This window comes from Nocardioides marinquilinus (assembly GCF_039543705.1).
GTDB classification, from domain to species: Bacteria; Actinomycetota; Actinomycetes; order Propionibacteriales; family Nocardioidaceae; genus Nocardioides; species Nocardioides marinquilinus.
In genome coordinates this window covers 113,693-169,426 of sequence record NZ_BAABKG010000002.1, presented here as the reverse complement: position 1 = coordinate 169,426, position 55,734 = coordinate 113,693, and the positions used below count along the sequence as shown (strand labels likewise).

Below are 55,734 nucleotides of genomic sequence, written 5' to 3'. Positions count from 1 at the left end.
CGGGCTCGAGACGAGGTCGTAGGGCCGCGAGCGGAACCGGTAGGACTCCGAGGTCAGCGCGCCCACGGGGCAGATCTGGATCGTGTTGCCCGAGAAGTAGGACAGGAACGGCGCGTTCTCGGCGATGCCGATCTGCTGCTGGGCGCCGCGCTCGACCAGGGCGATGAACGGGTCGCCGGGGATCTCCTCGGCGAAGCGGGTGCAGCGCTGGCACACGATGCAGCGCTCGCGGTCGAGCAGCACCTGCGGGCTCAGGTTGATCGGCTTGGGGAAGGTGCGCTTGACGCCGCCCGCGCCCGAGCCGACGAAGCGCGACTCGCCGCGGCCGTTGCTCATGGCCTGGTTCTGCAGCGGGCACTCGCCGCCCTTGTCGCAGACCGGGCAGTCGAGCGGGTGGTTGACCAGCAGGAACTCCATGACGCCCTGCTGCGCCTTGTCGGCGACCTCGCTGGTGGCCTGGGTGTTGACCACCATGCCGTCGGCGACCGGCAGCGTGCAGGAGGCCTGCGGCTTGGGGAAGCCGCGGCCGTTGCCGGCGTCGGGGACGTCGACCAGGCACTGCCGGCACGCGCCGACGGGCGCGAGCAGCGGGTGGTCGCAGAACCGGGGGATCTGGACGCCGATCTGCTCGGCCGCGCGGATCACCAGGGTGTCCTTGGCGACCTCGGTCTGGATGCCGTCGATCGTGACCGTGACGGTCTCGACCTTCTGCGGGGTGGTGGTCACTGCGTCACGCTCCGGCGGTGGCGAGCCGCCCGGCCCACGCGGTGGAGGCCGCGGGGTCGAAGGGACAGCCGCCGTGGGTCAGGTGGGCGAGGTACTCGTCGCGGAAGTACTGGATCGAGCTGGAGATCGGGCTGGTCGCGCCGTCGCCGAGCGCGCAGAACGACCGCCCGAGGATGTTGTCGCACTGGTCGAGCAGGAGGTCGAGGTCGGCCTCGCTGCCCTGGCCGCGCTCGAGCGCCGCCAGGGTCTGCACCAGCCACCACGTGCCCTCGCGGCACGGGGTGCACTTGCCGCACGACTCGTGCTTGTAGAACTCGGTCCAGCGCAGCACGGCGCGCACGACGCAGGTGGTCTCGTCGAACAGCTGCAGCGCGCGGGTGCCGAGCATCGAGCCGGCCTCGCCGACGCCCTCGAAGTCGAGGGGGACGTCGAGGTGCTCGGCGGTGAGGATCGGCGTGCTCGAGCCGCCCGGCGTCCAGAACTTCAGCTCGTGGCCCTCGCGCATGCCGCCGGCGAGGTCGATGAGCTCGCGCAGCGTGATGCCGAGCGGCGCCTCGAACTGGCCGGGGTTCTTCACGTGGCCGGAGAGGGAGAAGATGCCGAAGCCCTTGGACTTCTCGGTGCCCATCGAGGCGAACCAGTCGGCGCCGTGCTCGACGATGCTCGGCACCGAGGCGATCGACTCGACGTTGTTGATGACCGTCGGGCAGGCGTAGAGGCCGGCCACGGCCGGGAACGGCGGGCGCAGCCGGGGCTGGCCGCGGCGTCCCTCGAGGCCCTCGAGCAGCGCGGTCTCCTCGCCGCAGATGTAGGCGCCCGCACCGGCGTGGACGACGACGTCGAGGTCGTAGCCCGAGCCGTGGATGTTCGTGCCGAGGTGGCCGGCGGCGTAGGCCTCGGCGACCGCGGCCTGCACCCGGCGGATGACGTGGAGGATCTCGCCGCGCACGTAGATGAAGGCCTTGTTCGCGCGGATGGCGAACGAGCTGATGATGACGCCCTCGACGAGCACGTGGGGGTTGCCCATCATCAGCGGGGTGTCCTTGCAGGTGCCCGGCTCGGACTCGTCGGCGTTGACGACGAGGTACTTGGGCTTGGGGATGTCCTGCGGGATGAAGGACCACTTCATGCCGGTCGGGAAGCCCGCGCCGCCGCGGCCGCGCAGGCCGGAGTCCTTGACCGCCGCGATGATGTCGTCGGGCTTCATGCCCAGCGCCTTGTCGAGCGCCCGGTAGCCGCCGCGCTCCTCGTAGGCGGCGAGCTTCCAGCCCTGCTCGACGTCCCAGAGGTCGGTCAGGACCGGGGTGAGGGGGGCGATCTGGGTCTGGCTCACTGGGCCTCCTCCTTGTCGGCCGCCGCCTCGCCGGTCGGGGCCTCCTCCTCGACGGCCGCCTGCTCGGCGACGTCGTCGTCGGACTCCTTCGCGCCGGCGACCTTCTGCTCCGGCTCCTCGGGGACGCCGGCCCCGATCGCCGCGCTGTCGTCGGCGTCGTCGCCGCCGTCGGGCGCCGTCCAGCCGCGCTCGCGCGCCAGGCGCAGGCCGAGCAGGCTGGCCTCACCGGCGCCCGGACCCTCGTCGGCACGGCCGTCGGGGAAGCCGGCGAGCACGCGCTCGGCCTCACGCCAGGTGCACAGGCGGGCGCCGCGGGTGGAGCGGACCTCGGTGCCGGCGCGCAGGTCGTCGACCAGCTGCACCGCGGACTCCGGGGTCTGGTTGTCCATGAACTCCCAGTTGACCATCACGACCGGGGCGTAGTCGCACGCCGCGTTGCACTCCACGTGCTCGAGGGTGATCGAGCCGTCGTCGGTGGTCTCGTCGTTGCCGACGTCGAGGTGGTCCTTGAGGCGGGTGAAGATCTCGTCGCCGCCCATGACCGCGCACAGCGTGTTGGTGCAGACACCGACGTGGTAGTCACCGACGGGGCGGCGCTTGTACATCGTGTAGAAGGTCGCGACGCCGCTGACGTCGGCGGCCGACAGCTCGAGCAGGTCGGCGCAGACCTCGATGCCCTCGGGGGTGACGCGGCCCTGCACCGACTGCAGCAGGTGCAGCATCGGCAGCAGGCCCGAGCGCTTCTCGGGGTAGCGGGCGGCGATCTCGCGCAGCTCGGCGATCGTGCTGTCGTCGAAGCCGTGGGCCTGGATCTCTTGCGTCATCGGTCGACGCCTCCCATGACGGGGTCGATGGAGGCGATGGCGACGATGACGTCGGCCACCTGGCCGCCCTCGCTCATCACGCTGGTCGCCTGCAGGTTGGTGAAGCTGGGGTCGCGGAAGTGGGCGCGGAAGGGCCGGGTGCCGCCGTCGGAGACGAGGTGGGCGCCCAGCTCGCCGCGCGGCGACTCGACCGGCACGTAGGCCTGTCCGGGCGGCACGCGGAAGCCCTCGGTGACCAGCTTGAAGTGGTGGATCAGCGCCTCCATCGACTCGCCCATGATGTGGCGGATGTGGTCGAGGCTGTTGCCCATGCCGTCGCTGCCGATGGCCAGCTGGCTCGGCCAGGCGATCTTCTTGTCGGCGATCATCACCGGCTGGCCCTCCATGAGGGCGAGGCGGTTGAGGGTCTGCTCGACGATGCGCAGCGACTCCCACATCTCGTTCAGCCGGATGCGGAAGCGGCCGTAGGCGTCGGCGGTGTCCCACGTCTGGACGTCGAAGTCGTAGGTCTCGTAGCCGCAGTAGGGCTGGGTCTTGCGCAGGTCCCACGGGTAGCCGGTGCTGCGGAGCACGGGCCCGGACAGGCCGAGCGCGAGGCAGCCCTCGAGGTCGAGGTGGCCGACGTCCTCGAGGCGGGCGCGGAAGATCGGGTTGGCGTTGCACAGCGCGGCGTACTCCGGCAGCCGCTTCTTCATCAGCTCGATGAAGTCGCGGATCTCCCCCACCGCACCGGGCGGGAGGTCCTGCGCGACGCCGCCGGGGCGGATGAAGGCGTGGTTCATGCGCAGGCCGGTGATCAGCTCGAACAGGTCGAGCACGAGCTCGCGCTCGCGGAAGCCGATCGTCATCACGGTCAGCGCGCCGATCTCCATGCCGCCGGTGGCGATGGCCACCAGGTGGGAGGAGATGCGGTTGAGCTCCATGAGGAGCACCCGCATGACGGTGGCCTTCTCGGGGATCTGGTCCTCGATGTCGAGCAGCCGCTCGACGCCGAGGGCGTAGCTGGCCTCGTTGAACAGCGGCGAGAGGTAGTCCATGCGGGTGCAGAAGGTGGTGCCCTGCACCCAGGAGCGGAACTCCATGTTCTTCTCGATGCCGGTGTGCAGGTAGCCGATGCCGCAGCGGGCCTCGGTGACCGTCTCGCCCTCGATCTCGAGGATCAGCCGCAGCACGCCGTGGGTGGAGGGGTGCTGGGGCCCCATGTTCACCACGACGCGCTCCTCAACCGCGCCCTCGCCGGAGGCCAGGCCCTCGACGATCTCGTCCCAGTCGCGACCGCTGACGGTGAAGACGCGGCCCTCGGTGGTCTCGCTCGAGCCGGCGTAGATGTCGTGCTGGTCGGTCGTCATCGCTTCACACCCATCTCCTGGCCGCTCTCGTGGCCGCCCATCAGTTGTAGGACCTGCGCTGGTCGGGCGGCGGGATGGTGCCGCCCTTGTACTCGACCGGGATGCCGCCGAGCGGGTAGTCCTTGCGCTGCGGGTGGCCGGGCCAGTCGTCGGGCATCAGGATGCGCGTGAGCGCGGGGTGGTCGTCGAAGACGATGCCGAACATGTCGTAGGTCTCGCGCTCGTGCCAGTCGGCCGTGGGGTAGGTCGCCACGACCGAGGGGAGGTGCGGGTCGTCGTCCGGGACGGCGACCTCGAGCCGGACGCGCCGGTTGTAGGTCATCGAGAGCAGGTGGTAGACGGCGTGCAGCTCGGCGCCGGCGTCGTCGGGGTAGTGCACGCCGCTGACGCCGGAGAGGAACTCGAAGCGCAGGCTCGGGTGGTCGCGCAGGTGGCGGACGACGGCCGTGAGGTCCTCACGGCGCACGTGGAAGGTGATCTCGCCGCGGTGGACGACGACGCGGTGCAGCGGCACGCTCTGCTCGAGCGCGTCGGCGACCTCGTCGAACCAGCCGCCGTAGGGGCGCTGGGCCGCGCCCGGGAAGACGATCGGGGCCACCAGGCCGCCGTAGCCGCTGGTGTCGCCGGTGCCGCGCACGCCGAACATGCCGGTGCGGGCGCCGACGGCGCGCACCTCGGCGTCGGGGGTCCCGGTGGTGGCGGGGACCTTCTCCTCGCCCTGGTCGGGTCCGGTGGTCTTGTCCTCATCGGCCACGGGTGGTCACCTCATCAGGCCCTTCAGCTCGGACGTCGGGAGCGCGGCCAGGGCGGCGTTCTCGCGCTCCTCGATCTCACGGACCCGGTTCGCGCCGAGCTTGGAGTGCTGCACCTGGTCGTGCAGCTTGAGGATCGCGTCGATGAGCATCTCCGGCCGCGGCGGGCAGCCGGGCAGGTACATGTCGACGGGGACGACGTGGTCGACGCCCTGCACGATCGCGTAGTTGTTGAACATGCCGCCGCTGCTCGCGCACACGCCCATGGCGAGCACCCACTTGGGGTTGGCCATCTGGTCGTAGATCTGCCGCAGCACCGGCGCCATCTTCTGGCTGACCCGGCCGGCGACGATCATCAGGTCGGCCTGGCGCGGGCTGGCGCGGAAGACCTCCATGCCGAAGCGGGCGAGGTCGTACTTCGGGCCGCCGCTCGTCATCATCTCGATCGCGCAGCAGGCCAGGCCGAACGTGGCCGGCCAGAAGCTGGCCTTGCGCATGTAGCCGCTGAGCCCCTCGACGGTGGTGAGCAGCACACCGGACGGGAGCTTCTCCTCGATACCCATTACCAACCTCCAGGTGAGGGCCGCGAGGCGCGCGCTCCGCCGAGGCGGAGGAGCGAGGGCGACCTGTAGAGCGGAGCGGTCGTCGAGCGACGACAACGCGGGCGGGGTGCGTGCATCGTGGCCCTCAGTCCCAGTCGAGGCCGCCGCGGCGCCACACGTAGGCGTAGGCGACGAAGACGGTGAGGATGAAGATGACCATCTCGACCAGCCCGAACAGCGCCATCGCGTCGAAGTGCACGGCCCAGGGGTAGAGGAAGATGATCTCGATGTCGAAGACGATGAACAGCATCGCGGTGATGTAGTACTTCACCGGGATGCGACCGCCGCCCACCGGCTGCGGGGTGGGCTCGATGCCGCACTCGTAGGAGTCGAGCTTGGCTCGGTTGTAGCGCTTGGGCCCGATGAAGTAGCTGGCGGCGATCGAGCCGACGGCGAAGGCCGCCGCCAGTCCCGCCAGCACCAGGACCGGGATGTAGATGCCCATCGGTCGCATATCCCTTCTCGCGAGGGCCGGACTTGTGGCTTTGTGAACGCAATCACGAGGCCCGCGCAGCGCCCATACTGCCACTCGCCGCGGTCTGCGTCACACCCAGGGGGAGCCCGCAAAACCGGTTCTGACCTGCGTATTTAACCCACGTTCACGTGACCTAATTGGACGACGTCCACCCGGCTCGTGTCGCACCCTCCCGCGCGGGGTCCCCGCCGTCTACGCTGACGCCCGGCCTGGGACCCACGACGAGCAGGAGGTGCGGATGGCCACGCTCACCGCGCACAAGAAGGTGCTGCACGCCGACCTCGGCGGCGACAGCGTCCGCGCCGCCCAAGGCTCGATGGTGGCCTACCAGGGCAACCTCGAGTTCAAGCACGCCGGCATGGGCGGCGGCGGTGGCTTCCGGGCCGCGCTGAAGCAGAAGGTGGCCGGCGAGTCGATCACGCTGATGGAGGTCAAGGGCACCGGCCGCGCCTACCTCGCGCAGGACGCCCTCGACGTCACCGTCGTCCGGCTCGAGAACGACAGGCTCACCGTCGAGTCCGAGCACATCCTGGCCGTCACCGAGGGCCTCAAGCTCGACGTCCAGTTCGCCGGCCTGCGCGGGATGACGAGCGGCCAGGGGCTGGCCACGACCACCGTCTCGGGCTCCGGGCAGTGCGCCATCATGAGCGACGGGCCGATGATCCCGCTGGCCGTCGGGCCGGGCATGCCGCTGGTCGTCGACCCCGACGCCTACGTGGCCGGCACCGGTCAGCTGCAGATGAGCCTGGTCTCCGGCGTCTCGTGGCGCAGCCTCGTGGGCGACGGCGGGGGCGAGCCGTTCAGCCTGCGGTTCGAGGGCCAGGGCACCGTCTACATCCAGCCCGCGGAGAGGTGACGGCGATGGCCTTCGAGCAGGTGAACAGCAAGGTCGTGCGCACCGACGTCGGCCCGGGCGGCGAGGTGATCGCCCGCCGCGGCGCGATGCTCGGCTACTCCGGCGGCGTCACGTTCCGGCCCATCAGCGGCGGCGGGGGCGTCGGCGGCATGGTGGGCCGCGCGATGGCCAGCGAGTCCGAGGCGATGATGGTCGCCGAGGGCCAGGGCAACGTCATCTACGGCTTCCGCGGCCTCTACGTCACCCTCCTCGAGCTGGCGAACGAGACGCTGACCGTCGAGGCCGACCGGCTGCTGGCGCACCACGCCAACCTGCAGACCTCGGTCGAGATGATCGGGCAGGGCGGCATCCGGCAGGCGGTGCGCGGCGCCGTCTCGGGCCAGGGGCTGTTCACCACCAAGATCATGGGCAGCGGCTCGGTGGCCCTGCTCTCGCACGGTGGCACCGTCGAGCTCGAGGTGACCGGCGAGACGATCGGCGTCGACCCCCAGGCCTACGTGGGCCACGTCGGCCCGCTCAACGTCGACCTCAAGGCCAGCGTCGGCATCCGCGACGTCGTCGGCCGCGGCTCGGGCGAGGCCCTCCAGCTGCACGTGTCCGGCCACGGACGCGTCTACATCCAGGCATCGGAGAAGAAGTTTCGATGATCGACATGACCGGCGGCTCGACCGTCTACGACGCCCAGTCGCTGCCGAGCGACGACAACATCAACGCCTACTCCTTCTGCATCGACCTCCACGGCGAGTGGTTCACGTCGAAGGGCGCGATGATCGCCTACTACGGCAACGTCGACTTCTCCGGCGTCTCGCAGTTCGCCTCGCGGGCGGCGTGGGTGGCGGCGCGGTTCTCCTCCCCGCTCTACACCCAGGACTGGGTGGTGGCCTCGGGCCAGGGCAAGCTCGTCATCGGCGACCGCGGCAACGACATCAACTCCTACGACCTCGAGGCCGGCAACCTCACCATCAAGGCCTCGAACCTGCTGGCCTTCGAGACCGGGCTCGAGCTGAAGCAGTCGATCGTGCCGGGCTTCCTGGTGCTCATCGGCACCGGCAAGTTCCTCGCCTCCTCGAACGGGCCGGTCATCTTCGTCGAGCCGCCCTTCCGCGCCGACCCCGACGCGCTGCTCGGCTGGGCCGACTGCCCCTCCCCCTCGCAGCACTACGACCACAACTGGATGGCCCAGTCGTTCATGGCCGGGCTGACCTCGTTCTTCGGTCGCGAGTCGGGCGAGGAGCGGCAGTACGACTTCACCGGCGCGGGCACGATCCTGCTGCAGTCCTCCGAGCTGCTCCGCGCCGACGGCGCCCTGCTGCGGCTGGTCGAGTCGCAGACCAACCTGCTCGACGCCAACTCCGCCGGCGCCCTCGGGCAGAAGCTGATCGCGCGCGCCCAGCAGCAATGACGCAGTCGATGCCCGAGGAACGAGGGCAGCGGCGTCGCGTCAGCAGGTCGAGCAAGCGACACGGGTGAGCTTGCGAACCCGTGCGAGCGTGTCGAGGCCACGCAAGCCGGTCTCGGGTCCGGACCCGGGTCGGCCTGGCCTCGGAAGGCCAGTGGTCTCGTCACGCGGTCGCGACCTCGTTCCTCGGTCGCGCGCTCGCTCGACCTGCGGGCCGTCAGCCCGGCGCTCGTTCCTCGCGCCGGGCTAGGCCCTTGCCCGGTGGAGCGTGACGGTGCCACCGGTGAGGTTGCGCCACTCGACGTCGCGCCAGCCGGCGTCGTCGATGATCGCGGCGAGGGCGGCCTGGTCGGGCCAGGCGCGGATCGACTCGGCGAGGTAGACGTAGGCGTCGGGTGAGCTCGAGACGGCGCGCGCGACGGTGGGCAGCGCGCGCATGAGGTACTCGGAGTAGACGACGCGGAACGGCGTCCACGTGGGGTGGCTGAACTCGCAGACCACCAGCCGCCCGCCCGGCTTGGTCACCCGGCGCATCTCGCGCAGCCCCGCCGCGGAGTCGACGATGTTGCGCAGGCCGAAGGAGATCGTGACGGCGTCGAAGGTGGCGTCGGCGAACGGCAGCCGCGTGGCGTCGCCGGCGGCGAAGTCGAGCGCGGGCCGCACCCGCTTGCCCTGCCGGAGCATGCCGAGGGAGAAGTCGCAGGCCACGACGCGGGCGCCGCGGTCCTGCAGCGGCTCGCTCGAGGTGCCGGTGCCGGCCGCGAGGTCGAGGACCCGCTCGCCCGGCTGCGGGTCGACGGCCTCGACCACCAGGCGGCGCCAGCGCCGGTCCTGCCCGAGGGAGAGCACGTCGTTGGTCACGTCGTAGCGCTTGGCGACGGCGTCGAACATGCGCTGAACGTCGGTCGGCTGCTTGTCGAGGTCGGCACGGGCCACGACCTCGACGCTAGTCGGCGCACCGTCGCTGCAACCAAATGCCTGGGGGTGGCGTCTCCATGGTGAACGATGAGCGCACGCCACACGCGTCACGTGCGCCCCATCAGCCCCACCCTCCCCCATGACGCTGCACACCAGGAAGCAGGCAGGACCCCCGCCATGAACATCGTCCGTCGTCTCACGCTCACCGTGGTCGTCGCTGGGCTCGTCGCCCTGGCCGTCTACGGGTTCGGCTGGTCCCAGGCAAACGCGGACGACGACCGCCGCGAGTCGGGGATCACCGGCCGCGCCGCCGGTGACGAGCCGCGGCCCGCGCCGTCCGACGAGCCCGCGTCCGCCACCGACCCGACCCCCACGCCCGACCCGACCTCCGAGCCCACCGTGCCGGCCGAGCAGCCGGAGCCCACCCAGGACCCGACGCTCGAGCCGACGCCCGAGCCGAAGCCGGCCGAGCCGGCCGAGCCCCGGCTGCAGCCCGGTCCGGCGCTGCTCTCGCCCGGCGACGACAACGCCGAGGTGCGCGAGCTGCAGGCCCGGCTGCGCCAGATCGACTGGTTCGAGGGCGACGTCACCGGCCTGTACGGCGACCTGACCACCGCGGCCGTCGAGGGCTTCCAGGCCAAGCGCGAGATCCCGGTGACCGGCGAGGTCGACCAGCGCACCATGGACCGGCTGCTCGCCATGACCACCGAGCCGACCGCCGCCGAGCTCGCCAACCAGCTGGGCGAGAACACCCCCGGCGCGCTCGACCCCCGCTGCACCACCGGCCGCGTGCTGTGCATCGACAAGACCAGCCGCACGCTGCGCTACGTCGTCGACGGCGCCGTCGTCCAGACCGTCGACGTGCGGTTCGGCTCGGAGTCGACCCCGACCCGCGAGGGTGCGTTCTCGGTGACCTACAAGGACGCCGACCACGTGTCGTCGCTCTACGGCTCGTCGATGCCCTACTCGATGTTCTTCTCCCGCGGCCAGGCCGTGCACTACTCCTCCGACTTCGCCTCGGTCGGCTACGCCGGGGCGTCCCACGGCTGCGTGAACGTGCGCGACTACGACGCCCTCGCCTCGCTCTACGACCAGGTGCAGGTCGGCGACCCGGTCATCGTCTACTGGTCCTGAGCCGCTCCGGACGTCGTCCGGCCCCACCGACCGGCGCGGGGCCCGGGGTCACCACGGTGAGTACGCTCGCCCGCGTGACCCTGGGTGCCCGCGCCGACCAGTCGGCGACCCCGCTGGTGGCCCGCACCGTCGCCGTGCCGGCCGAGCGCATCGGGGCCGCCGTCGACTCCCTCGTCGAGCTTCTGCCCGAGGCCGACCCCGTCGCCTGGCTGCGTCGCGGCGATGGTCTGGTCGGGTGGGGCGTCGCCGCCGCGCTGCGCGCCTCCGGCCCCGACCGGTTCGCCGAGGCCGACACCTGGTGGTCGGCCACCGCCGCCCGCGCCGTCGTCCGCGACGACGTCGAGGCGCCCGGCACCGGGCTGGTCTGCTTCGGCTCGTTCGCCTTCGCCGACCAGCCCGGCACCTCCACGCTCGTCGTCCCCGAGGTCGTCGTCGGACGCCGCGGCGACGTCGCCTGGGTCACCACCGTCTCGGCCTGGCTCGACCGGCTCGACGGGCTCGACGACGTGCTCACCGCCGCGACGCCGCTGCGGCCGCCGGTCGGCGTCCGGTTCGCCGACGGCCACCTCAACGGCGAGGCCTGGATGAGCGTGGTGGCCGACGCCGTCGCCCGCATCGGCGCCGGCGCGCTCGAGAAGGTGGTGCTGGCCCGCGACCTCGTCGCCACCACCGACGAGCCCGTCGACGTCCGCTGGCCGCTGCGGCGGCTGGCCGAGTCCTACCCGACGTGCTGGACCTTCCACGTCGACGGATTCTTTGGCGCCACGCCCGAGCTGCTGGTGCGTCGCGAGCGCGGCCTCGTGACCTCGCGCGTGCTGGCCGGCACCATCCGCCGCACCGGCGACGACGGGCGCGACCTCGCGCTCGCCGCCACGCTGGCCCGCTCCTCGAAGGACCTCGAGGAGCACGAGTACGCCGTCCGCTCGGTCGCCGAGGCGCTCGAGCCGCACTGCGGGTCGATGAACGTGCCCGAGGCGCCGTTCGTGCTGCACCTGCCCAACGTCATGCACCTGGCCACCGACCTCGCCGGCGTCGTCCACGACGCCGACACCGCGTCGTCGCTCGCGCTGGCCGCCTCGCTGCACCCCTCGGCCGCCGTGGGCGGCACGCCCTCGGGCACCGCGACCGCGCTGATCACCGAGCTCGAGGGGATGCCGCGCGGCCGCTTCGCCGGACCGGTCGGCTGGATGGCCGCCGACGGCGACGGCGAGTGGGGCATCGGCCTGCGCTCGGCGCAGGTGGAGGGCAGCGCGGTGCGGCTGTACGCCGGCTGCGGCATCGTCGCCGACTCCGACCCCGAGGCCGAGCTGGCCGAGTCGCAGGCCAAGTTCGTGCCCGTGCGCGACTCGCTGGGCTGCTGAGTCCGGGGCTGAGTCCGGGTTGGGTCCGGGGCTGGGTTCGGGGCTGGGTCCGGGGCTGGGTCCGGGGCTGGGTTCGGGGCTGGGTTCGGGGCTGGGTCGCGTCCGCCGCACCCGCCTCAGGGATACCCGGTCCACCGGGTGTCCCTGACGTTCTCGGGTGTTGCAACGCCCGAGAAGCGGAGGGAGAACCCGAGGAGGTCGGGCCTCAGGCGGGGGCCCAGCGGTCGAGCAGCGACCGGAAGCCGTCGGCGGCGACCCGGCGGGCGGCCTGCGACGACTCGACGTCGGGCTCGGGCTCGGCACCCACCCGGTCGGCGAGGTCGGCGGCGTCCACGGCGAGCCAGGTCTCGACGAACCGGCGCACCGGGTCGGGGACGGAACCCGTGCCGAGCTCGCGGGTGACCGCCTTGCGGGCCGTCAGCTCGTCGACGGCGGACCGGACGTCGGCGGGTGGCGGCGCCTGGTCGAACAGCTCGCCGAGGTTCATCGGCGGCACCGGCGGCGTCCCGGCGTCCCCGCCCCTGGTCGCCGCCATCCAGTGCAGCACCGCGCACGGCCGCAGGGCGTAGAAGATCCCCTTGAGCCGCGTCTCCGCGCCGGCGGCCGCGCCCGAGCGCTCCCACTGGCCGGCGGCCAGGTGCTGGTAGTGCCGCGCGGTCGCGGCGCGCTGTGCGACCCGCTCGACCACCGCGAGCAGGTCGTCGCGGAAGGCGGGGTCGCCGTCGTAGACGATCGGGAGCGCAGCCACTCCCCCACCGTCGCGTTGCCGGCCGTGGCCAGCCGCACCGCCTTGACCAGGTCCCAGCCGTTGACGTCGAAGACGGCGTCGAGCGGCGTCTCTACGACGTCGCGCGGCGGCCACGGGTCGAGGTAGGCGGCGACCGGGCGCACGAACAGGAAGCGGCAGTCGTAGTCGCTGTCGGGCGAGGGGAAGCCCCAGGCCCGGCTGCCGCTCTCGATGGCCCACGGCACGCGGACGCCGTGGGCCGTCGCCACCTCGGCCAGGCGGCGGTCGACCTCGGCGACGACGTCGGGCGCCATCCCCTCGGCGAGCGCTCGCACGGGCTCAGGCCAGGTCGGCGCCGTCGGGCAGCCGCTCGAAGCTCAGCCCGAGCGGCTCGGTGACCAGGCGCTGCATGTGGCCCTGGACCATCTGCAGGGCGACGTCGCTGTAGACCCGGTCGTGGATGGCGAGGTTGCGCGGGGCGCCCACCTCCCGCACGAAGTCGACGGCCTCCCCGACCTTGAGCCACGGGGCCGAGACCGGCGCGAGCAGCAGGTCGACCGGCTCGCCGGGCGCGGTGAGGGCGTCGCCGGGGTGGTAGACGCGCTGGTCGCCGAGACGCAGCAGGTAGCCGGAGTTGTCGAAGCGCGGCAGGTCGGGGTGGATGACGGCGTGCCGCTCGCCCACCACGCTGACCGCGAAGCCGACGTCGAGGTCGTCGCCGGGGGTGACCACGTGGAGCCGGTCGGCGAGGTCGGGCGCCTCCTCGCGGATGACGGCCGCCACCGCCTCGATCGTGTGGATCGTCGCGCCGGCCGCGCGCAGGTGGTCGGCGTCGTAGTGGTCGGCGTGCTGGTGGGTGATCAGCACGTGGTCGGCGCCCTCGACCGCCTCGCGCTCGGTGAACCCGCCCGGGTCGAGGACGACGCGCACCCCGGCGTGCTCGACGCGGACGCAGGCGTGGCCGAACTTGGTGAGCCTCATGCCTCCGAACCTAGCCCCGGAGCAGCGGCGGCCGGCCCGGTCCGGCGCACGAACCGAGCGATCGCACGGAACAGGACGTACCCGGGCCCCACCCCGCGCACGAACCGTGCGATCGCACGGAACAGGACGTACCCGGGCCCCACCCCGCGCACGAACCGAGCGATCGCACGGGACGGGCCACGGTCGGGCCCCGGGTGGATCAGCGCACGGACGTCGGGTCGAGCACGTGCTCGAGGTCGGCGACGGCGCCGACCAGCACCCCGCGGGTGTCTACCCGCGGGCCCTCCTCGACGTCGGCGACCACGCAGGTGACGTTGTCCTTGCCGCCGGCGGCGAGCGCGGCCTCGACGAGCGCGTCGGCGGCGTCGTCGCGCTCGCCCGCGAGCAGCTCGGCCAGGCGGTCGTCGTCCACGAGGTCGCTGAGTCCGTCGCTGCACAGCAGCAGCCGGTCGCCGACAGCGAGGTCGACGTAGCCGAGGTCGGGGTCGAGGGGCTCGTCGCCGCTGCCGAGCGAGCGCAGCACGATGTTGGCGAACGGCGAGTGGCGCGCCTCCTCCGGCGTCATGCGGCCGGCGTCGACGAGCGCCTGCACCAGCGTGTGGTCGCGGGTGAGCCGGCTCAGCGCGCCGTCGCGCAGCAGGTAGGCCCGTGAGTCGCCGAGCTGCAGCAGGCCGAAGCGCTCGCCGTCGCTCTGGACGGCGGTCAGGGTGGTGCCCATGCCGGCGCGGGCCGGGTCGGTGGCCGCGCCCGCCCGCAGCTGGGCGGCGGCCTGCTCGACGGCCCGGGCGAGCAGCTGGACGGGGTCGTCGTCGCGGCCGAGCATCGAGAGCGCCGAGGCGACGTAGGTGGCGGTGGACGAGGCCACCTCGCCGGCCGCGGCGCCACCGACGCCGTCGGCGACGATCAGCAGGTAGGGCCCGCCGAAGGCGGAGTCCTCGTTGTTGTCGCGGACCAGGCCGACGTGGCTGCGAGCCGCGGCGACGAACCGGTACATGGGCCGCATCCTGCCAGCCCCGCGGCGTCCGCGACCTAGCATCGCGCTGTGGACGCACTGTCGATCGAGGTGCGCCCGGCCGGCCTCGGCGACGTCGACGCGCTGGTCGAGCTGCACCGCGCCTGCTGGGTCGAGGCCTACACCGACCTGATGCCGCCCGGCGCGGTCGACCGCGTCTTCGCCGACCCCGAGCGGCTGCGCCGCCGGCGGGTGGAGCAGATCGCCGACCCCGCCCGCACCATGCTGCTGGCCGTCGTGGACGACGCGCTCGTCGGCTTCGCCGCGTCGGGTCCGCCGCGTCACGACGACCCGCCGGCGCCGCTCGAGCTGTATGCCGTCTACGCCCGCGCCGCGACGTGGGGCCGCGGCGTCGGGCCCGCGCTGCTCGCCGCCGCGGTCGGCGCGCGGCCGGCGTACCTGTGGGTGCTGGAGGGCAACGACCGGGCCGTCGCGTTCTACCGCCGGCACCGCTTCGCACCGGACGGCGCGACCGACGAGCGGCCCGAGGGCCGGGTGCTGCGGATGACGCGCCGGTAGCGGTGTCGCGGCAGACCCCGGTGCGTCATGATCGGGGCGTGCTCGCCCTCACCGGCTCGACCGGCGCCGTCGGCGGCCGCGTGGCCCAGGCCCTCGTCGACCTGCAGCCCCGGCTGATCGTCCGCAACGCCGCCCGGGCGCCGCAGCTCGGGCTCGACGTCCACGTGGCGACCTACGACGATGCCACGGCCGCGACCTCGGCGCTGCAGGGCGTGAGCGTGCTGTTCATGGTCTCGGCCTCGGAGTCGGACCAGCGGGTGCTCGACCACCGCACGATGATCGAGTCGGCGGTGCGGGCCGGGGTGCGGCACGTCGTCTACACCTCGTTCTCCTCCGCCGCGCCCGACGCCACGTTCACCCTCGCGCGCGACCACCACGACACCGAGCAGGTGCTGCACGACGCGGCCGCCGACGGGACGACGTTCACCGTGCTGCGCGACAACTTCTACCTCGACGTGCTGCCCGAGTTCGCCGACGCCGAGGGCGTCATCCGTGGTCCGGCCGGCACCGGCCGGGTCGCCGCCGTCGCCCGCGCCGACGTCGCGGACGCCGTGGTGGCGGTGCTGCGCGACCCCGCGGCGCACGCCGGAGCGACCTACACCCTGAGCGGCGGGGAGGCGCTGACGTTCGAGGAGGTCGCGACCCGGGCGGGCGCCGTCCTCGGCCGTCCGCTGCGCTTCGAGGACGAGACGCTCGAGGAGGCCTACGCCTCGCGTCGGGCGGCCTACCCCGACGCCGAGCCGTGGCAGCTCGACGCGTGGGTGAGCACCTACACCGCGGTCGCCGACGGGTCGCAGGCCGCGGTGGTCGACGACGTCCGCCGGCTCACCGGGCACGCGCCGCGCCGGCTCGAGGACGTGCTCGTCACGCCGTGAGGTGGTGCGGGTAGCACCAGCGCCACTCCTCGTCGGGCTCGGCCGACTGCATCACCGGGTGGCCGGTGTCGTGGAAGTGGCGGGTGGCGTGGCGCCCCGGCGAGGAGTCGCAGCAGCCGACGTGCCCGCACTCCAGGCACTGCCGCAGCGCCACCCACCGGGTGCCGTCGGCGACGCAGGCCGGGCACGTGCCGTCGGTGACGGTCTCGACGACGGGGTGGCTCGCGAGGTGCTCGCACTCCTCGCCCGGACGCCGCAGCGCCGAGGCCGTCCGCAGCTCCGCACGCTCGCGGCTCGCGGTGTCGAGCAGCGACTCCTCGACGTCGAGCATGGCCAGCACCTCGGCCACCACCGCGGACGGCGTGGTGCCCTCCGAGCGGATCTCGAGCACCCGCTCGCGCTCGGCCGCGATCATCTCCAGCCGCAGCCGGGCGTACAGCTCGGACGGCGTCTCCTCGTCGGCCGTCGTGCCCAGCCGCTCCCACGCGGCGAAGTTGCGCTGCTCGATGCGCTGCTTGATCAGGGCGCCGACGCCGTGCACGTCGTCGACGTCGGCCTGCTTCATGCGCTTGAACCCCGCCTTGGAGGCCTGCTGCAGCAACGTGGCCCGGGCGAGGGCGTCGTCCATCGCGTCGGGGGCGGGCACCTCGAGCCGACGCGCGATCCACGGCAGCGTCAGCCCCTGCAGCAGCAGGGTGCCGGCCACCACGGTGAAGGCCACGAACAGCAGCACCTCGCGGTGGGCGGTGCCCTCGGGGATGACGAACGCCGCGGCCAGCGTGACCACGCCGCGCATGCCGGCCCAGCCGAGCAGGAAGGTGTAGGACCACGGCGGCTCGCGGCGGGTGTCGGGGTCGAGCCCGGGGCGCACCAGCAGGTAGCGCGCGGGGAAGACCCACACCAGCCGCAGCACGATCACCGCCGCGAGCGTCAGCGCGCACACCAGCGCGATGCGGCCGCCGCCGAGGTCGCTCTCCTCGAGGTCGCCGAACAGCGTGGACGCCTGCAGCCCGATGAGCAGGAAGACGGCGTTCTCGAGCAGGAAGGCGATGGTGCGCCAGTTGGTGCGCTCGGCGATGCGGCTCTGGGCCGACTGCAGGACCGGCGCCTTGTGGCCGAGCAGCAGACCGGCCGCGACCACCGCGAGCACGCCCGAGGCGTGGATCTCCTCGGCGGCGATGTAGGCCGCGAACGGCACGACCAGCGAGATCGCGGTGTCCATGAGCGGGTTGGTGAGGCGCCGGCGCACCTTCGCCACCACGAAGAAGACCGCCACGCCGACCGCGATGCCGCCGCCGGCCGCGAGCAGGAAGTCGAGGCCGACGTCGACCGCGTCGACGCCGCCGCCACCCGCCATGGCCACGCCGCCGGCCGCGACGGCGGTGCGCAGCGCGACCAGCGCGGTGGCGTCGTTGAGCAGCGACTCGCCCTCGAGGATCGTCACGATGCGCCGGGGCAGGCCGATGCGTCGTCCGACCGCGGTGGCGGCCACGGCGTCGGGCGGCGCCACGACCGCTCCGATGGCGAAGGCCGCGGCCCAGCCGAGGCCGGGCAGCAGCGCGTGCACCAGCACGCCCACGCCGAGGGTGGTGAAGACGACCAGGCCCACCGAGAGCAGCAGGATCGTGCGGCGGTTGGCGTTGAAGTCGACCAGGGACGTCGACAGCGCGACGGAGTAGAGCAGCGGGGGCAGCAGGCCGAGCAGCACGACCTCGGCCTCGAGCTCGATGTGCGGCATCCCCGGCACGTAGGAGCCGGCCACGCCGACCACCACGAGCAGCAGCGGCGCCGGGACGTCGAGCCGTTCGGCGATGCCCGTGACGACGAGGACGCCGACCGCGAGGGCAACCAGCAGCAGGGCGATCTCCACCGACCGATGGTGCCAGAGCAGCCGGCCCCACGGCCCACGCGACCACCCGCCGAGGCGGGTACCGGCGTCGCCCGGCGTCGACCCGTCGCTCGTAGGCGACGGGTCGACGCGCTCAGAACTCGGTGTTGTTCGAGATCGCGGTGCTGAGGTCGGTGAAGGCGGTGGTGTACTCGGTGGTCGGCAGCTTGCCGACGTCGAGCTGCAGCTGCACCACCGAGCCGGCCGAGCCGTAGGACTGGTCGAGGCCCTCGATCATCGCGGCGCTCTGGTCGAGGAACTCGTTGGTCTCGGGCTGCACCGCGGAGAGGTCGAGCTGGCGCACGGCGCTGTCGAGGTCGTAGACCGCCTTGCGCATCTGCTGGTTGCCGTTCTGCCCCTGGCGCAGGCTGGAGGCCTCGGTGAGCGTCGTGGTTCCTGCGGAGAAGTCGTCGGAGAAGGTCTGCAGCGCCTGGTAGAACGCGGTGGCGTCGGCCGCGCTGACCGAGCCGTCGACCTGGGGCTGGTCGGTGGGCGCCTCGTCGGTGGGGGGCTCGTCGGTGGGGGGCACGCTGGTCTCGTCGGTGGCCGGGTCGGTCGGGCTGTCGGACGTCGTCGGCGTCTCGGACGTCGCCACGGTCTCCGAGGGCGTGCCGTCGTCGGAGGCGCGCTCGGTGTCGTCGTCGCCCCCGCCCAGCACCAGCACGAGGACGACGGCGATCGCGGCGACCAGCAGCAGCGCCCCGCCGCCGATCAGCAGACCCTTCTTGCCGCCCGCGCCCGACCCGCCCGACGAGCCGTGCGCGGGGCCGTAGGGCTGGTGGGGACCGGTCGGACCCGGCGGCGGCGCGTGGTAGGCCGGCTGCGGCTGGTAGGGCTGCGGCTGGTGCGGGGGCTGGGCCTGCGGCTGGTGCGGGGACTGGGACGCCGACGGCCACGACGCGGGCGCCTGGCCCCAGGCGTCGTCCTGGCCGGGCGAGCCCGGGCCGGGGGTGGGCGGCGGCAGCTGGGTGGGGGCGGGCGGCGCGGCCGGGGGCTGGGGGGCCGACGCGGCCGGCGTCGCGCCGGTCGAGGGAGCGTGCTGGGTGCGGAAGCGGCGCACCTCGCCCTCGCCGACACGGTCGACGGCGAAGCCGAGCACGGCGAGCGCCCACTGCCCGCCTGCGACGTCGGCGCTGCCGCGGTCGCGCGCGAGCCGGGCGCCGACCTCCTCGACCGCGGCGCCGGCGTCGGCCCCGCTGTCGAGCATCGTGATCAGCGACGAGAAGGCGCCGAGCCGCACGGCGTCCACCAGCAGGTTGATGTCGCCGGTGGTGGCGTCACCCTCGTCGAGGAAGTCGTCGAGCACGCCGCGGAAGCCCTCCGCGTCGTCGAAGACGTCGCGGCCGGCCTGCTGGCCGAGCGCATGCAGGTGGTGGTGCAGCTCCATGCGCGCATCGTAGGTAAAGGGTCAGGGACGCAGGGAACGAATAGCCAGATCGTGACCTCTGCGTAAGGCCCTGGGGACGACGGCCTCCACCACCTCGAGCGCGCCGTTGGGGTTGGCCAGCGCCTGCTCGAGCGCGGCGAGGCTCTCGACGCGCAGGTGCGGCGTGCGGGTGGCGGCGCACAGCGAGGCGAGGTCGACGCCGTGCGGGGTACCGAAGAGGGCCTCGAAGCGGTCGGAGTGGGCCGGGTGGCCCTGCTCGAGGGTGTGGAAGATCGAGCCGCCGTCGTCGTTGACCACCACGAGGGTCAGGTCGGGCCGCGGCTCGCGCGGGCCGAGCACCAGCCCGTTGGAGTCGTGCAGGAAGGTGACGTCGCCCAGCAGCGCGATCGTCGGGTGGTCGGGCCGGGCCAGCGCCGCGCCGATGGCCGTCGAGACGGTGCCGTCGATGCCGGCGAGGCCGCGGTTGGCCACGATCTTGCGACGCTCCCCCACCGGCGTGGGGCGGTGCATGAGGTCGAGGTCGCGCACCGGGTTGGAGGCACCGACCACCAGCTGCATGCCGGGCCCGACGGCGCGGGCGACGGCGCCCGCGACCTCGTACGGCGTCAGGCCCGGCTCGGCGGCGACCAGGGCGTCGAGCCGCCGCGCGACCGCGCGGTCGGCCTCCCGCCACGCGTCGAGCCACGCCGGGTCGTCGGCCTCGGCGGTGAAGCCGGGGGCGGACGTCGTCACGGCGAACGGCCGCTCGGCCCACACGCCGCGCGGCGGCACCGAGCACACCTCGACGTCGGCCCGGCCGAGCAGCCGGGTCACCGGACGCGACAGCGTCGGCCGGCCGAGGACGACGACCCGCTCGACCGCCGCGGCGAGCTCGTTGTCGGGGTCGCCGAGCAGCAGCCGGTAGCAGCGCAGGGCGTGGTCGCCGGTGCGCGAGCCGGACGACGGCTCGGCGAGCAGCGGCCACCGCGCGGCCTCGGCGAGCCGGCGCGCGGCCGGGCCGGCGTCGTCCCCGGCCACGACGACGGTGCGGGGGCCGGGGGCGAGCGGGAGTCGTTCGATCGAACGGTCCGCGGCGCCGATCCGCGCCGAACCACCCTCGTTCCGTTCAATCGAACGGACCAGGCGCTCGGGCAGCACCCACCGGCCGTCGGGCAGCAGCGGCTCGTCGAGCTGCACGTTGAGGTGGCTGGGGCCGTCGTCCGACAGGGGCAGGGGGCCCGGGGCGGCGAGGTCGACGGTGTCGACGAGGCGTCCGAAGACGCCGACCTGGTCGGTGGTCTGGTTGGCGCCGGTGCCGCGCAGCCGGGCGGGCCGGTCGGCGGTGAGCACCACGAGCGGCAGGCCGGCGTGCGCGGCCTCGAGCACGGCGGGGTGCAGGTTGGCGACGGCGGTGCCCGAGGTGCAGAGCACGGCGGCGCGGGCGTGGTTGCGGGTGAGGCCGAGGGCGAGGAAGCCAGCCGAGCGCTCGTCGACACGGGTGTGCAGGTCGACCAGCCCGGCCTCGGCGGCGTCGAAGACCGCGAACGACAGCGGCGCGTTGCGGCTGCCGGGCGCAACCACGAACTGGCGCACCCCGGCCTCGACGAGCTGCCGGACGACGTCGCGAGCCAGCTCGGCCGACGAGCCAGCCGGACTCGCCGGGCTCGCCGGCGTCATCGCGCCGCCTCCGCCGCGGCCAGCCGCTCCTGCCACCACGCGACCCGCTCCGGCGGGGCGGCGAGCCGGTCGAGCGCGGCGGCGTCGACCTCGGGGACGCCGACCGGCAGCTCGCCGTCGACCGGCAGCAGGGGCGCGAGGGCCACGTCGTCCCCGAGCAGCTGCACGGTGGCGAGCCCGCACGCGTAGGGCAGCTCGGGCAGCGCCGCCGCGAGGGCGACGCCCGCGGCGATGCCCACCGACGTCTCGAGCGCCGAGGAGACCACCACGGGCAGCCCGATCTCCTCGGCCACGCGCAGGCACGCCCGCACCCCGCCGAGCGGCTGCACCTTCAGGACGGCGACGTCGGCCGCCTCGAGGTCGCGCACCCGGTAGGGGTCGGCGGCGCGGCGGATCGACTCGTCGGCCGCGACCGGCACCGAGACCCGGCGGCGCACCAACGCGAGGTCCTCGACCTCGGCGACCGGCTGCTCGACGTACTCGAGGCCTCCGGCGGCGCGGTCGAGCCGGGCGATCGCCGTGACCGCGGCGTCGACGTCCCAGCCCCCGTTGGCGTCGACCCGGATCCGGCCGTGGGGGCCGAGCGCGTCGCGGACGGCCTCGACGCGGGCCTCGTCGTCGGCGAGGGTCTGGCCGCGCTCGGCGACCTTGACCTTGGCGGTGCGGCAGCCGCCGGCCGTCACGATGCGGTGGGCGCGCGCGGGGTAGACGGCGGGCACGGTGACGTTGACCGGCACGCGGTCGCGCACCGGCGCGGGCCAGTCACCGGCCGCGGCCTCGCGGGCGCAGGCCAGCCACGGCGCGGCCTCGGCGGCGTCGTACTCGACGAACGGGCTCCACTCCCCCCACCCGGCGGCACCGGGCAGCAGCACGACCTCGCGCTCGGTGATGCCGCGGAAGCGGGTGCGCATCGGCAGGCTCAGGACGCGCACGCGAGCCTCCGCAACGCCAGCCGGTCGGGCTTGCCGTTCTCGAGCAGCGGGACGGCGTCCAGCCGCACGAGCTGGCGCGGCGCCCAGGCGCGCGGGTGCGCCTCGCCGACCCAGTCCCGCGCGGCCTCGAGGTCGAGGAACGGCTCCCGAGCCTGTCGGAGGACCACGAACGCCACGAGCCGGTGGCCCCACTCGTCGTCGGGGACGCCGAGCACCTCGGCCGCGGCGACGGCGGGGTGCTCGCGCAGCCGCGCCGCGACGGCCGGACCGGGCACGTTGACCCCGCCGCTGACCACCACGTCGTCCAGGCGGCCGAGCACGTGCAGCCGGCCGTCGGCGTCGAGCCGGCCGGCGTCGGCGGTGACGAACCAGCCGTCGACCAGCGTGGACGCCGTGAGGTCGGGGTTGCCCTCGTAGCCCTCGAAGAGCGTCGGGCCGCCGAGCCGCACCCGGCCGTCGTCGTCGACCGCCACGCGCACGCCGTCGAGCGGCACGCCGTCGTAGACGCAACCGCCGCACGTCTCGGCGGCGCCGTAGGTGGCGACCACGTGGACGCCGGCCGCCTCGGCCCGCGCGCGCAGGGCCGGGTCGAGCGGTCCGCCGCCCAGCAGGACGGTGTGGGCGCGGCGCAGGGCGGCGACGTCGTCCGGCTCGTCGAGCAGGCGGTGCAGCTGGGTGGGCACGAGACTGGTGAGCCAGCCCTCGCCGTCCGGCCACGGGTCGTCTCGGCCGACCGGCTCGTGGCCGGCCACCAGCGAGCGCAGCACGACCATCAGGCCGGCGACGTAGGTCTCGGGCAGCCGCAGCACCCACCGTCCCCGGGTGCCGAGCCGGGCCTCGGTCGCGGCGACCGAGGCGAGCACGGCCCGGCGCGACAGCACGACCCGCTTGGGCCGCCCCGACGACCCCGACGTCGTCACCACCAGCGGCGGCGCGTCGTCGTCGGCGGCGTCCAGCCACGCCCGGTAGTCCACGTCTCCGACCCTAGATCGGCCCCCGTCCAGCAAGCACCTCCGGGATAGTCCCTGACGATGTGGAGGGCGGGCGGGGTCAGCGGGCCTCGAGCACCCAGAACAGGAAGCACATGAACCGGCCGCTCGGGGGGAGCCCCGGGGGCAGCCGCGCGGCCGGGGTGTCGAGCGCCGGCGGCGGCTCGGCGATGCGGAGGGTGCGGAAGCCGGCGTCGGCGAAGGCGCCCGACATCGCGTGGAGCGGCCGGTGCCAGAACGTGAGGACGACGGGGCGGCCGTCGAAGGTGTGGTCCTCGGAGTAGCGCGTGACCGCGAAGTAGTCGGCCTCGGGGTAGACGATCGGGTAGGCCGCCGGGTGGTTCGTGGAGACCAGCAGCCGCCCGCCCGGCCGCAGCACGCGGCGCAGCTCGGCGAGCGGGCCGGCCCAGTCCTCGAGGTAGTGCAGCACCAGCGACGCCACCGCGTCGTCGAAGGAGTCGTCGGCGTAGGGCAGCGGCGCGGCGAGGTCGGCCACCCGCAGGTCGGCGCCGTCGCCGAGGCGGCGGCGGGCGAGGTCGACCATCGCGGCGCTGCGGTCGAACCCGGCGACGGACGCGCCGCGCTCCCGCAGCGCGAGCGAGAGCGGACCGGTGCCGCAGCCGACGTCGAGCACCCGTCGTCCGGCCACGTCGCCCGCGAGGTCGAGCATCGCCGGCCGCTCGTAGTGGGCGTTGAAGACGCTCGACTCGTTCTCGGCGGAGTAGGCGGCCGCGAAGTCGTCGTAGTCGGTGCGCTCACCGTCGGGCGTGTCGGGGCCGGCCGAGATCCGCATGGCCCCATGCCTACCCGACCCGGGCCGCCCGCGGCCACCGCCGAGCCTCGTCGACCTCGGAGACCTCGGAGACCTCGGAGACCTCGGGGACCTCGGGGACCTCGTAGAGTCACCGCCCGTGACGACGCCCCGCCCCACCGCGGCGCAGTGGGTGCAGGGCGCCCGGCCCCGCACGCTGCCGGCCGCGGTCGCGCCCGTGCTGGCCGGCACCGGCATCGCCGTCCACGAGGGCGAGGCGGTGTGGTGGAAGGCGCTGCTCGCGCTGGTCGTCAGCCTCGCGCTGCAGGTGGCGGTCAACTACGCCAACGACTACTCCGACGGCGTGCGCGGCACGGACGACGACCGCGTCGGTCCGATGCGGCTGGTCGGCTCCGGCGCGGCCGCGCCGGGCGCGGTCAAGCGCGCCGCGTTCGTCGCGTTCGGCGTCGCCGCGGTGGCGGGCCTGGTGCTGGCCGCGACGACGGCGTGGTGGCTGGTCGCCGTCGGCGCGGTGAGCGTGCTGGCGGCCTGGTACTACACCGGCGGCTCCACGCCCTACGGCTACCTCGGCCTCGGCGAGGTCATGGTGTTCGTCTTCTTCGGGCTGGTGGCCGTCGTCGGCACCACCTTCGTGCAGACGCAGGACTGGTCGTGGGCGGCGCTCGCCGCCGGCACCGGCGTCGGCGCGCTCGCGTGCGCCATCCTCGTGGCCAACAACCTGCGGGACATCCCCACCGACACCGTGGCCGGCAAGCGCACCCTGGCCGTGCGGCTCGGCGACCGGCGCACCCGCGGGCTGTACGTCGCGCTGGTGGTCGCCGCGGTCGTCGCGGTCGTCGTCGTCGCGGCCCTCACCAGCTGGTGGGCGCTGGTCGGCGTCGGGTTCGTCGTCGCGGCACGGCCGGGGCTGCGCGCCGTCACCGGCGGCGCCACCGGACCGGGGCTGATCCCGGCCCTGCAGTCGACCGGCCTGGCCGAGCTCGCGTGGGCCGTGCTGGTCACGGCGGCGCTCGCCCTGGCCCGGGCCGCGTAGGGTCGGCGCCGTGACCGCGTTCGTCGTGCTCCTGGTCGTCGCGGCCCTGGTGGCCGCCTACGTCTTCCGCGTGCCGCTGCTGGCCAAGATCCTCGGCCAGCCGCGCAGCCGCATCGAGCGCCGGCTCAACCGCCGGCGCGACTGAGCCTCAGTCGGCGTCCTCGCGGCTGCGCATCTCGTCGATGCGGGACGTCGCACGCCCGGCGCGGTCCTCGACGTGGCGGGCCAGCCGCTCGCGCGGACCGTGGAGGACGTAGTAGGAGCCGATGCCGCTGAGCACGAACGCGATGAGGAACGTCAGCCCGTAGGCCGGGGTGCTCCAGATCAGCAACCACGCCCCGACGACGGCCGCCCAGGTCAGCAGGAACAGCCCGAGGCGCAGCAGGGTGTAGACGGCGAAGTCCTTCACGCGACCCAGGGTAGGTGGTGACCACCTGCGCTCTACATTGGACGCGTGCTGCGGTTCCTCTTCGTGCTCGTGCTGCTGGCGGTGGCGATCTACCTGCTGGTGCGCGTCTTCCAGGAGCGCAGCGCGGCCGGCGGCACCGGTCGCGGCCTCACCGGCCCGCGTCGTCCGCAGGGCCCGCGGCGTCCGCAGCGGCCCCGGATCATCGCCCCCGACGACGACGAGGACTTCCTGCGCGACCTCGACCGCAAGCGCCGGAACCCCGAAGACCCGGACTGACCCGCGTCGAGGTCGCGACCGGCGTGTCGAGACCTCGTGAGGTCAGTGCAGAGGCACCCGAGCGACGTCCGGGGCCCCGTCGATCCGCTCGACCACCGGCGCGCCGAGCGAGGCGTAGCTGTGCTGGCTGTTGGTCGCGAAGTAGTTGATCCCGATGAAGTTGAACCACAGCGTGGCCAGGCCGACGCAGGCGAGGATGGCGGCGTTGCGGCCCTTCCAGCCGGCGGTGGCGCGGGCGTGCAGGTAGGCGGCGTAGACCACCCAGGTGATGAAGGCCCACACCTCCTTGGGGTCCCAGTTCCAGTAGCGCGACCACGCCTCGTGGGCCCAGATCGGGCCGGTGATGAGCACCGCGAAGGTCCACACCGGGAAGGCGAAGGCGTGCACCCGGTAGGCGGTGCGGTCGAGCACGGCCAGCGACGGGACCCGGGTCAGCGGGCCGCTGGTGGCGTCGCCGCGGCGCAGCTTGACCAGGTAGGCGATCGAGAGGATGCCGCCGATGGTGAAGGCGCCGGTGGCGATGATCGCCGAGACGACGTGGATGACCAGCCAGTAGGAGTCGAGCGCCTCGGTGAGCGGCGCGACCTCGGAGTGCAGCCAGATCACGGCGACCATCAGCGTGGCGACGACGAAGCCGAGCACGAACGGCGCCATCCAGTCCAGCTTCAGCCGGCGGCGGAGCAGCAGGTACATCAGCGCGACCACGAACGTGCCCGCGGTCGTGAACTCGTACATGTTGCCCCAGGGCACCCGGTTCGGGTCGGCGGCCATGCCGCGCCCGACCAGCGCCGTGAAGTGGGCGACGACGGCGATCACCGTGAGCAGCACGCCGAGCCGCGCGAGGAACGCGGTGCGGGTGGACGGCGCCTCCTCGCCCGTCTCGGGGCCGGTGGCGACCAGCACGTCGCCCTCGGAGCCCTCGGAGCCCGCGGACGACGTCCGGGCCGCCCTGGCCGTGGCCGGCTGGCGCAGCGAGGCCCACTCGGCCAGGTGCACCAGCAGGGCCAGGAAGTAGACGATGCCGGCGGCGCCGATCGCCTGGTTGCTCAGGGTCTCCCACGCGGTGTTGCTCACTGCGGCTCCTTCGGGTGCGAGGACGGCTCCGGGTCGCGGAGCCCGCGGACGATCTCGTCGAGGACGTCGCTCAGGTCGGCCCCACCGGAGCGGTCGAGGACCGCCACCTCGACCATCGTGGCACCCGCGTCCTCACCGGTGCCGGGTCGGGCGCGCACCCACACGCGCCGCGAGCGGATGAACAGCGAGCCGAGCAGCCCGATCAGGGCCGCCACCACGCCTAGCAGCGCGACCTCCTTGCCGGGGGTCTGGCTCACCTGGATGCGCACCCAGGGCTGCACGCTGTCGAAGCTGACCGAGCCGAGCCCGTCGGGCAGCTGCCGGGTCTCGCCCACCCGGAGGTCGAGCCGGAAGGGGCGGCCGTCGTCCTGGGTGACCTGCGAGGCCTTGGAGGTGTCGAGCAGGTAGACCGACTGCGGGACGCCGTCGTCGAGACCGAGGTCGCCGGTCCACACGTTCAGGCTGATCAGCGGGTCGAGGTCGTCGGGCCACACGGTGGTCGGGTCGCCGTCGACGAGGTCGAAGGTCGGGTAGAACAGCCCCTCGAGGCCCAGCTGGCCGGGGCGCGCGGACGGCGCCTTCACCACGCCGAAGGACAGGAACGACTCGTCCTGCGGCAGGAAGACGGTGGGCCCGCTGTAGGCGACGTCGCCGTTGCCGTCGCGCACGGTGATCACCGGCGCGTAGCCGTGGCCGACCAGGAACAGGTCGGTGCTGCCGATGGTGAGCGGGTGGTTGACCCGCAGGTCGTACTGGTCCTCGGGGCCGTCGCCGTCGCGGTAGGTCAGCGCCGCCTTGAAGGCGCGCGCGGTGCCGGCGGCGGCACCCTCGGTGAGCCAGGTGATGTCGAAGTCGTCGACGGTGAACAGGAACGGGTCGAAGTCGTCGGCGCCGAACCGGCTGCCCGGGTTCAGGTCGTCGTAGGACGCCGCGGTGTTGGCGAAGGTGCCGCCCTGCAGCACGATGACGCCGCCCTGGTAGCCGAACAGCGCGCCCCAGGCGAAGCCGACCAGCACGATGATCACCGAGAGGTGGAACAGCAGGTTGCCGGCCTCGCGCAGGTAGCCCTTCTCGGCGCTGACCGCGTCGGCAGCGTCGGGGTCGGTCGGCCGCAGTCGGTAGCGGCGTCCGCCGAGCAGCGTGCGCGCCCGGGCGAGGACGTCGTCGACCGGCGCGTCGAGCCGCACCACGCGGTGCTCGGGCAGCCGGGTCAGGTTGCGCGGCGCCCGCGGCGGCACGGCCCGCAGCGCGCGGGCGTAGTGCAGCGTGCGCGGCACGATGCAGCCGACGAGCGAGACCATCAGCAGGATGTAGATGGCCGAGAACCACGCGGAGTCGTAGACCGAGAACAGCCCGAGCCGCTCGTAGATCGGCGTGAGCGTCGGGTGGTCCTCCTTCCACTGGTTGGCCGCGAACGCGTCGACGCCCGACTGCGGCACCACCGAGCCCGGGACGGCGGCCAGCGCGAGCAGCAGCAGCAGCACCAGCGCGGTGCGCATCGAGGTCAGCTGCCGCCAGGTCCAACGCAGCAGCTCGAGCCCCCCCAGCTCGCCGGCGCGACGGCGTCCGCCGCGGTCGGGGCGCTCGGGGTGGTCGGCCGGGGGGCGTTCCTGCAGGTCGACCATCAGACCGGCACCTCGAACCCGCCCACGAGACGCACCTGCACCCACTGGACGGCCTGGTCCCACACGCCGGTGACCAGCAGCAGCCCCACGACGACCAGCATCGCGCCGCCGACCCGCATGACGACCAGCTGGTGGCGCCGCACCCAGGCCAGCGCGCCGAGCGAGCGGGCGTAGAACAGCCCGGCGAGCACGAACGGGATGCCGAGCCCGAGCGCGTAGGCGGCCGAGAGCACCGCACCGCGCGCCGCGGTGGCGTCGGTGTAGGTGAGGTTGACGATGACGGCGTAGGTGGGGCCGATGCACGGCGTCCAGCCGAGGGCGAACAGCGCGCCGACGAACGGTGCGGCGCCCAGCCCGACGGCGGGGACCTGGTGGATGCGCCACTCGCGCTGCAGCCACGGCAGCGCGCCGGCGAAGACGAGCCCGAGCACGATCAGCAGCGCGCCCATGACGACGGTGATCTCGTCGGCGTAGCTGCGCAGCCACAGGCCGACGCCGCCGACGGTGAAGCCGATCAGCACGAAGACGACCGCGAAGCCGAGCACGAACAGCACCGAGCCGAGCAGCATGCGACCGCGGCGGCGCGAGGCCTCACCGGAGGCGAGGTCGGCCCCCGAGATGCCGGTGGCGTAGGACAGGTAGCCGGGCAGCAGCGGGATGACGCACGGGCTGAAGAACGAGACCAGCCCGGCGACCGCGGCCACCGGCAGGGCCAGCGCGAGCGAGCCCGCGGCCGCCTGCTCCTGGAACCACTCACCCATCCTCGGCCGCGACCTCCTCGACGAGGTCCTCGAGCGTGCCCGCCGAGGTGATCGCGCCGGTGACGACGGCCGCGACCCGGCCCTGCCGGTCGAGCACGTAGGTCGTGGGCGGCGCCTTCGGCGCGTAGTCGCCGAGCTCGACGACGCCCGCGCCCTCGTCGGCGATCGTCGGGTAGGTGATGCCGAACTCGCGCTCGAAGGAGCGGGCGTTCTCGAACGACGTCTCGCGGAAGCTCATGCCGACGAAGCGGGCGTCGAGCTGCTCGGAGGCCTCCTGCAGCACGGGGGCCTCCCCGCGGCACGGGGTGCACCAGGAGCCCCACACGTTGAGGACGACGACGTCGCCGCGCATCGAGGCCAGGTCGATCGGCTCGCCGTCGAGCGTCTCGCCGCCGATGTCGAGCGCGCCCTCGCGGTCGGCGGCGGCGATCTGGGTGATGGCGCCGTCACCGGTGGTGTAGTTGGCGTCGCCGGTGCCGTCGAGACCGCTGCAGCCCGCCGTCCCCACCAGGGCGAGGACCGCGGCCACCACGGCGACGACGCGGCGCATCACGGCCTCCGCGACTCGGGGGCGCCGCCGGTGGAGAACGGCGCGTGCCGGTCGGTGACGGGGATGAGGTCGCCCGCGGGCTCGCTGTAGGCCACCTGCGCGAGGCGCTCGCCGACGAAGCGGAACGAGGTGAGCGAGCACAGCGTGCACTGCCGCTTGCGGGGGTCGTGCAGCATCGAGCGGCGCTCGACGTGCAGGCGCGTCGTCCAGATCGGCAGCTGGTGCGAGACGATCACGGCCTCGTGCCCGGCGGCCGCGCGGCGGGCATCGTGCACCGCGGCCATCATGCGGGCCACGATGTCGTCGTAGGGCTCGCCCCACGACGGCTTGAACGGGTTGTAGAGGTGGCGCCAGGTCTTCGGGCTCCACAGCGCGTTGCGGCCGCGGCCGAAGGTCAGCCCCTCGAACTTGTTGGTCGACTCGATGACGCGCTCGTCGACCTGCACCTCGAGCCGGCGTGCCAGCGCGAGCGGCGCGATGGTCTCGCGGGCGCGCTCGAGCGGCGAGGAGACCACGTGGACGATGTCGCGGTGCTGCAGCGTGGTGGCGACCTTCTCGGCCATCTGGCGGCCGAGGTCGGAGAGGTGGAAGCCGTCGCGGCGGCCGTAGAGCACGCCGTCGGGGTTGTGCACCTCGCCGTGGCGCAGCAGGTGGACGACGGTGTCGGGGGTGCTCATGCCGCCCCTCCTTCGTGGACGCGGGCCGCGGCCCGGGCGGCGGCGGGCAGGGCGTCGACCACGGCCTGGACGGCGCGGTCGTCGTGCGCGGCCGAGAGGAACCACGCCTCGTAGGCCGACGGGGGCAGGTAGACGCCCTGGTCGAGCATCGAGTGGAACAACGCGGCGTAGGCCCGGGCGTCGGTGCGCGAGGCGTCGGCGAAGTCGCGGACGGCACCCGTGGCCAGCTCGGCGGGGTCGAGCAGGAAGATCGAGAACATCGTGCCCGCCGAGGAGACCACGTGCGGGACGCCGGCGGCGTCGAGGGCCTGCGAGGCGGCGTCCTTGACGGTCTGCGCGGCGGCGCCGACGTGCTCGTAGACCTCGTCGGTGGCCAGGCGCAGGGTGGTGAGGCCGGCGGTGGTGGCGACGGGGTTACCGGACAGCGTGCCGGCCTGGTAGACCGGCCCCTCGGGCGCGAGCAGCGCCATCACGTCGGCGCGACCGCCGAAGGCCGCGGCCGGAAAGCCGCCGCCCATCACCTTGCCGAAGGTCATCAGGTCGGGCGCCCAGCCCTCGAGGGCGCCGTCGCGGCCCCACTGGCCCTGGCGGGCGGCGCGGAAGCCGGTCATCACCTCGTCGCTGACGAACAGCGCGCCGTGGGCGGCGCAGGTCTCGGCGAGGAACCGGTTGAACCCGGGCTCGGGCTCGATGACGCCCATGTTGCCGGGCGCCGCCTCGGTGACCAGGCACGCGATGCGGTCGCCGTGCTCGGCGAAGGCCGCGGTGACCGCGGCGCGGTCGTGGTAGGGCAGCACGATCGTCAGCTCGGTGGACGACGCCGGCACGCCCGGCGTCCCGGGGACGGCGAACGTGGCCAGCCCCGAGCCGGCCGAGGCCAGCAGGGCGTCGACGTGGCCGTGGTAGCAGCCGGCGAACTTCACCACGACGTCGCGCCCGGTGAAACCGCGGGCCAGCCGGATGGCCGACATCGTGGCCTCGGTGCCGGAGGAGACGAAGCGCACCCGCTCGACCGGGGTGCGGGCCGTGATCTCCTCGGCCAGCTCGACCTCGGGCTCGGTGGGGGCGCCGAAGGAGGTGCCGCGGGCGACGGCGGCCTGCACGGCCGCCTGCACCTCGGGGTGCGCATGGCCCAGCAGCAGCGGGCCCCACGAGAGCACCAGGTCGACGTACTCGTTGCCGTCGGCGTCAGTGAGCCAGGCGCCGGCGCCCGAGCGGAAGAACCGCGGCGTCCCGCCGACGGCGTTGAAGGCCCGCACGGGCGAGGACACGCCACCGGGGATGACCGCGCGAGCGCGGCTCATCAGCGCCTGCGAGGCGCTGGTCGGAGCGGACTCCGACGGACCTGAGGCGGGCGGTTCGGTGCGTGTCGACGCCATCCCCTCCATTGTCGCCGAGGGCCCTGAAGCGCCCGAATCGCGGGAGGGCCGCACCCGGGTGAACCTCGGGTGGTTCCGCCTGGAACGGGGTGAAGACGTGGCGTAACTCTCGGTGACAACATTCGTTGGGGTTGAGACGACACGCCATGGGGTAGGAAGCGTGTCATCTCGGAGGGCCCCACCCCCTCGCGTCCGTAGGAGCAAGCCTTGTCTTCGAGCACTGGTCGTCTTCGCAAGACCGCCGCCGTCCTGCCTCTCGCCCTGCTGTCGGCCGCCTGGACGGCGAGCCTCGCCGGCGTCGGGTTCAACCCCGTGAGCAGCGCGGCACCGTCCACCTCCGCGCCCGACGGGTCCGGCCGCCTGCCCGACGGCAGCCGCGTGCCCACCGTGCCCTTCGACGACCCGGCGTCGGTCTCGGCGCCCGACGAGGACGCCGGATCGGTCACCGGTGTGAACGGCGACGCCCAGCAGATCGCCGCGACGTCCTCGACCAACGGCATCCCGTCGGCGGCCCTCGCCGCCTACCAGCGGGCCGAGACGGTCATCAACGCCGCCGACCCCGGCTGCAAGCTCACCTGGCAGCTGGTCGCGGCGATCGGCCGCGTCGAGTCGAACCACGGCCGCTTCGGCGGCTCGGCGCTCGACAGCGACGGCGTCGCGACCCCCGCCATCACCGGCATCGCCCTCGACGGTCGCAACGGCACCACGGTCATCCGTGACACCGACGCCGGCCAGTACGACGGCGACCGCTCCTTCGACCGCGCCGTCGGCCCGATGCAGTTCATCCCGTCGACCTGGGCGCAGGTGGGCGTCGACGCCGACGGCGACGGCGAGCGCAACCCGCAGGACATCGACGACGCGGCGCTGGGCACCGCGGTCTACCTCTGCTCGGGCGACGACGACCTCTCGACCCTCTCGGGCCAGCGCGACGCGGTCTTCCGCTACAACAACTCCGAGTCCTACGTCGACCTCGTGCTCTCGGTCATGGACGCCTACCTCGGCGGCGACTACATGTCGGTGCCCGACGACACCGCCGACGCCGGCTACCTCACGCCCGGCCCCTCGATCGACCTCGGCGACCTGCGCGACCGCGGCCGCGACCGTGGCGACGACCGCCCCGGCCCGGCGCCCACCGCGCCGAGCCCGACGGCCGAGCCGACGCAGGAGCCGACCACCGACCCCACGCAGCCGAGCGAGCCGACCGAGCCGACCGAGCCCACCCAGCCCGAGCCGACCGATCCGTCGACGCCGAAGCCGCCCAAGCCGCCGACGCCGACCAACACGCCCGACCTGCCCGACGTCGACGAGGTCGTGCCCGACGTGCCCGACACCGGCGTCCCGCCCGTCGACGACACGATCAGCAAGGCCGAGGCGACCACCACGTGCCTGGCCCAGCTCGGGTTCGACTCGGTGGCCGACCTGCTCACCGCCGCCGTGCTGAAGCCCGACCTGCCGGCGAAGCTCGACGCCTGCGTCGCCAAGCTGGTCGGCTGACGGCCGACCCGTGCTACTTGGCCGACCCGGCGACGGGAGGGCTCAGCGCAGGTTGCGCGCCACCTCGGTGGCCCAGTAGGTGAGCACGACGTCGGCGCCGGCGCGCCGGATGGAGGTCAGCGTCTCGACGATGGCCTGGTCGCGGTCGATGACGCCGCGCTCGGCGGCGAGCTCGACCATCGTGTACTCACCGGAGATCTGGTAGGCCGCGACCGGCACGTCGACGGCGTCGCGCACCCGGCGGACGACGTCGAGGTAGGGCAGGGCCGGCTTCACCATCACCAGGTCGGCGCCCTCGGCGACGTCGAGCAGCGCCTCGCGCACGCCCTCGCGACCGTTGGCGGCGTCCTGCTGGTAGGTGCGGCGGTCGCCGACCAGCGAGGAGCTCACGGCCTCGCGGAAGGGGCCGTAGAAGGCCGAGGCGTACTTGGCGGCGTAGGCCAGCACGGCCACGTCGGTGTGCCCGGCGGCGTCGAGCGCGGCGCGGACGACGGCGACCTGGCCGTCCATCATCCCGCTGGGGCCGACGAGGTCGACACCCGCGGCGGCCTGGGCCAGCGCCATCTCGGCGTAGCGCACGAGCGTGGCGTCGTTGTCGACCTGCCCGCGCTCGTCGAGCACGCCGCAGTGGCCGTGGTCGGTGAACTCGTCGAGGCAGAGGTCGGACATGACCGGCAGCGCGTCGCCGACCTCGGCCTTGACGTCGGCGATGGCCAGGTTGAGCACGCCGTCGGGGTCGGTGCCGCCCGACCCCACGGCGTCCTTGTGCTCGGGGACGCCGAACAGCATCAGCCCGCCGACGCCCAGCTCGGCCGCCTCGGCGGCGGCCCGCCGCAGCGAGTCGGTGCTGTGCTGCACCACGCCCGGCATCGCGGCGATCGGGTGCGGCTCGGTCGCGCCCTCGCGCACGAAGGCCGGCAGGATCAGCTGCCGCGCCTCGAGCGAGGTCTCGGCGACCAGCCGCCGCAGCGCCGGCGTGCGGCGCAGCCGCCGCGGCCGGACGACGGGCCCGCTCATCCACGGCGTCCCGCCGCCGACGTCCGTGCTCTGCTGGTCCATCGGGCGGCTCCTCACGACGAAACTGCGGGTTCTGCGACGAAGGTTCGTGCCAGAACCGGGAGTTTCACCACTTAAGTGGTGAAACTCCCGGACCCGACCTCAGGCCTTCGCGCGGCTGGACCGGCGGGTGGTGGCCTTGCGGTCGGACGGCTTGGTGACCGGCTCGCCGGCCGCGACCAGCTCGGCGCGGCGGGTGGCGCCGAAGCCGGCGAGGGCCGAGACCAGCTCGTCGACGTCGGGGCGCGGGGCGAGGACGTCGACGCGCAGGCCGTGCTCCTCGGCCGTCTTGGCCGTCGCCGGGCCGATGACCGCGATCACCGTGGACGGGTGCGGCTTGCCGGCGATGCCGACCAGGTTGCGCACCGTGGAGGAGGAGGTGAAGACCACCGCGTCGAACCGGCCCGACTTGATGGCGTCACGCACCGGCGCCGGCGGCGGGGCGGCGCGCACGGTGCGGTAGGCGGTGACGTCGTCGCACTCCCAGCCCAGCTCGATCAGGCCGGCGACCAGGGTCTCGGTGGCGATGTCGGCGCGGGGCAGGAAGACCCGGTTGATGGGGTCGAGCACCTCGTCGTACTCCGGCCAGACAGCGAGCAGGCCAGCGGCCGACTGCCCGTGGGGGTCGTCGGCGGACGGCACGAGGTCGGCCCGCAGGCCCCACGCGGCGATGGCGGCGGCGGTCTTGTCGCCGACGGCGGCGATCTTCAGGCCCGAGAAGGCGCGGGCGTCGAGCCCGTACTCCTCGAACTTCTCGCGCACCGCGCGCACCGCGTTGACCGAGGTGAAGGCGATCCACTCGTAGCGACCCTCGACCAGACCGCGCACGGCCTTGTCCATCTGCAGCGGGTTGCGGGGCGGCTCGACCGAGATGGTCGGCACCTCCTCGGGCACCGCGCCGTGGCCGCGCAGGCCGGTGGAGAGCGAGGCGGCCTGGTCCTTGGTGCGCGGCACCAGCACCCGCCAGCCGAACAGCGGCTTGGTCTCGAACCACGACAGGGTCTCGCGCAGGTTCACGACCTCGCCGACCACGATCACGGCCGGCGCGGTCAGCCGGGAGGCGCTGACGTCGGCGGCGACGTGCTCGAGGGTCGAGCAGAGGGTCTGCTGCTCGGTGGTGGTGCCGACGCGGGTGACCGCGACGGGGGTCTGCTGGTCGCGCCCGGCGGCGGTCAGCGCCGAGGCCATCGCGCCGACCTGCTCGAGGCCGGAGAGGACGACGAGGGTGCGGTCGTCGGCGTAGCGGGCCCAGTCGACCTTGGCCGTCTCGCCGCAGGTGACGACGGCGACCTCGCGGTGGGCCTTGTCGGTGAGCGGGATGCCGGCGTAGGCGGGCACGGCGGCGACCGACGAGACGCCGGGGACGATCTCGAAGCCGATGCCGGCCTTGGCGCAGGCCTGCGCCTCCTCGGGGCCCGAGGCGTAGAGGAACGGGTCGCCGGCCAGCAGCCGCACGACCCGCAGGCCGCGCTTGGCCTGCTTGACGACGACCTTCGCGCGGGCGGCGTGGGTCAGCGGCTGGCCGTCCTCGCCGAACCCGCCGTCGACCAGCTCGGGCCGCTGGGGCTCGGCGTCGTCGTCGCCCTCGGCCGCCTCGGCGGCCGGAGCGGCGAGGCCGAGCAGCGTGCGGACGAGCGTCTCGTGCTCGGGCACCTCGGTGACCACGACGTCGGCGCGGCGCAGCAGGTCGACCGCGCGCACGGTCAGCAGGTCGGGGTCACCCGGGCCGCTGCCGACGAACGAGACCCAGGAACGGGCGATCAGCTCGGCGGTGGAGGGGGACTTGGCTCGCGTCATGCGTAGGGCACCTCTTGCTCGGTCGTGCAGGGCGGTCGTGCGGGTGGAACGGTGGTGCTGGTCGTGCGGTGTGCTGGGTCTAGGGCGGCGGGGCGTCGCCGGGGGCCGGGTCGTCGAGGTGGGCGGCGCCGTCCTCGAGCATCTCGGTGGCCAGGCGGACGCCGACGCCGGTCGCGTCGGCGACGTCGCCGGAGGCGGAGCGGCGCACCGAGAGCCCGCCGTCGGTCGAGAGGGCCACGGCGCGCACCCACAGCTCGGGGCGGTCGGGGTCGTCGCCCTCGACCACCTCGGCCAGGGCGCCGACGGGGGCCGAGCAGCCGCCCTCGAGGGTGGCGAGCACGGCGCGCTCGGCCTCGACGGCGGCGCGGGAGGCGGCGTCGTCCAGGCCGGCGAGCTCGGTGGCCAGCGGGTCGTCGGCCCGGCACTCGACGGCCAGCGCCCCCTGCCCGGGGGCGGGCAGCATCTGCAGCGGGTCGAGCACCTCGGTGACCTCGGCCATGCGGTCGATGCGGGCGAGGCCGGCGCGGGCCAGGACGACGGCGTCCAGCTCGCCGGAGTGCACCGTGCCGATGCGGGTGTCGATGTTGCCCCGCAGCCCGACGACCTCGAGGCCGAGGCCGAGGGCGTGCAGCTGGGCGGCGCGGCGCGGCGAGCCGGTGCCGACGCGGCTACCGGCCGGCAGCTCGCCGAGCGTGAGCCCGTCGCGGGCGACGACGACGTCGCGGGGGTCCTCGCGCGGCGGCACCGCGGCCACCACCAGGCCCTCGGCGGGTTCGGTGGGCAGGTCCTTGAGCGAGTGGACGGCGACGTCGACCCGTCCCTCGCGCAGCGCCTCGCGCAGGGCGCCGACGAAGATGCCGGTGGCGCCGGCGCCCGGCCCGACCAGCTCGGTGAAGGAGGTGCCGTCGGCCTGGCTGCGGTCGCCGTCGGTGGTGATCTCGACCAGCTCGGTGTCGCGACCGAGGTGCTCGCGCACCAGCGCCGCGACGTGCGAGGCCTGGGTGGTGGCGAGCAGGCTGCGGCGGGTGCCGACACGCACCGGACCGGCGCTCACTGCAGGCCCTCCGCGGGTCGGGTGACGGCGGTGACCGCCTCGGGGTCGAGGGCGAACAGCTCGGCCAGGGCGCGCTCGTAGCTGACGGCGCCCTCGCCGCCGGCGAGCTCCTTGACCCGCACGGTGGGCTCGTGGAGCAGCTTGTCGGCCACGCGGCGCACGGCGCGGCGGATCTCGTCGCGCTCGCCGTCGTCGAGGCCCGGCAGCCGCGCCTCGAGCCGCACCATCTCGGCGTCGACCACGGCGGTGGCCATCGAGCGCAGCGCGACCACGGTGGGGGTGACGCTGGCCTGCCGGCGCGCGGCGAGGAACGCCGAGACCTCCTCGGAGACGATGCGGCGCACCTCGGCGACCTCGCGGCCGATCTCGCTGGTGGCCAGGCTGTCGGAGAGCTCCTCGAGGTCGACGAGCGTGACGCCGGGCAGCTCGGCGACGCTGGGCTCGACGTCGTGCGGCAGCGCGACGTCGACGATGGCCAGCGGCCGGTCGACACCCTCGCGGGCGGTGGCGAGCATGTCGCGGGTGACCAGCAGGCCGGTGGCGCCGGCGCAGGCGACGACGACGTCGGCGCGGCCGAGCTCGGCGGGCAGGTCGGCCAGCGCGACGGCGCGGGCGTCGTGCTCGGCGGCCAGGCGGGCGGCGCGCTCGTGGCTGCGGTTGACGACGCTGACGTGCGCGGCACCGAGGCGGCGCACGGTGGCGGTGGCCAGCGCGGCCATGGCCCCGGCGCCGACCACGACGACGTAGGCGCCCTCGACGGCGGAGGTGGCGGTGGTGCCGCCGGTCTCGCTGTGCTCGAGCGCGGCGGTGACCAGCGACGGCGCGACGCGGTCGATGCCGGTCTCGGCGTGGGCGCGCTTGCCGACGCGCAGGGCCTGCTGGAACAGGGTGTTCAGCGACGGCCCGACGGTGCCGAGCTCCTGCCCCAGGCGCAGCGCGGCGCGGGCCTGGCCGAGGATCTGCGCCTCGCCGACCGCCATCGAGTCGAGCCCGGCGACGACCTTGAACAGGTGGGCGACCGCACCGTCGTCGTAGTGCACGTACAGGTGCGGCAGCAGCGCCTCGGCCGACTCGCCGGCCCGCTCGACCAGCAGGCGCGAGAGCGCCTCGACGCTGCCGTGGAAGCGGTCGACGTCGGCGTACAGCTCGACCCGGTTGCAGGTGGCCACGACGGTGGCCTCGCTGACGTGGGCGCAGCCGGCGGCGTCGGCGACGGTCTTCTGCACGGCGTCGGCGTCGAGCGCGACCCGCTCGAGCACCGAGACCGGGGCGGAGTTGTGGGAGATGCCCACCACGAGGACGCTCACTGGGCCGCCTCCATGCGCTCGCCGGCGCCGTGGGACTTGCGCTGCTCGTGGTAGGCGAGGATCTGCAGCTCGATCGACAGGTCGACCTTGCGGACGTCGACGCCCTCGGGCACCGCGATCACCGCCGGCGCGAAGTTGAGCACGCTGCTGATGCCGCAGGCGACCATGCGGTCGGCGACGTCCTGGGCGGCGGAGGCCGGGGTGGCGATGACGCCGATCGCGACGTCGTGCTCGCGCACGATCGCCTCGAGGTCGTCGAAGGCCCGCACCTCGACGCCGGCGACGACCTCGCCGTGACGCGTGGGGTCGGCGTCCAGCAGGGCCACGACGCGGAAGCCGCGGCTGCGGAAGCCGGAGTAGTTGGCGAGGGCGTGGCCCAGGTTGCCGATGCCGACGATGACGACGGGGAGATCCTGGGTGACGCCGATCTCGCGGGCGATCTGGTAGCGCAGGTAGTCGACGTCGTAGCCGACGCCGCGCGTGCCGTAGCTGCCGAGGTAGGAGAGGTCCTTGCGCAGCTTGGCCGAGTTGACCCCCGCCACCAGCGCGAGCTCTTCGCTCGAGCAGGTGGTGATGCCGTCGTCGGCCAGGCCCGTCAGGGCTCGCAGGTAGACGGGCAGCCGGGCGACCGTGGCCTCCGGGATCTCCCGGACGCCTTCGCCCGCCGTCCGCCCCGCCACGCCGCGGGAGTCGGCTCGACCTGGTGTCCGTGCGCTCACTGATCTTCTCTCCAGCCGCCCCACGAGTCGCCGTCCGGCGCCTCAGCGGGTCACGACTCCGTCACTGTAGGAGTTTGTGAACGGGGGAACGAAATCGCGGACTAGCACACGTGAGTCGGGTCACGACGACCGGCCCGACAGGGGCTCGCAGGCGACTCAGCCGCGGGCGAGGGCGGCGCGCAGCCGGGTCTCGTCGACGCGCCAGAAGTCGTGCTGGCGGCCGTCGACGAAGGTGACCGGCACCTCGTCGGTGAAGCGGCGCTGCAGCTCGGGGTCGTCGTCGACCATCACGACCTCGTAGCCCTCGCCGAGGTCGGCGCAGACCCGGCGGACGACGTCCTCGGCCTGCTCGCACAGGTGGCAGCCGGGCCGGGAGTAGAGGGTGACGCGGGCGCCGCCGCCGAGCGGTGCCGACCCGCTCGTCGCGGGCTCGTCGCCCACCCGCGGAGCGGGCTCCACCTTCGCCCGCCAGCGCCAGGGGCTGGTGCCCCGCTCCCGGCGGCTCACTCCAGCAGCCCCAGCGCGCGGCGGCGCTCGAGACCGCGCAGCCGGCCGCGCTGCACCTTGCCCGTGACGCTGTGCGGCAGCTCGGGGACGACCTCGAGGCGGCTGGGCACCTTGAACCGGGCCAGCTGCTGCTCGCACGCCGCTCGGACGTCGTCGGCCAGCGTCGCCGGGTCGGCCGGCGGGACGACGGCGGGGTCGGGGACGACGTAGGCCACGACGGCCTCGCCGGTGAGGTCGTCGGGCACGCCGACGACGCCGGCGGCGGCCACGCCGGGCACGGCGGCCACGACCCGCTCGACCTCGGCGGGGTAGACGTTGAAGCCCGAGACGATGACGAGGTCGCGCACCCGGTCGACGAGGTAGACGTCGCCGCGGGGGTCGACGTAGCCGACGTCGCCGGTGCGCCACCACCCGTCGGGCCCCGGGCCGTCGGCGCCGTCGGGCCAGTAGCCGCTGAAGAGGTTCTCGCCGCGCACCTCGAGCTCGCCGGGGTCGTCGCCGTCGGCGAGCGGCGCGCCCGACTCGCCCACCACGCGCACCTCGACGCCGGGCAGCGGCGCGCCGACGGAGCCGGCCGGGGCGCCGTCCGAGCGGAGCGTGGTGGTGACCACGGGGGCGGCCTCGGTGAGCCCGTAGCCCTGGTGCACCGGGATGCCGGTGCGCTCGACGAACTGCTCGATCACCTCGGCGGCGATGGGCGCGGAGCCCGAGAGCACCAGCCGCACCGGCCCGAGGCGGTCGGCGAGGTCGAGGTCGCGCCAGTGCGCGAAGACGGCGGGCGCCACCGGCACCACGCTGATCGCCTCGTCGTCGATGAGGTCGAGCGTCTCCTGCGGGTCGAACCGCTCGGTGAGCACCAGCTTGGCGCGCCGGCGCAGCACCCCGCCGAGCACCGCGTTGAGGCCGTAGACGTGGAACAGCGGCAGCACGCCGAGCACGACGTCGTCGCCGTGCATGATCGGCGGGTCGACGGCGGCGGCCTGCTCGATGTTCGCGGCGAGGGCCCGGTGGCTGAGCATCGCGCCGCGGGGCAGGCCCGAGGTGCCGCTGGTGTAGAGCAGCGCGGCGAGCCGCTCGGAGTCGTGCAGGGGCAGTGTGACGCGCGAGGCCCCGGCCCGCAGGTGGTCGTAGGAGCGCTCCCCCGGCAGCAGGGTGGTGCCGACGGCCACGACGCGCGGGGCGGTGGCGCGGGCGAGCGTCTCGGCGCGGACGTCGTCGCGCAGCGGCGACTCGTCGAGCGGCAGGCCGAGCATCGCCACGGCCTCGCGCACGGTGACGATCGAGTCGGGGTCGGCCACGACCAGCCGCACGCCGCAGTCGGCGAAGACGCGGGCGGTCTCGCGGGCCGAGCCGCCGGGGTTGAGCGGCACGGCCACGGCCTGGGCGCGCAGCGTGCCCAGGTAGGCGGTGACGAACTCGATGCGGTTGGCGGTCATCACCGCGACCCGGTAGCCGGCCACGATGCCGGCGGCGCTGAGGCCGGTGGCGACGCGGCCCACCTCGTCGTCCAGCGCGGCCCAGGTCAGCGACCGGCCGCCGGACTCGACGAGGGCCAGCCGGTCGGGCGTGGCCCGCGCGGCGTCGGCCAGCAGCTCGGCGGGCCCGGGCAGCACGCGGGCCTCGGTGTCCGTGGGGAGGGCGCCGGGCATGGCGGGAGTCTACGAGCCGCCGCGGGTCACGGCGTCCGAGTCGTCGGGTCGCGGGGTCCGACCGGATCCGTAGAGTGACCGCCATGGCGCGCCCCGACCCTGCCGACCGGTCCCGGCGCCCGCTCGACCTGCAGCAGCGCTCGCTGCTGGCCGGCGAGGCCGCCGCCGCGGCCGCCGAGGTCGAGACGGCGCTCGACCACCCGGTCGACCCGACCGCAGCGGCGTTCTTCGACGTCGACAACACGATCATGCAGGGCGCGAGCATCTTCCACCTCGCGCGCGGGATGCACCGCCGCAAGCTGTTCACGACCCGCGACATCGTGGGGGCGGTCTGGAAGCAGGCCTACTTCCGCGTCGTCGGCGTCGAGGACCCCGACCACATCGCCGAGACCCGCAACTCGGCGCTGTCGTTCATCGCCGGCTTCCCGGTCGCCGAGCTGGAGTCGCTCAGCGACGAGATCTTCGACGAGCAGATGGCCCACCGCATCTGGCCGGGCACGCGGGCGCTGGCCCAGCTGCACCTCGATCAGGGCCAGCGGGTGTGGCTGGTGACCGCCGCGCCGGTCGAGATCGCCCGCATCATCGCGCGCCGGCTCGGCCTGACCGGTGCGCTGGGCACGGTCTCCGAGACCGAAGACGGCCTCTACACCGGCCGGCTGGTGGGCGACCTGCTGCACGGGCCGGCGAAGGCCGAGGCCGTGCTCGCCCTCGCCGCCCGCGAGGGCCTCGACCTCGCCCGCTGCTCGGCCTACTCCGACTCGGTCAACGACCTGCCGATGCTCGGCCTGGTCGGCGACCCGGTGGCGGTCAACCCCGACGCGCGGCTGCGGGCCCACGCCCGCGAGCACGGCTGGCGGGTGCGCGACTACCGCACCGGCCGCAAGGCGGCGCGCGCCGGCCTGCTCGTGGCCGCCGGCGCCGGGGCCGCCACGGGTGCGGTGGCCGCCGGCGTCGCCCTGCGCGGCAAGCGCGGCGGCATGCTCTAGCGCCGGTCCGACCCTCCTCTCGGGGCCTGTCGCGCACCCAGAACCTGTTCTAGGATCACGTGGTTCTGAGCAACGTCGGGAGGGCGCCGGGATGCCTCAGCAGAGGCCTGACCGCGGGCGCGGGTGGGAGACCCTGCGCCGCTTGGTCGCGCTCGCCCTCGCCGAGCCGCTCCCCCAACCCGCCGGCGGAGCGGCGGGCCCGACGTCCGGCCCGGCGTCCGGCTGGCTGCTGTCGGAGGCACTCGCCGACGACACCGGCACGGGTGGCGCCCGCGGCACCGGGCCGACGGGCGACGACCGCGACCTGGCGGCGTCCTCGGAGGAGTCCGAGGCCGAGCGCAGCCGGCTGATCGCGCTGGTCGAGCTGGCGCGCGGCGGCGACGTCGAGGCGTTCGGGCTGCTCTACGACCACTACCAGCCCTCGGTCTACCGCTTCCTGTTCTACCGGGTGCGCTCGGCGCCCCTGGCCGAGGACCTCACCTCCGAGACGTTCTTCCGCGCCCTGCGCAACGTGACCTCGTTCCGCTGGCAGGGCAAGGACTTCGGCGCCTGGCTGATGACCATCGCGCGCAACCTGGCCACCGACCACTTCAAGGCCGGCCGCACGCGCCTCGAGATGACCACCGAGGACATGACGGCGCACGACGACGCCACCGACGGCCCCGAGGACGCCGTCCTCGCCTCGTTGACCAACGAGGTGCTGATGGAGGCGCTCCAGCAGCTGCCCGACGAGCAGCGCGACTGCCTGGTGATGCGCTTCCTGCAGGGCATGAGCATCGCCGAGACCGCCGCCGCCCTGGGCCGCACCGACGGCGCCGTCAAGCAGCTGCAGCTGCGCGGCGTCCGCAAGCTGGCCACGCTGATGCCGGAGGGCATCCGGTGACCGGTCTGGACCGGCGCCGGTCTCCCTCGAACCCGGCCATAACCCCCCGCCCCCTTCCGTCGTTGGGCGGGCAGAAGCACCTCGGGACCCGCGCGCGGGCCACCCCAGACCACCCAGGACGGAACCGATGAGCCCCGTGTTCTCGGCGCGGCGCCGCGCCGACGAGTTCGCCGCCCTGGTCGAGGACCCCTCGACCGCGGCGGCCGACCCGACGCGGTACGCCGACCTGCTCGAGCTCGTCGGGGCGCTGCGCAGCGAGCCCGCGCCCGAGCCGCGCCCGGCGTTCGTGGCCGACCTGCGCGAGCGGCTCATGGTCGCCGCCGAGGAGCAGCTCGCCCCGGCGCGGACGGCCGCCGCCACCGCCCCGGCGGGTCGCGGCCGCACCGACGACGAGCGGCGCCGGGCGCGACGCGAGCGGCGGATCGCGGCGCTGGTGGGCGGCGTGGCCGTCGTCAGCGCCACGGGCTCGATGGCCGTCGCCGCCCAGACCGCCCTGCCCGGCGACACCCTCTACCCGCTCAAGCGCGCGCTGGAGAACATCCAGACCGGCATCCAGAACGACCCCGAGGACAAGGGCTCGACCCTCCTCGACAACGCCACCGGCCGCCTCGACGAGGTCGGCGAGCTGAGCCGGTCCACCGACGACGCCGACCCGGCCGTCATCGCCGAGACCCTCGACGACTTCGCCGAGCAGGCCACCGAGGCCTCCGACCTGCTGCTCGACGACTACGCCGCCACCGGCCGCACCGGCGCCATCGACGAGCTGCGCGACTTCACCGACCAGAGCACCGCGGCCCTCGACGCCCTCGAGCCACTGGTGCCCGAGGAGGCCCGCGGCTCGCTGGTCGCGGCCAACCAGGTGGTCGAGCAGATCCAGCAGCAGCTCGTCACCGCGTGCCCCGCCTGCATCGACCTCACCGCCGGCCTCACCGCCGGCGTCGACGACGCCGTCGACCGGCTGCCCGGCGTCCTCGACGCCGCCCTCGGCGACCTCGTGACGCCGGTGCTGCCGCCCGCCGACCCGCGCCCGAGCGGCCGGCCCGACGAGCCGCGCGGCTCCGGCGGCCCGACCGCCCAGCCGCAGCCCTCGCAGCAGCCCAGCGGCACGCCCGCCCCGCCGGGCACCAGCCAGCCCCCGGCACCGCAGCCGACGCTGCCCACCGGCACCGACCGTCCCGACCAGCCCGCGCAGCCGTCGCAGACGCCCGACGTCGACACCGACCTCCCGGTCGACGATCCCATCGGCGACCTCGTCACCGGCGCCACCGGCGGCACCCGCTCCAACAGCGGCGGCGGTGGCCGCGGCGGCTCCGACGACCCCGTCGGCGACCTGCTCGAGGGCACCGGCGACGTCGTCGACGGCGTCGTGGATGGGCTCGGCGGCCTGGGCGGCCAGGGCTAGGCACGTCGGCGTCCCTCGCGGGTCGCCCGCCGACGGGCGGCTCAGCCGAAGACGGAGGAGCGCTGCATCAGCAGCGAGTAGAGCGTCTGCTGGATGGTCTCGCGCACCTGGTCGGTGACGTCGAAGACCAGCATCGGGTCGTCGGCGGCACCCGGCTCGTAAGCGTCGGTGCGCACCGGCTCGCCGAACTGCATGAGCCACTTCGAGGGCAGCGGCACCATGCCGAGCGGGCCGAGCCACGGGAACAGCGGCGTGATCGGGATGTAGGGGACGCCGAGCAGCCGGGCCAGGGCGGGCACGTTGCCGACGAGCGGGTAGATCTCCTCGGCGCCGACGACGGCCAGCGGCACGATGGGGACGCCGGTGCGCAGCGCGGAGGACACGAAGCCGCCGCGGCCGAAGCGCTGCAGCTTGTAGCGCTGCGAGTAGGGCTTGCCGATGCCCTTGAACCCCTCGGGCCACACGCCCACGAGCTCGCCGCCGCGCAGCATGCGCTCGGCGTCCTCGCTGCAGGCGAGGGTGGCGCCGCTGCGGCGGGCGAGGCTGCCGACCACGGGCAGCTTGAAGACCAGGTCGGCGCCGAGCGGGCGCAGGTGGCGGCCGGTGTGGTCGTGCACCGCCACCATCGTCATCAGGCCGTCGACCGGCACGGTGCCGGAGTGGTTCGACACGACCAGCGCGCCGCCCCGGGCCGGGATGTTCTCCAGGCCGCGCACCTCGACGCGGAACCACGTCTGCGCGATCGGGCGCAGCGTGGCGAGCAGCAGCTGCTGGGTGATCTCGGGGTCGAAGCCGTACTCGTCGACGGCGTAGTCACCGGTGACGCGGCGGCGCAGGAAGGCCAGGAACTGCGCCAGGCGCGGCTCCCACTGCTCGCCGAAGACCTCCTTGGCGCCCTGCTGGAACGCCGCGAGCCAGTCGCCGACGGGGATGCCGCCGAGCGGATGACGCTCGCGCACCCGAGCCGGCGCGCGGTCGGCGCTCGGCGGCGTCGGGTCGGCGGGCGTCGCGGCTCCGGCGTCCCGCGTGTCGCGAGCGTCCCCGGCGTCCACCGGGACCCCGACGGCGGACACGACGTCCGGCTCGGTGTCGTCGACGGGCGGCGGCGGGGCGCTGCGACGCGGCGGGGGCTTGCCGGCCAGGCCGCGGGCGGCGGACGACGGCGGCGTGCCGGTGCCGCGGCCGGGGCGGCCGCGGGTGCCGATCGGGATGATCTCGGCGTCACCCATCGGACCCTCCTCGCGACGGGACGCCCACCAGGGTCGGGGCGGGGTGTGCGGTCTCGGTGGTGCTGGGCAGGCGCTCGGCGAGGCCGGCGAGCACCTTCTCGGTGCGGCCGCCGGTGGGCGGCAGCCCCCGGGCGAAGTCGGCGAACGCCTCGGCGGTCGTGTACTGCGGCTCGAAGCCGAGCGTGGAGCGCATCAGGGTGGTGTCGACGCCGCGGCCGTAGGTGAGGAAGCCCTGCTGCTCGGGCGAGAAGTCGGCCAGCCGCGCCGAGCGCAGCACCGAGCCGAGGCTGCCGACGGCCGGGCCGGGCAGCTTCACGCTCGGCCGCTGCAGCCGCCGCACGGCCTGGGAGAGCATCAGGATGCCGTCGCCCGCGACGTTGAAGGTGCCGGGGACGTCGGTGACGGCAGCGTGGGTGAGCACCGCGCGCAGGTCGTCCTCGTGCAGGAACTGCAGGCGCGCGTCGAACCCGGCCACCGTGGGGATCACCGGGAGCCGGAAGTAGGAGGTGAGCGGGCTGGCGACGTGCGGGCCGATCACGTTGGCGCAGCGCAGCATCGTCACCCGGCAGTCGGAGCGACGGCGTGCGAACCCGCGTACGTAGCCCTCGATCTCCGCGACGTCCTTGGCGTAGCCCGAGCGGGGCTTGCCGCGGGGGTCCATGTTCTCGGTGAACATGGCCGGGTCGCGGTTGCTGGCGCCGTAGACCGTGGTGGTCGACTTCACGACGAGGTCGCGCACGGCCGGCGACTTCTGGCAGGCCGCCAGCAGCTGCATCGTGCCGATCACGTTGAGCTCCTTCATCGCCGCACGCCCCCCGGCACTGCCGGGGGTGGCGATGACGCTCATGTGGACGACGGTGTCGACGTCCTCCTTCGCGATGACCTTCGCGATGACCGGGTTGCGGATGTCGGCGCGCACGAACGACACGTCGCCCGCGTCGCCTCGCGGCGGGACGACGTCGACGCCGATGACGCGACGCACCGAGGGGTGCTCGGCGATCGCGCGCGCGCAGCGGCGACCGAGGTCACGGGAGACCCCCGTGACCAGCACGACGCGGTCGTCGCGGCCGCCGGCCATCAGGCGTGTCCCGTGCCGGGCTTACTTGCCGAGCTTGCGGCGCTGGACGCGCGTCTTCTTGAGCAGCTTGCGGTGCTTCTTCTTGGCCATGCGCTTGCGCCGCTTCTTGATGACAGAACCCACGGAGTAACCCAACTTCCCAACTGAACGTCTGAGACGGCCAGCCTAGCCGGGCACCCCCGCGTCCGAGGAATCGCTCGGCGGCTCGAGGCCCAGGCCGCGCGCCTGCGGGCGCTCCGTGCCGAGCACGTGGCGCGACAGGAACCCGAGCACGGTCTCGTACCAGACCCTCGCGTGCTGCGGCGAGAGGATCCAGTGGTTCTCGTCGGGGAAGTACAGGAAGCGGTGGTCGGTGCTGCCGTCCGCGGCCGCGGGCCGCCCCGACCGGGCGAGCAGGTCGTACCAGAGCCGCAGGCCCTCCCCGATGGGCACGCGGTAGTCCTTGTCGCCGTGGACGACGAGCATCGGCGTCACGATCTCGCCCACGTGCAGGTGCGGGGAGTTGGCCACCGACATCTCCGGCGTCATCTCGCGCTGCCAGTAGTGGGCGGCGTCCGTGGTGGGCCCGAACGCGTCGAGCGCCCAGAGCGAGGCGTGGGTGACGATGGCGCGGAACCGGTCGGTGTGGCCCGCGACCCAGTTGGCCATGTAGCCGCCGAACGAGCCGCCCATGGCCGCGGTGCGGGTCTCGTCGACGTCGGGGCGGGCCTCGGCGGCGTCGGTGACCGCCATCAGGTCGGTGTAGGGCTCCGAGCCCCAGCGCCCCCACCCGCGCTGCACGAAGTCCTGGCCGTAGCCGACCGACAGGCGCGGGTCGGGCAGCAGGACGGCGTAGCCCTCGGCGACCAGGTTCCACGGCAGCCACCGCCACGACCACTCGTTCCACGAGCCGAGCGGCCCGCCGTGGATCCACAGCACGAGGGGTGCCGGGTTGGTGCGGTTGGCCCCCCGCGGCAGCGCCAGCCACGCCCGCACGCGGACGCCGTCCGCGGCCGTGGTCTCGACCTCGACGAGCCGGCCGGGCAGCCGGGGCCGCTCGGCGGGGCCCTCGAGCCGGGCGACCTCGCCCGAGGCGACGTCGACGCGCACCACCTCGGGCGGGAAGCCGTAGCTGCTGCGGACGCCGAAGACAGTGCCGCCGTCGGGGTGCACGCAGGCCGCGGAGTACGCGGCGTCGTCGTCGGTGAGCCGGGTGACCGCACCGGTGGCGACCTCGACGCGGAACAGCGGCGCGCGGCCGTCGTCGGCGGCCACGACCAGCACCGAGCGGCCGTCGGGGAACCAGGCCAGCGGGATCGGCCAGCGGTCGAAGTCGGGGGCGAGCGGCGCCAGGTCGCCCGAGGCGAGGTCGACCACGGCCAGGCTGACGCGCGGCGCCTCGAGCGGCGTCGAGCGGGTCTCGACCCCGACCACCGCGCGGGCGCCGTCGGGGCTGACCGGGCCGGGGAAGTACTCGGCGTCGGGGCTGGTGGCGAGCACCCGGCGCCGGCGGGTGCGGACGTCGACCCGCACCAGCTCGGAGCAGGAGTCGGCCGCGCCGACCTCGCGCTGGGAGCCCACGAGCACGAACGACCCGTCGGGCGCGACCTGCGGCGAGGCGTGCAGCAGCGCGGGTCCGACGCCGGGGGTCAGGTCGCGCAGCTCGCTCGCGGCACGGTCGACGGTGCCCGGCGCCGCCGCGTCGCCACGGCGCGGCCGCACGGGGCGGACGGCGTGCAGGTGCGGCTGCCCCGGGCCGAGGTCGTGGTCCCAGAACCGGATCGGGTAGCCGTCGTGCAGGATCGCGCTGATCCCGGCCTTGCTGCGCTCCTCGCGCAGGGCGGCGTCGTCGTCCTCGCTGCTCGCCCCGGGCATCAGGTCGGCCATCACGAAGACCGCGGGGGCGGCCGACGCGGCGTGCACCGACGAGACGCCGCCCGGCCGACTGAGCACGACGCGGGCCTCGCCGCCGGCGCGCGGCAGCAGCCAGAGCGCCGGCCGCGGCTCGCCGTCGCCCTCGCCGTCGGGGTCGGGGCGCGCGGAGGTGAAGTAGAGGTCGCCGTCGCCGTCGAAGGCCGCGCCGGCCTCGCCCTTGGCGCTGCGGGTCAGCCGCACCGCCGGGCGCTCACCGGTCGGGTCGACCTCCCACAGCGCGGCGCGGAAGGCGGTGCCGTCGCTCGACGGCGTCGCGACGGTGGTGACCAGACGCGCGCCGTCCGGGCTCATCGCCAGCCCGGAGACCCGGGGCAGGGCGTTGACGTGGTCGAGGTCGTGGAACGGGGTCGTGGGGCCGGTCGCCATCCGGCGAGTCTGTCACCGCCCCGGCGCAGGGGCGAGGGCGAGCGGGCCCGACCGGCCGCGTCCTCGCGGAGGCTCAGCCGGCGTCGAAGAACGACCGCCGGAGGTACTCGTCGACGTCCTTCTCGGCCACCCGGAACGAGCGTCCGACCCGCACCGCGGGGAGGTCGCCGTTGTGCACCAGGCGGTAGACGGTCATCTTCGAGACGCGCATCATCGCCGCGACCTCGGCGATGGTGAGGAACTTGGGGTCGGAGAGCCCTCCGGAGGGGGTGGACACCAGGGCACCAGCTTTCTCGGGCGTTCGCCACCGGCTTCCCCACCGGTGATGACACGAACGCGTCAGTGAGCAGAGGATAGGGGTGAGTGTGACGCGTGGGGAAGACGTTGAAACCTTTGACTCGTGGGTCGCGGCGTGTCGGTCAGGGCAACGGGTCGAGACCGTGGTACGGGAAGACCGCCAGACGGGTGGCGTGGACGGCGCGGTCGAGCGCCGTGTCGGGGTTGAACCGCTCCCACGGGCGCCACGTCGGAGGCCGCGACGGGTCGAGGTCGCCCAGCCGCGCGGGCGAGGTCGCCCCGGTCACCCGGCGCACGTGCTCGCGCCACGACTCGGGGGTCGCGGTGGCGGGGTCGAGGGGGGCGCCGGCCACGATCGCGAGCAGGTGGGTCCACGCCCGGGGGACGACGCTCGCCACCGCGTAGCCGCCCCCGCCGGTGGCCACCCACCGGCCGCCGGCGACCTCGTGGGCCAGGTCGTGCAGGGCGAGGTAGGCCGCGCGCTGGCCGTCGACGCTGAGCTCGAGGTCGGCGAGCGGGTCGGCGGCGTGGGTGTCGCAGCCGTGCTGGGTGACCAGCACCTCCGGACCGAACTCGCGCAGCAGCGGCGGGACGACGGCGTGGAAGGCGCGCAGCCACCCGCCGTCGCCGGTGCCGGGCGGCAGCGGCACGTTGACGGCGTAGCCCTCGGCGCCGGGCCCGCCGACGTCGTCGCTCGCCCCGGTGCCGGGGAACAGGTAGCGGCCCGACTCGTGCAGCGAGATCGTCAGCACCCGGGGGTCGTCGCGGAAGACCCGCTCGACGCCGTCGCCGTGGTGCACGTCGAGGTCGACGTAGGCGACCCGCTGCGCCCCCTGGTCGAGCAGCCAGCGGATGCCGACCGCGACGTCGTTGTAGACGCAGAAGCCGCTCGCGCGCTCGGGCATCGCGTGGTGCAGCCCGCCGGTGACGTTGGCCGCGTGCAGCGCCTCGCCGCGCCAGACCCGGCCGAAGGCCTCGAGGCTGGCGCCGACGACGTGGGCGGCCGCCTCGTGCATGCCGGCGAAGACGGGGTTGTCGTCGGTGCCGAGGCCGAGCCGCTCGGCGGCGTCGGCGTCGCTGCCCGGACGACGTCCCTGCCGCCGCACCGCCTCGATCAGTCGCTCCTCGTGCACCGTGGCCACCTGCTCGTCGGTGGCGATCGGCGCCGGCACGGTGCGCAGGCGGGAGCCGACGGAGCCCACATCGCCCATGGAGCCCACAGCGCTGACGACGTCCAGCTCGGCGGCCAGCCGCATGGTGAGGTCGACCCGCAGCGGCGACATCGGGTGGCCCGGCCCGAAGTCGTAGGCGGTGAGGCTCGGCTCGAAGACGACGACCGCCGGGCCCTCGCACGTCGGGGCCGGCTCGTCCACGTCTGCGACCCTAACCGTCGCCGGGGGGCCGTCGGCCGTGACGCCTACTGTGCTGCCATGACCGCTGACCCCCGCGACGCCGCCGCCACCGACCTGGCCGACCTCGCCCGCGCGTTCTGGGACTACCACCTCGAGTCCCACCCGGTGGAGGCCCACCTGCTCGGCGACTACCGCTACGCCGCCTTCTGGGACGACGCCACCCGCGCCGCCGAGGACCGCCGCATCGAGGCCCTGCGCACCTTCGCCGACGACGCCCTCGCCGTCGACCACTCCGCCCTCGACGAGCAGGAGCGCATCACGCAGTCGGTGCTCTCGTGGACGGCGACCGCCTCGGCCGACCGGCTCGAGACCCGGCTGGCCGAGATCGGCGTCGACCCGATCTTCGGCGTCCAGGTCGAGGTGCCGCTGGTCGTCGGCATGCTGCACCAGCCCACCGCCGAGGTGGCCGAGACCATGCCCGACAAGCTGCGCGGCGCGGCCCGCGGCTACCGCGAGCAGGCCGAGCGGCTGCGCGAGGGCATCGCCGCCGGCCGCGCGCCCGCCCGGTTCGCCGTGGCCGACACGCTCGAGCAGCTGGACGCCGTGCTGGCCGGCCCGGTGGCCGACGACCCGGTGCTCGCGAGCCTGCCCGCCGTGCCCGACGGCGTCGACGCCGAGGCCTGGCGCGCGCGGGTCGCCGCCGTCGTCGAGGGCGACCTGCGCCCCGCGATGACGGCCTACCGCGACGCGCTGCGCGACGACGTCCTGCCGCATGCGCGCCCCGACGAGCGGTGCGGCCTCGGCTGGCTCGACGACGGCGACGCCTCCTACGCGGCGATGCTGCGCTACGCGACCACCACCGACCGCTCGGCCCGCGAGATCCACGAGCTGGGGCTCGAGCAGGTGGCGAAGCTGGCCGAGGAGTACCGCGCGCTCGGCCCCGAGGTGGTCGGCACCGACGACCTCGAGCAGATCTTCGACGCGCTGCGCACCGACCCGAAGCTGCACTTCGAGCACGGCGACGCGCTCGTCGAGGCCTCGACGGTGGCGCTCGACCGGGCGTGGGCGGCGATGCCGGAGTGGTTCGAGGTGCTGCCGCAGGCACGGTGCACCGTCGAGTCGACCCTCACCGGCGCCAAGGCGTTCTACTTCCCGCCGGCCACCGACGGCTCGCGCGGCGGCGTCTTCTTCGTCAACACCGCCGACCCCGCGTCGTGGGGCACCTTCGAGGTCGAGGCGATGGCCTTCCACGAGGGCATCCCCGGCCACCACCTGCAGCTGACCATCGCCTCCGAGCTCACCGGCGTCCCCGAGTTCCGCAAGCACCTGCACAACAACGCCTACGCCGAGGGCTGGGGCCTCTACACCGAGCGCCTCGCCGACGAGATGGGCCTCTACAGCGCCGCCGTCGACCGCATGGGCATGTACTCCGCCGACTCGATGCGCGCCTGCCGCCTCGTGGTCGACACCGGCCTGCACGCGCTCGGCTGGAGCCGCGAGCAGGCGGTGGCCTACATGGTCGAGAACTCGCCGCTGACCCGCGCGATGGTGCAGCCCGAGATCGACCGCTACATCACCAACCCGGGCCAGGCCTGCGGCTACATGGTGGGCCGGGTCGAGATCGAGCGCATCCGTCGCGAGGCCGAGCAGCGGCAGGGCGCGGGCTTCGACGTCAAGACGTTCCACTCCGCCGTCCTCGACTCGGGCTCGCTGCCGCTCGGCGTGCTCGACGAGGTGGTGCGGGCGCGGCTGCCGTGACAGCATGCCGCTCGTGCCGACGACCGCGACGACCCTGAGCACCGCCGCGTGGTGGCCCGCCTGACCCGGCGGACCACCCTCTGACGCACCACCCAGAACCGGCCGCCCACGGGCGGCCGTTCTGCTGTGCGGGCACCTGTGGGCTCCTCCACCCAGGACACCCAGGACACCCAGGAGCACCCCGTGAGCACACCCACCCGCACCCTCTCGCTGCTGACCCCCTCGGGCCGGCTGACCCTCGGCAGCCTGCTCGGCGCGCTCGAGCCGATGCGGCAGCGCCAGGACGACGCCTTCTACGGCATCGCCGACCTGCACGCGATGACGACCACGCACGACCCGGCGCGGCTGCGCGCCCACGCCGACGAGACCGCCGCGCTGTTCGTCGCCCTCGGGCTCGACCGCGCCACGCTGTTCCGGCAGAGCCGGGTGCCGGCCCACGCCCAGCTGGCCTACCTGCTGGAGTGCGTGGTGACGACCGGCGAGCTGAACCGGATGATCCAGTTCAAGGAGAAGGGGCGCGGCGTCGACTCGACCCGGGTCTCGTTGTTCACCTACCCGGCGCTGATGGCGGCCGACATCCTGCTCTACCGGCCCACGCAGGTGCCGGTGGGCGACGACCAGCGCCAGCACGTCGAGCTGACCCGCGACCTCGCACTGCGCTTCAACCGGCGCTACGGCGAGGTGTTCACCGTGCCCGAGGCGGTCACGGCGTCCGACGGCAGCGCGCGTGTGATGGACCTGCAGCACCCGACCCGCAAGATGTCGAAGTCGGCCGAGGCGCCCGGCACCGTCTACCTGCTCGACCCGCCCGACGTCGTCCGGCGGAAGGTGGCGCGGGCGGTGACCGACGGCGAGGTCGGCCCGGACGCCGTCCGCGCCGACCGGGAGGCGAAGCCCGGGGTGACCAACCTGCTCGAGGTGCTGGCCGCGTGCGGCGGGTCGGCCGACGGGCTGACGACGTACGGGGCGCTCAAGGCGGCCGTGACCGACGCGGTGGTCGCGGTGCTCGAGCCCGTGCAGCGGCGGTACGCGGAGGTGGCGGCCGACCCGACGCACGTGGCCGAGGTCTTCGAGCGGGGCGCCGAGCGGGCGCGCACCGTGACCGAGCCGGTGCTGGCCGCGGCGGCGTCGGCCATGGGGCTGTGACCTGTTCTGCGGGGCCTCAGGGCACGAGCGCCCGGGCGACGACGGCGCGGAGCGCGGTGCGGCGGCGCTCGTGGTCGGCCGGGTCGTCGCCGGCCGACGCGGCGAAGGTGCCGCTGACCGGTCCCCACGTGCCGGCGAGCGCGATGACGACGGCGTAGACGTCGTCGGGGGCGAGGTCGTCGACGACGCGCCCGGCCCGCTGGGCCCGCGCGATGGCCTCGCGCTTGGGGTCGGTGAGCTCGGCGGTCACGCCGGGCATCTCGCCGGTGGGCTTGCGCTCCAGGCGCGTCCAGCTGGCCAGCCGCACCAGCTCGGGATCGGTCAGGTAGGAGTCGTAGAGCGCGACGGCGTAGCCGGGCAGGTCGTCGGCGGTCAGTGGCACGGTGTCGACGATGCGGTCGAGCTGCGCGGCGAGGACGGCGTCGAACAGGCCGTCCTTCGAGCCGTACCAGCCGTACATCTGCGCCTTGTTGACCCCGGCCGCGGCGGCGATGCGGTCGACCCGGGCCCCGGCGATGCCGTGCGCGGCGAACTCGGCGGCGGCGGCGTCGAGCAGCCGCATCCGGCTCCGTCGTCCGTCGCGCATGCTGCCATCGTAAAGGTAACCAACTAGTTGGTATGTTCGTGGCATGAATGCAAGTACCTCCCGTTCCGACCGCATCGAGTCCCCCTTCGACGACCGCTCCACCGCCCTGGAGGTGGTGGCCGGGATCGACCTGACCGGACGGCGCGCCGTCGTCACCGGTGGCGCGTCGGGCATCGGCCTCGAGACCGCCCGGGCCCTCGCCCACGCCGGCGCGCAGGTGACGCTGGCCGTGCGCGACACCGCCGCCGGCGAGGAGGCGGCGCGTGACGTCGCCGGCACCAGCGGCCGCGACGACGTCGCCGTGGCCCACCTCGACCTCGCCGACCTCGCGACCGTCGAGGCCTTCGTGGCAGCCTGGCGGGGTCCGCTGCACGTGCTGGTCAACAACGCCGGCGTGATGGACACCCCGCAGGGCACCACCCGCGACGGCTTCGAGACCCAGCTCGGCACCAACCACCTCGGGCACTTCGCACTGGCGACCGGCCTGCACGAGGCGCTGGCGGCGGCGGGCGACGCGCGCGTCGTCTCGGTCTCCTCCAGCGGCCACGCGGCCTCGCCGGTCGTGCTCGACGACCTGATGTTCGAGCGGCGCGACTACTCCCCCGGGCTGGCCTACGGGCAGTCGAAGACGGCCAACGCGCTGTTCGCCGTCGAGGCGTCGCGGCGCTGGGCCGGCGACGGCATCACCGTCAACGCCCTCATGCCCGGCGGCATCTGGACGCCGCTGCAGCGCCACTGGAGCGACGAGCAGCGCGCCGCCGCCGAGGAGCAGGCGCGCCAGGCCGAGGCCGCCGGCCTGTTCCGCATGAAGACCCCCGAGCAGGGCGCTGCCACCTCGGTCTTCCTCGCCACCTCACCGCTGGTCGCCGGCGTCGGGGGGCGCTACTTCGAGGACTGCCACGAGGCCCGCGTGGTCGACCAGCTCGACGGCATCCACGGCGTCCTCCCCCACGCCCTCGACCCCGACGACGCCCGCCGGCTGTGGGAGGTCAGCGAGCGCCTCGTCGCCGACGCCCGGGCCTAGGCCCGGTGCGCGGCGGCAGGAGTCACCGGTTCACCGGCGGTTCCTGTCGTTCTCAGCAGTTGCAACGGCTGAGAAGGTCAGGAGTCACCGGATCACCGGTGACTCCTGCGCCGGGGGCGGAACGGCGGACCGGCCGGTCAGGAGCCCTCGGCGAGCTGGCGGGAGCGGTCGCGGGCGGCCTCCATGGCGGCGAGGAAGGCGGCGCGCACGCGGTGCACCTCGAGCTCGCGGAGGGCGGAGGCGGTGGTGCCGCCCGGCGAGGTGACCTGCTCGCGGAGCACGGTGGGGTGGGTGCCGGTCTCGCGCAGCATCTTGGCCGAGCCGAACAGGGTCTGGATGACGAGGTCGCTGGCCGTGGTGCGGGGCAGGCCGAGGTGCACGCCGGCCTCGATCATCGACTCCACGACGAAGAAGATGTAGGCCGGGCCCGACCCGGAGATCGCGGTGACGGCGTCCTGCTGGCGCTCGGGGATGCGCAGCACCCGGCCCACCGAGCCGAGCAGCGACTCGGCCTCGGCGAGGTGGCTCTCGTCGCAGTGCGAGCCGGGTGAGATGGCCGCCATGCCCTCGTCGACGAGCGCGGGCGTGTTGGGCATGACCCGCACCACCGCGACGCCGTCGGGCACCCGCGACTCGATGAAGGACGTCGTGATGCCGGCCGCCAGCGAGACGAGCAGCTGGCCCGCCCGCAGCGACGGCGCGATCTCCTCGAGCACCTCGGCCATGTCCTGCGGCTTGACCACGAGGGCGAGCGTCTCGGCCTTCGCGGCGGCGTCGCGGTTCGACACGACGGCGACGCCGTAGCGCTCCTCGAGCTCACGGGCGCGCTCGGCGCGCTTCTCGCCGATGAGCAGCTCGTCGACGCGGCGTCCGGCCCGG

55 protein-coding genes and 1 pseudogene (2 of these 56 only partly in view) are annotated in these 55,734 nt (G+C 74.3%); 17 read left to right on the top strand and 39 right to left on the bottom strand.

The genetic code is table 11. The annotated features are described in order from the left end of the window. The 7 genes from ABEA04_RS06850 to ABEA04_RS06820 all read right to left on the bottom strand — a co-directional run. Window positions 1-726, bottom strand: the 5' end (the start) of a protein-coding gene (locus tag ABEA04_RS06850) for an NADH-quinone oxidoreductase subunit G (RefSeq protein WP_345456072.1). 1,704 nt of this gene lie to the left of the window's left edge; the window shows 726 of its 2,430 coding nt (coding positions 1-726); it begins with the start codon at window positions 724-726; its stop codon lies off the left edge, out of view. A 4-nt stretch (window positions 727-730) separates the two neighbouring features. Continuing rightward, entirely contained in the window at window positions 731-2,059 is a 1,329-nt protein-coding gene (gene nuoF, locus ABEA04_RS06845; RefSeq protein WP_425576994.1) for an NADH-quinone oxidoreductase subunit NuoF, read from the bottom strand. Beyond that, window positions 2,056-2,883, bottom strand: coding sequence for an NADH-quinone oxidoreductase subunit NuoE (gene nuoE, locus ABEA04_RS06840; RefSeq protein WP_345456071.1), 828 nt, complete (start codon window positions 2,881-2,883; stop codon window positions 2,056-2,058). The genes nuoF and nuoE overlap by 4 nt, the downstream gene beginning before the upstream one ends. Next, window positions 2,880-4,232, bottom strand: coding sequence for an NADH-quinone oxidoreductase subunit D (locus ABEA04_RS06835; protein ID WP_345456069.1), 1,353 nt, complete (start codon window positions 4,230-4,232; stop codon window positions 2,880-2,882). The genes nuoE and ABEA04_RS06835 overlap by 4 nt, the downstream gene beginning before the upstream one ends. Window positions 4,233-4,272: 40 nt before the next feature. Further along, complete coding sequence (locus ABEA04_RS06830) at window positions 4,273-4,986, bottom strand: NADH-quinone oxidoreductase subunit C (protein WP_345456067.1); 714 nt, start codon at window positions 4,984-4,986, stop codon at window positions 4,273-4,275. A 6-nt stretch (window positions 4,987-4,992) separates the two neighbouring features. Next, complete coding sequence (locus ABEA04_RS06825; RefSeq protein ID WP_345456065.1) at window positions 4,993-5,547, bottom strand: NuoB/complex I 20 kDa subunit family protein; 555 nt, start codon at window positions 5,545-5,547, stop codon at window positions 4,993-4,995. A gap of 124 nt (window positions 5,548-5,671) precedes the next feature. Then, window positions 5,672-6,031: an NADH-quinone oxidoreductase subunit A gene (locus ABEA04_RS06820; RefSeq protein WP_345456062.1), complete on the bottom strand. Its 360-nt coding sequence runs from the start codon at window positions 6,029-6,031 to the stop codon at window positions 5,672-5,674. A gap of 268 nt (window positions 6,032-6,299) precedes the next feature. Here ABEA04_RS06820 and ABEA04_RS06815 point away from each other — a divergent pair, with 268 nt between their 5' ends. From ABEA04_RS06815 to ABEA04_RS06805, 3 genes are read left to right on the top strand one after another with little or no spacing between them, the layout of a single operon-like run. Next, window positions 6,300-6,917 (top strand): AIM24 family protein, encoded by a 618-nt coding sequence (locus ABEA04_RS06815; RefSeq protein WP_345456060.1) that lies wholly within the window; start codon window positions 6,300-6,302, stop codon window positions 6,915-6,917. A gap of 5 nt (window positions 6,918-6,922) precedes the next feature. After that, entirely contained in the window at window positions 6,923-7,564 is a 642-nt protein-coding gene (locus ABEA04_RS06810) for an AIM24 family protein (RefSeq protein ID WP_345456058.1), read from the top strand. Beyond that, entirely contained in the window at window positions 7,561-8,319 is a 759-nt protein-coding gene (locus ABEA04_RS06805; RefSeq protein ID WP_345456056.1) for an AIM24 family protein, read from the top strand. Before ABEA04_RS06810 ends, ABEA04_RS06805 begins: the two co-directional genes overlap by 4 nt. A 243-nt stretch (window positions 8,320-8,562) precedes the next feature. Here ABEA04_RS06805 and ABEA04_RS06800 read toward each other — a convergent pair whose 3' ends face one another. Further along, a complete protein-coding gene (locus ABEA04_RS06800) occupies window positions 8,563-9,252 on the bottom strand; it encodes a demethylmenaquinone methyltransferase (RefSeq protein ID WP_345456054.1) in 690 nt (229 codons plus the stop codon). Window positions 9,253-9,411: 159 nt separating this feature from the next. Between ABEA04_RS06800 and ABEA04_RS06795 the strand changes: the two genes are divergently transcribed. Then, a complete protein-coding gene (locus ABEA04_RS06795; protein WP_345456052.1) occupies window positions 9,412-10,368 on the top strand; it encodes a L,D-transpeptidase family protein in 957 nt (318 codons plus the stop codon). A gap of 74 nt (window positions 10,369-10,442) precedes the next feature. Then, window positions 10,443-11,729, top strand: coding sequence for an isochorismate synthase (locus tag ABEA04_RS06790; RefSeq protein ID WP_425576993.1), 1,287 nt, complete (start codon window positions 10,443-10,445; stop codon window positions 11,727-11,729). A gap of 205 nt (window positions 11,730-11,934) precedes the next feature. Here the strand turns inward: ABEA04_RS06790 and ABEA04_RS06785 are convergent. The 3 genes and pseudogenes from ABEA04_RS06785 to ABEA04_RS06775 all read right to left on the bottom strand — a co-directional run bounded on the left by ABEA04_RS06785 (window position 11,935) and on the right by ABEA04_RS06775 (window position 14,431). Further along, window positions 11,935-12,770 (bottom strand): annotated as a pseudogene (locus ABEA04_RS06785) (nucleotidyltransferase domain-containing protein). Between the two features lie 25 nt (window positions 12,771-12,795). Next, window positions 12,796-13,437, bottom strand: a complete 642-nt coding sequence (locus tag ABEA04_RS06780) for an MBL fold metallo-hydrolase (RefSeq protein ID WP_345456050.1) — start codon at window positions 13,435-13,437, stop codon at window positions 12,796-12,798. Window positions 13,438-13,636: 199 nt separating this feature from the next. After that, a complete protein-coding gene (locus ABEA04_RS06775; RefSeq protein ID WP_345456049.1) occupies window positions 13,637-14,431 on the bottom strand; it encodes a PP2C family protein-serine/threonine phosphatase in 795 nt (264 codons plus the stop codon). Window positions 14,432-14,479: 48 nt separating this feature from the next. On the opposite strand from ABEA04_RS06775, the gene ABEA04_RS06770 reads away from it, so the two are divergent. Then, window positions 14,480-14,968 carry a GNAT family N-acetyltransferase gene (locus ABEA04_RS06770; protein WP_345456048.1) on the top strand — a complete coding sequence of 163 codons (489 nt, stop codon included), beginning with the start codon at window positions 14,480-14,482 and terminating at the stop codon, window positions 14,966-14,968. Between the two features lie 38 nt (window positions 14,969-15,006). Then, complete coding sequence (locus ABEA04_RS06765) at window positions 15,007-15,843, top strand: NmrA family NAD(P)-binding protein (protein WP_345456046.1); 837 nt, start codon at window positions 15,007-15,009, stop codon at window positions 15,841-15,843. Here the strand turns inward: ABEA04_RS06765 and ABEA04_RS06760 are convergent. The 6 genes from ABEA04_RS06760 to ABEA04_RS06735 all read right to left on the bottom strand — a co-directional run bounded on the left by ABEA04_RS06760 (window position 15,833) and on the right by ABEA04_RS06735 (window position 23,488). Then, entirely contained in the window at window positions 15,833-17,713 is a 1,881-nt protein-coding gene (locus tag ABEA04_RS06760) for a Na+/H+ antiporter (protein ID WP_345456044.1), read from the bottom strand. The two genes, ABEA04_RS06765 and ABEA04_RS06760, sit on opposite strands and share 11 nt — an antisense overlap. Window positions 17,714-17,825: 112 nt before the next feature. Beyond that, entirely contained in the window at window positions 17,826-19,118 is a 1,293-nt protein-coding gene (locus ABEA04_RS06755) for a hypothetical protein (protein WP_345456042.1), read from the bottom strand. A 21-nt stretch (window positions 19,119-19,139) separates the two neighbouring features. After that, window positions 19,140-20,774 (bottom strand): 2-succinyl-5-enolpyruvyl-6-hydroxy-3-cyclohexene-1-carboxylic-acid synthase, encoded by a 1,635-nt coding sequence (menD, locus tag ABEA04_RS06750; protein ID WP_345456040.1) that lies wholly within the window; start codon window positions 20,772-20,774, stop codon window positions 19,140-19,142. After that, a complete protein-coding gene (locus tag ABEA04_RS06745) occupies window positions 20,771-21,685 on the bottom strand; it encodes an o-succinylbenzoate synthase (RefSeq protein WP_425577010.1) in 915 nt (304 codons plus the stop codon). The genes menD and ABEA04_RS06745 overlap by 4 nt, the downstream gene beginning before the upstream one ends. 8 nt (window positions 21,686-21,693) lie before the next feature. Then, window positions 21,694-22,680, bottom strand: a complete 987-nt coding sequence (locus ABEA04_RS06740) for an AMP-binding protein (protein WP_345456036.1) — start codon at window positions 22,678-22,680, stop codon at window positions 21,694-21,696. A gap of 76 nt (window positions 22,681-22,756) precedes the next feature. After that, a complete protein-coding gene (locus ABEA04_RS06735) occupies window positions 22,757-23,488 on the bottom strand; it encodes a class I SAM-dependent methyltransferase (RefSeq protein WP_345456034.1) in 732 nt (243 codons plus the stop codon). A 118-nt stretch (window positions 23,489-23,606) separates the two neighbouring features. Between ABEA04_RS06735 and ABEA04_RS06730 the strand changes: the two genes are divergently transcribed. Then, window positions 23,607-24,500 (top strand): 1,4-dihydroxy-2-naphthoate polyprenyltransferase, encoded by an 894-nt coding sequence (locus ABEA04_RS06730; protein WP_345456032.1) that lies wholly within the window; start codon window positions 23,607-23,609, stop codon window positions 24,498-24,500. 10 nt (window positions 24,501-24,510) lie between these two features. Further along, window positions 24,511-24,645 carry a hypothetical protein gene (locus ABEA04_RS06725; protein ID WP_345456030.1) on the top strand — a complete coding sequence of 45 codons (135 nt, stop codon included), beginning with the start codon at window positions 24,511-24,513 and terminating at the stop codon, window positions 24,643-24,645. Between the two features lie 3 nt (window positions 24,646-24,648). Here ABEA04_RS06725 and ABEA04_RS06720 read toward each other — a convergent pair whose 3' ends face one another. Continuing rightward, window positions 24,649-24,909, bottom strand: coding sequence for a DUF4229 domain-containing protein (locus tag ABEA04_RS06720; protein ID WP_345456028.1), 261 nt, complete (start codon window positions 24,907-24,909; stop codon window positions 24,649-24,651). Window positions 24,910-24,954: 45 nt separating this feature from the next. Here ABEA04_RS06720 and ABEA04_RS06715 point away from each other — a divergent pair, with 45 nt between their 5' ends. Next, complete coding sequence (locus tag ABEA04_RS06715) at window positions 24,955-25,185, top strand: hypothetical protein (RefSeq protein WP_345456026.1); 231 nt, start codon at window positions 24,955-24,957, stop codon at window positions 25,183-25,185. 42 nt (window positions 25,186-25,227) lie between these two features. On the opposite strand, the gene ccsB is transcribed toward ABEA04_RS06715, so the two are convergent. Genes ccsB through hemL form a run of 6 tightly spaced genes read right to left on the bottom strand, consistent with a single transcriptional unit; the run spans window position 25,228 to window position 31,176 of the window. Further along, on the bottom strand, window positions 25,228-26,259 hold the full coding sequence (gene ccsB, locus ABEA04_RS06710) for a c-type cytochrome biogenesis protein CcsB (RefSeq protein WP_345456023.1): 1,032 nt from the start codon (window positions 26,257-26,259) through the stop codon (window positions 25,228-25,230). Further along, window positions 26,256-27,884 (bottom strand): cytochrome c biogenesis protein ResB, encoded by a 1,629-nt coding sequence (gene resB / locus ABEA04_RS06705; protein WP_345456020.1) that lies wholly within the window; start codon window positions 27,882-27,884, stop codon window positions 26,256-26,258. Before resB ends, ccsB begins: the two co-directional genes overlap by 4 nt. Beyond that, complete coding sequence (locus ABEA04_RS06700) at window positions 27,884-28,645, bottom strand: cytochrome c biogenesis CcdA family protein (protein ID WP_345456017.1); 762 nt, start codon at window positions 28,643-28,645, stop codon at window positions 27,884-27,886. The genes resB and ABEA04_RS06700 overlap by 1 nt, the downstream gene beginning before the upstream one ends. Next, window positions 28,638-29,195 carry a TlpA family protein disulfide reductase gene (locus ABEA04_RS06695; RefSeq protein ID WP_345456014.1) on the bottom strand — a complete coding sequence of 186 codons (558 nt, stop codon included), beginning with the start codon at window positions 29,193-29,195 and terminating at the stop codon, window positions 28,638-28,640. Before ABEA04_RS06695 ends, ABEA04_RS06700 begins: the two co-directional genes overlap by 8 nt. Then, window positions 29,195-29,872 (bottom strand): histidine phosphatase family protein, encoded by a 678-nt coding sequence (locus ABEA04_RS06690; protein WP_345456011.1) that lies wholly within the window; start codon window positions 29,870-29,872, stop codon window positions 29,195-29,197. Before ABEA04_RS06690 ends, ABEA04_RS06695 begins: the two co-directional genes overlap by 1 nt. After that, a complete protein-coding gene (gene hemL / locus ABEA04_RS06685; RefSeq protein ID WP_425576992.1) occupies window positions 29,869-31,176 on the bottom strand; it encodes a glutamate-1-semialdehyde 2,1-aminomutase in 1,308 nt (435 codons plus the stop codon). The genes ABEA04_RS06690 and hemL overlap by 4 nt, the downstream gene beginning before the upstream one ends. A gap of 282 nt (window positions 31,177-31,458) precedes the next feature. Here hemL and ABEA04_RS06680 point away from each other — a divergent pair, with 282 nt between their 5' ends. Continuing rightward, complete coding sequence (locus tag ABEA04_RS06680; protein WP_345456005.1) at window positions 31,459-32,745, top strand: lytic transglycosylase domain-containing protein; 1,287 nt, start codon at window positions 31,459-31,461, stop codon at window positions 32,743-32,745. Window positions 32,746-32,787: 42 nt separating this feature from the next. Here the strand turns inward: ABEA04_RS06680 and hemB are convergent, their stop codons facing one another. The 7 genes from hemB to ABEA04_RS06645 all read right to left on the bottom strand — a co-directional run bounded on the left by hemB (window position 32,788) and on the right by ABEA04_RS06645 (window position 40,834). Beyond that, complete coding sequence (gene hemB, locus ABEA04_RS06675) at window positions 32,788-33,804, bottom strand: porphobilinogen synthase (protein ID WP_425576991.1); 1,017 nt, start codon at window positions 33,802-33,804, stop codon at window positions 32,788-32,790. 99 nt (window positions 33,805-33,903) lie between these two features. Continuing rightward, window positions 33,904-35,598, bottom strand: coding sequence for a bifunctional uroporphyrinogen-III C-methyltransferase/uroporphyrinogen-III synthase (locus tag ABEA04_RS06670; RefSeq protein WP_345456002.1), 1,695 nt, complete (start codon window positions 35,596-35,598; stop codon window positions 33,904-33,906). A gap of 79 nt (window positions 35,599-35,677) precedes the next feature. Then, on the bottom strand, window positions 35,678-36,652 hold the full coding sequence (gene hemC / locus ABEA04_RS06665; protein WP_345455999.1) for a hydroxymethylbilane synthase: 975 nt from the start codon (window positions 36,650-36,652) through the stop codon (window positions 35,678-35,680). Next, window positions 36,649-37,959: a glutamyl-tRNA reductase gene (locus ABEA04_RS06660; protein ID WP_345455996.1), complete on the bottom strand. Its 1,311-nt coding sequence runs from the start codon at window positions 37,957-37,959 to the stop codon at window positions 36,649-36,651. Before ABEA04_RS06660 ends, hemC begins: the two co-directional genes overlap by 4 nt. Beyond that, complete coding sequence (locus ABEA04_RS06655; protein ID WP_345455993.1) at window positions 37,956-38,639, bottom strand: redox-sensing transcriptional repressor Rex; 684 nt, start codon at window positions 38,637-38,639, stop codon at window positions 37,956-37,958. The genes ABEA04_RS06660 and ABEA04_RS06655 overlap by 4 nt, the downstream gene beginning before the upstream one ends. 195 nt (window positions 38,640-38,834) lie before the next feature. Next, window positions 38,835-39,119: a glutaredoxin family protein gene (locus ABEA04_RS06650; RefSeq protein ID WP_345455990.1), complete on the bottom strand. Its 285-nt coding sequence runs from the start codon at window positions 39,117-39,119 to the stop codon at window positions 38,835-38,837. A 62-nt stretch (window positions 39,120-39,181) separates the two neighbouring features. Further along, window positions 39,182-40,834, bottom strand: coding sequence for a class I adenylate-forming enzyme family protein (locus ABEA04_RS06645; protein ID WP_345455987.1), 1,653 nt, complete (start codon window positions 40,832-40,834; stop codon window positions 39,182-39,184). Window positions 40,835-40,917: 83 nt separating this feature from the next. On the opposite strand from ABEA04_RS06645, the gene ABEA04_RS06640 reads away from it, so the two are divergent. The 3 genes from ABEA04_RS06640 to ABEA04_RS06630 all read left to right on the top strand — a co-directional run bounded on the left by ABEA04_RS06640 (window position 40,918) and on the right by ABEA04_RS06630 (window position 44,105). Continuing rightward, window positions 40,918-41,820 carry an HAD family hydrolase gene (locus ABEA04_RS06640; protein ID WP_345455984.1) on the top strand — a complete coding sequence of 301 codons (903 nt, stop codon included), beginning with the start codon at window positions 40,918-40,920 and terminating at the stop codon, window positions 41,818-41,820. A gap of 142 nt (window positions 41,821-41,962) precedes the next feature. Next, the gene (locus ABEA04_RS06635; protein ID WP_345455981.1) at window positions 41,963-42,703 is read left to right on the top strand and encodes a sigma-70 family RNA polymerase sigma factor; all 741 of its coding nucleotides are present in this window, start codon (window positions 41,963-41,965) and stop codon (window positions 42,701-42,703) included. Between the two features lie 127 nt (window positions 42,704-42,830). Continuing rightward, window positions 42,831-44,105: a DUF5667 domain-containing protein gene (locus tag ABEA04_RS06630; RefSeq protein WP_345455978.1), complete on the top strand. Its 1,275-nt coding sequence runs from the start codon at window positions 42,831-42,833 to the stop codon at window positions 44,103-44,105. A gap of 41 nt (window positions 44,106-44,146) precedes the next feature. Here ABEA04_RS06630 and ABEA04_RS06625 read toward each other — a convergent pair whose 3' ends face one another. The 6 genes from ABEA04_RS06625 to ABEA04_RS06600 all read right to left on the bottom strand — a co-directional run bounded on the left by ABEA04_RS06625 (window position 44,147) and on the right by ABEA04_RS06600 (window position 50,362). Beyond that, complete coding sequence (locus ABEA04_RS06625; protein ID WP_345455975.1) at window positions 44,147-45,334, bottom strand: lysophospholipid acyltransferase family protein; 1,188 nt, start codon at window positions 45,332-45,334, stop codon at window positions 44,147-44,149. Then, window positions 45,327-46,412 carry an NAD-dependent epimerase/dehydratase family protein gene (locus ABEA04_RS06620; RefSeq protein WP_345455972.1) on the bottom strand — a complete coding sequence of 362 codons (1,086 nt, stop codon included), beginning with the start codon at window positions 46,410-46,412 and terminating at the stop codon, window positions 45,327-45,329. The genes ABEA04_RS06625 and ABEA04_RS06620 overlap by 8 nt, the downstream gene beginning before the upstream one ends. Before the next feature lie 21 nt (window positions 46,413-46,433). After that, on the bottom strand, window positions 46,434-46,535 hold the full coding sequence (locus ABEA04_RS06615) for a 30S ribosomal protein bS22 (protein ID WP_008356322.1): 102 nt from the start codon (window positions 46,533-46,535) through the stop codon (window positions 46,434-46,436). 42 nt (window positions 46,536-46,577) lie between these two features. Further along, window positions 46,578-48,692 carry a S9 family peptidase gene (locus ABEA04_RS06610; protein ID WP_345455969.1) on the bottom strand — a complete coding sequence of 705 codons (2,115 nt, stop codon included), beginning with the start codon at window positions 48,690-48,692 and terminating at the stop codon, window positions 46,578-46,580. 73 nt (window positions 48,693-48,765) lie between these two features. Then, complete coding sequence (locus tag ABEA04_RS06605) at window positions 48,766-48,969, bottom strand: helix-turn-helix domain-containing protein (RefSeq protein WP_425576990.1); 204 nt, start codon at window positions 48,967-48,969, stop codon at window positions 48,766-48,768. 142 nt (window positions 48,970-49,111) lie between these two features. Further along, entirely contained in the window at window positions 49,112-50,362 is a 1,251-nt protein-coding gene (locus tag ABEA04_RS06600; RefSeq protein ID WP_345455966.1) for an acetoin utilization protein AcuC, read from the bottom strand. 57 nt (window positions 50,363-50,419) lie between these two features. Here ABEA04_RS06600 and ABEA04_RS06595 point away from each other — a divergent pair, with 57 nt between their 5' ends. Next, a complete protein-coding gene (locus tag ABEA04_RS06595; RefSeq protein ID WP_345455963.1) occupies window positions 50,420-52,099 on the top strand; it encodes a DUF885 domain-containing protein in 1,680 nt (559 codons plus the stop codon). Window positions 52,100-52,282: 183 nt separating this feature from the next. Beyond that, a complete protein-coding gene (gene trpS / locus ABEA04_RS06590) occupies window positions 52,283-53,245 on the top strand; it encodes a tryptophan--tRNA ligase (protein ID WP_345455960.1) in 963 nt (320 codons plus the stop codon). Between the two features lie 16 nt (window positions 53,246-53,261). Here trpS and ABEA04_RS06585 read toward each other — a convergent pair whose 3' ends face one another. After that, a complete protein-coding gene (locus ABEA04_RS06585) occupies window positions 53,262-53,831 on the bottom strand; it encodes a TetR/AcrR family transcriptional regulator (protein ID WP_345455958.1) in 570 nt (189 codons plus the stop codon). 43 nt (window positions 53,832-53,874) lie between these two features. Here ABEA04_RS06585 and ABEA04_RS06580 point away from each other — a divergent pair, with 43 nt between their 5' ends. Continuing rightward, on the top strand, window positions 53,875-54,855 hold the full coding sequence (locus ABEA04_RS06580; RefSeq protein WP_345455955.1) for an SDR family NAD(P)-dependent oxidoreductase: 981 nt from the start codon (window positions 53,875-53,877) through the stop codon (window positions 54,853-54,855). Window positions 54,856-54,992: 137 nt separating this feature from the next. On the opposite strand, the gene proC is transcribed toward ABEA04_RS06580, so the two are convergent. Further along, window positions 54,993-55,734 carry the 3' portion of a pyrroline-5-carboxylate reductase gene (gene proC, locus ABEA04_RS06575; protein WP_345455952.1) on the bottom strand. The gene runs 59 nt beyond the window's last position, so 742 of the gene's 801 nt are visible here — the last part of the coding sequence; its start codon lies off the right edge, out of view; its stop codon occupies window positions 54,993-54,995.

Coding starts and splice junctions, on each gene's coding strand:
- ABEA04_RS06825 (WP_345456065.1), bottom strand. CDS start 5,547: ATGGGTATCGAGGAGAAGCTCCCGTCCGGTGTGCTGCTCACCACCGTC.
- ABEA04_RS06580 (WP_345455955.1), top strand. CDS start 53,875: ATGAATGCAAGTACCTCCCGTTCCGACCGCATCGAGTCCCCCTTCGAC.
- ABEA04_RS06610 (WP_345455969.1), bottom strand. CDS start 48,692: ATGGCGACCGGCCCCACGACCCCGTTCCACGACCTCGACCACGTCAAC.
- ABEA04_RS06835 (WP_345456069.1), bottom strand. CDS start 4,232: ATGACGACCGACCAGCACGACATCTACGCCGGCTCGAGCGAGACCACC.
- ABEA04_RS06780 (WP_345456050.1), bottom strand. CDS start 13,437: ATGAGGCTCACCAAGTTCGGCCACGCCTGCGTCCGCGTCGAGCACGCC.
- ABEA04_RS06775 (WP_345456049.1), bottom strand. CDS start 14,431: ATGTACCGGTTCGTCGCCGCGGCTCGCAGCCACGTCGGCCTGGTCCGC.
- ABEA04_RS06630 (WP_345455978.1), top strand. CDS start 42,831: ATGAGCCCCGTGTTCTCGGCGCGGCGCCGCGCCGACGAGTTCGCCGCC.
- ABEA04_RS06620 (WP_345455972.1), bottom strand. CDS start 46,412: ATGGCCGGCGGCCGCGACGACCGCGTCGTGCTGGTCACGGGGGTCTCC.
- ABEA04_RS06795 (WP_345456052.1), top strand. CDS start 9,412: ATGAACATCGTCCGTCGTCTCACGCTCACCGTGGTCGTCGCTGGGCTC.
- ABEA04_RS06585 (WP_345455958.1), bottom strand. CDS start 53,831: ATGCGCGACGGACGACGGAGCCGGATGCGGCTGCTCGACGCCGCCGCC.
- ABEA04_RS06640 (WP_345455984.1), top strand. CDS start 40,918: ATGGCGCGCCCCGACCCTGCCGACCGGTCCCGGCGCCCGCTCGACCTG.
- resB (WP_345456020.1), bottom strand. CDS start 27,884: ATGGTCGACCTGCAGGAACGCCCCCCGGCCGACCACCCCGAGCGCCCC.
- ABEA04_RS06625 (WP_345455975.1), bottom strand. CDS start 45,334: ATGGGTGACGCCGAGATCATCCCGATCGGCACCCGCGGCCGCCCCGGC.
- ABEA04_RS06755 (WP_345456042.1), bottom strand. CDS start 19,118: ATGGAGCTGCACCACCACCTGCATGCGCTCGGCCAGCAGGCCGGCCGC.
- ABEA04_RS06820 (WP_345456062.1), bottom strand. CDS start 6,031: ATGGGCATCTACATCCCGGTCCTGGTGCTGGCGGGACTGGCGGCGGCC.
- ABEA04_RS06735 (WP_345456034.1), bottom strand. CDS start 23,488: ATGCGGATCTCGGCCGGCCCCGACACGCCCGACGGTGAGCGCACCGAC.
- ABEA04_RS06805 (WP_345456056.1), top strand. CDS start 7,561: ATGATCGACATGACCGGCGGCTCGACCGTCTACGACGCCCAGTCGCTG.
- ABEA04_RS06745 (WP_425577010.1), bottom strand. CDS start 21,685: ATGCGCACCCGCTTCCGCGGCATCACCGAGCGCGAGGTCGTGCTGCTG.
- ABEA04_RS06695 (WP_345456014.1), bottom strand. CDS start 29,195: ATGCGCCGCGTCGTCGCCGTGGTGGCCGCGGTCCTCGCCCTGGTGGGG.
- ABEA04_RS06595 (WP_345455963.1), top strand. CDS start 50,420: ATGACCGCTGACCCCCGCGACGCCGCCGCCACCGACCTGGCCGACCTC.
- ABEA04_RS06690 (WP_345456011.1), bottom strand. CDS start 29,872: ATGAGCACCCCCGACACCGTCGTCCACCTGCTGCGCCACGGCGAGGTG.
- menD (WP_345456040.1), bottom strand. CDS start 20,774: ATGACGCCGGCGAGCCCGGCGAGTCCGGCTGGCTCGTCGGCCGAGCTG.
- ABEA04_RS06700 (WP_345456017.1), bottom strand. CDS start 28,645: ATGGGTGAGTGGTTCCAGGAGCAGGCGGCCGCGGGCTCGCTCGCGCTG.
- hemB (WP_425576991.1), bottom strand. CDS start 33,804: ATGGACCAGCAGAGCACGGACGTCGGCGGCGGGACGCCGTGGATGAGC.
- ABEA04_RS06810 (WP_345456058.1), top strand. CDS start 6,923: ATGGCCTTCGAGCAGGTGAACAGCAAGGTCGTGCGCACCGACGTCGGC.
- nuoE (WP_345456071.1), bottom strand. CDS start 2,883: ATGACGCAAGAGATCCAGGCCCACGGCTTCGACGACAGCACGATCGCC.
- ABEA04_RS06815 (WP_345456060.1), top strand. CDS start 6,300: ATGGCCACGCTCACCGCGCACAAGAAGGTGCTGCACGCCGACCTCGGC.
- ABEA04_RS06645 (WP_345455987.1), bottom strand. CDS start 40,834: ATGCCCGGCGCCCTCCCCACGGACACCGAGGCCCGCGTGCTGCCCGGG.
- ABEA04_RS06670 (WP_345456002.1), bottom strand. CDS start 35,598: ATGACGCGAGCCAAGTCCCCCTCCACCGCCGAGCTGATCGCCCGTTCC.
- hemL (WP_425576992.1), bottom strand. CDS start 31,176: ATGAGCCGCGCTCGCGCGGTCATCCCCGGTGGCGTGTCCTCGCCCGTG.